Source organism: Embleya sp. NPDC050493 (genome assembly GCF_044458105.1).
In the GTDB taxonomy this organism is placed as follows: domain Bacteria; phylum Actinomycetota; class Actinomycetes; order Streptomycetales; family Streptomycetaceae; genus Embleya.
In genome coordinates this window covers 56,557-97,270 of record NZ_JBITHP010000034.1, presented here as the reverse complement: position 1 = coordinate 97,270, position 40,714 = coordinate 56,557, and the positions used below count along the sequence as shown (strand labels likewise).

The following is a 40,714-nucleotide window of genomic DNA, read 5'->3' as shown; positions in this document are numbered from 1 at the left end:
TTTTGCGGGGGGGGGGCGAGACGCGCGCTGCGCGGAGCCCGCGGGCGGGCGGGGGGGCGGCGCCGCCGCCCGACGTCCTCGGCCGTCCGTGCCCACCCCGGACGACCCGGCCCATACGATGCGATCGGTCCTGAATGTCACTGTTCATCCGACTATTCAAGTATCCCGGTGATCGGTCGATGGCCATGACGTGAATGTATTTCTCTCTCTCCGCCGTGCGGCATCCCGGCCCGACGCGGCGGCCTCCCGCCGGCGCTCGGGCCCCGCGCGGCGCCGACGGTTGACCGGAGTCGTCCTGGCCGTCGCCGTGTCCTCGGCCCTGGTGACCGGCTCGGCCGGCCCCGCGCCCCGGCACGCCGCGCAAGCGGTCGCACCCGCGGCCGGCAAGAAGGCGACCGGCATCACCCTCGACGGGGACCACCTGACGGTGGCCCAGATGCGGGCGGTGCTGCACGGCAACGCCGGACCGGTGCGACTGGCGCCGGCCGCCGCCGACCGCATGCGCGCGGCTCGCGAGGGTGGGTTGCTCGCGCTCAGCCGCGGCCAACGCGTGTACGGCTGGAACCAGGCACTGGGTCCGCTCAAGGACCGCCCCCTCACCGACGCCGAGCAGCGCGACTTCCAACGCCGGGTTTTGCGCTCGCACGCGGCCGGCACCGGCGAGGAAGTCCCGCCCGGCGTCGCTCGGTTGGCGCTGGTGCTGCGGGCGAACGCGATGGCCCGGGCCCGGATGGGGGTGCGGCCCGAGATGGTCGAACGCATGCTGGCGCTGGTCAACGCGGGCGTGACCCCGGTGATGCCCTCGATCGGATCCCTGGGCACCGGGGACCTCCAGCCGATGGCCGCCGCGGGGCTCGTGCTCACCGGCGACGCGGGCACGGCCCGGCTGCGCGAGGGGCCCGCACGCGGGGCGGCCGAGATCCTGCGCCAGGCCGGTCTGCCGGTCGAGTTCCCCTTGGAGGCGGGCGAGACGCTGCCGCTGATCAGCGGCAGCGGTGTGCTGACGGCCCGCTACACGGCGTCGGTCGACCGGGCCGAACGGTTCCTGGACCAATTCCGCGGCGCGTTCGCCCTGTTCCTGGAGGCCACGCGCGCCGAGGCCGGTTCCCTGGACGAGCGCACCCACGCCGAACGCCGCATCCCGGCCCAGGAGCACGAGGCCGCCCGGCTGCGCGAACTCACCGCGGACAGCGCCTGGATGACCGAACAGGGCCGGGAGAGGTACGGCGAGGAGTCCCCCCGCGTGCAGGACGCGGTCTCGGTCCGCGCCGCCCCGCACATCACCGCGACCGCCCGCCAGACACTGGACGAGGCCCAGACCATCATCACCCGCGAGGCCAACGCCTCGACGTCCAACCCACTCCTGTTCGAACGCCCGGATCACACCTGGGAGTTCGTGATGGGAGGCAACTGGGACGGCGCCCGGATCGGGCACGCGATCGACACCCTCAACGCCCAGATCACCGATGTCGCCGTACTCTCCCACGAGTTGTCCGGTCGCCTGATCGCCTCCAAGTGGAGCTACGGACTGCCCGACAACCTCGCCGGCCCGCCGGTCGGCCTCAACTCCGGCCTGGTGCAGGTACAGACCGTGGGCGCGGCCCTGATCCCCGAGATGCAGACCCGCGCCATGCCGGCCGGAGTGCTCTCGCGCCCGGAGAAGTTCGGGCAGGAGGACCACAACACGATGGCCATGGCCTCGGTGCGCAACCTCGACGACAACCTCTCCCGCGCCGAGATCGTGCTCGCGGTGCAATTCCTGCTCGCCGCCCAGGGCATCGACCTCGCCCGACCCACCATGGGCGACCTGCCCCTGGCCAAGGCCACCGACACGCTCCACCACCGACTCCGCGAACGGGTCCCCGCCCTCGGGGACGACCGCTGGCTGACCCCGGACGTCGACGCCGCCATCGACATGGTCACCCACGGCGCCCTGCGCCCCGACGGATCCTGAGCCCGCCCGCCCGGGCCGACGGCCCGGGCGGCACTTCCGACCCCGGCCGGCCGCCGGGTCCGGCTCGGCGACGGGATCCGAGCCCGCGGATCACGACCCCGAGGATGTCTGCCGGGTGTCCGGATCCGCGGCCCGTCCGCCCGCGACGACGACAACGGGCCCCCGCCTGCCCCCGGCTACCTGCATCGGCCGAGTACGTCGAGACCAATTGGACCGACGTGCGCCCGCGCGGTCCGGCCGGATCGATGGACGCGACGACCGGCCGAGCCGGGCGCCCGCGGTTATTCGCGGGCAATTCGCTCGCGGCCCGCAAGCGAGGCGATTCCATTGTCGGAACAAGGACGCGGAGAGGTAGGGACGCGCTGGGCAACGACGCGAGAGACAACGAGAAAACCCCGAGCGTCGAGACGCTCGGGGTTTCTTGACATCCGGGGTTTTACACGAGGTATATTGGATGGTTCTGAATACCGGTGATTCACGGTATTCGGGAAGCTGAATGACGACATTGTATCCGGCCGGGAGTCGAATTGTCAAACGCCGAATTGCGACACGAGCAGGAATTCGTCGATGTGTTGTACGCACGCCTCGCGGAGCTGCGTGCCCAGACGGAGGCCGCCGTGACGAGCGCGCTCGGGCGCGAGCACGACGGCACCCGGCAGGCGCGCGTCGAGCGGGACATCGCGGTGTTCGAGCACTCGGGTCTGCTCGCGGCATTCGACGCCGGCGCGAACGGCCTGTGCTTCGGGCGATTGTTGTTCCGCGACGGCGCCGACCACCACATCGGCAGGATCGGTATCCGCCGCGACGACGCCGAGCACACCCCGATGGTGATCGACTGGCGCGCCGACCTCGCCCGGCCGTTCTACCTGGCGACCGGCCACACCCCGATGGGTCTGCGGCGCCGGCGGCACATCACCACCTCCGGGCAGCGGGTCACCGGGCTGCACGACGAGATCCTCGACCTCACCGACGACACCCGCACCGGCTTCGAGGGCTCGGACGCCGACGCGGTCCTGCTCGCGTCGCTCGACGCGGCGCGCACCGGGCGCATGCACGACATCGTGCAGACCATCCAGGCCGAGCAGGACCGGATCATCCGTGCGCCACACCGCGGCGTGCTCGTGGTCGAGGGCGGCCCGGGCACCGGCAAGACGGTCGTCGCCCTGCACCGCGCGGCATACCTGCTGTACGCCAACCGCGAGCACCTGACCCGCCGCGTCGTGCTCGTGGTCGGCCCCAACCCCGCCTTCCTCGGCTACATCGAGGACGTCCTGCCCTCGCTCGGCGAGACGGGCGTGCAGTTCGCCACGCCCGGCGAGCTGTTCCCGGGGGTCACCGCGACCGCCGTGGACACCCCGGAGGCCGCCGAGGTCAAGGGCCGGGCCGCGATGGCCGAGGTGCTGGGCCGCTTCGTGGCCGACCAACAGACGGTGCCAAAGACGCCGTTGGTGATCGGGCACGACGACGGCGACCTGTTCCTCGACGCGGACATCGCGAAGGCCGCCCGAAGCAGGGCGCGGGCAACGCTGTTGCCGCACAACCTCGCCCGGGCGGCGTTCGCGTCGCGCGTGATCGACGGCCTTACCGAGCAGCTGGTCGACCGGCTCGGTGCGGACCCGTTCGGCGGGCCGAACTTCCTCGGCCCGGGCGAGATCGCGCAGTTGGCGATGTCGGTCGCCGAGAGCCCGGCCGTGCAGGCGGCCGTCGACGAGTTGTGGCCGCGCCTCACTCCGCAGGGCCTGGTCGCGGACTACCTTGCCGAACCGGTGTACCTGTCCGAGGAGGACGCGGCAGCGGTCCGGCGTCCGGCGGTGTACGACCCGGTCTTCGGAACTTGGACGAGCGACGAATGGACGGTGGCCGACGTGCCGTTGCTCGACGAGGCCGCCGAACTCCTGGGTGAGGACGACTCGTTGGCGCGGGCTGCGGCGGCGGCCGAGCGGCGCCGGCAGATCGCGTACGCGCAGGGCGTGCTCGATCTGTCGTACGGCTCACGCACGCAGGAGTTCGAGGACCGCGACGACGAGGAGTCCGAGGTGCTGAGCGCCCACGACCTCGTGGACGCCGAGCGCCTCGCGGAACGTCAGGAGGAACTCGACCACCGCACCTCCGCCGAGCGCGCGGCGGCGGACCGCACCTGGGCGTACGGCCACATCGTGGTCGACGAGGCCCAGGAACTGTCCGCGATGGCCTGGCGGTTGCTGATGCGGCGCAGCCCCACCCGGTCGATGACCCTGGTCGGCGACCCCGTGCAGACCTCGGAGCCGGGCGGGTGCGGGTCGTGGGAACGCATCCTGGTGCCGTATGTCGAGGGCCGCTGGGAACGGGTCCGGCTGGGCGTGAACTACCGTACGCCTACCGAGATCATGGACGTCGCGGCCGACGTCGTGCGGGCCGCCCACCCGGGGTTCGAGCCGCCGAAGTCGGTGCGCTCGACCGGCGTGAAGCCGTGGTCGCTCCACACCGCGGACCTGCCGGCGGCCGTGGCATGGGCGGTCGCTCACGAGGGGGTCGCCGACCCGGCGGCCGCCCGGGAGTCGGGCACGCGGGAAGGCACCGGCGGCGAGCCGGGCACTCCGGTCGACGGGCGGCTCGCCGTGATCGCGCCGCGCGAGCTGATCGATGCGGTGGCGGCCGCGGTTCCGCACGCCGAACGAGGCGTCGCGCCGGACCTCACCCGGCCGTTGGTGCTGCTGGACCCCAAGCAGGCCAAGGGGCTGGAGTTCGACGCCGTGATCGTGGTGGAGCCGGCCGCGTTCGCGCTTGCCGACCTGTATGTGGCGCTGACCCGGGCGACGCAGCGACTCGGCGTCGTGCACACCCGCGACCTGCCATCGGGCCTCACCGGCCTCGCCCCGGCGGGGTGACGGGGGCGGTCCCGGCGGAGGGCCCCGGGGCGCTTCGGGCGAGGTACCGGAGCGGCCCCCTCGACGTACCCCCGCCCGGCCTGCTCCCGCCGCGGTGACCGGGGGCAGGCCGGGCGGGGTGACCGGGGCGGCGGGCGAAGCCCATCCCGCTCGCGTGCGCGCCGCGCCCGTCGGCCCCCGTCCGGGCGCGGCCACGCCGTTCCGCGCCCGCGCCCGCGCGGGTGGTCAGATCGGGGGAATCTCCACGTCGAAGTTGATCCGGCGCCCCCGGAGCATCTGCCGGTACGTGGGGTGTCGGCTGCCCGAATGAGACTCGACGCGTGCCATCGCCTCGCTGACCTCGCGTTCGGCTCCCGGAGCTCCGGACAGTCGGCGCTCCAGCGCCGCGTTGTAGGCGGAGCACAGCACCCGCGGGGGATGGTCGGGAGCGAAGACCCGGCGGAATCCCGCGTTGGCGACGGCGTCCTCGGCCGCCGCCTCTTCGTGCCGGCCCAGCACCGAGAGAGCGCCCGCACGCGTGGTCCGGCAGGCCAGCGTCATCGGGTGGTCCGCGCCCAGGGCGTCCTCCATCGCGACCAGCGTCACCGTGCTCGACCGGAGCGCGAGGGCGGCTTCGCCGTACAGCGTGTTGAAGATGGCCAGGTTGGTGGCGCAGGCGAGCGAGAACGGATGCGTGTCCCCGAGCCGATCGCGGTACCGCTGGTAGGTCTCCGTCGCGATGTCCACCGCCTCCGCGTAGTTGGCCGGGTGTTCGCGCCCCAGCGTGGCCAGATCGCACGCATATCCGATCGCGCACGCCAGCGTGTCCGGATGCAGTTCGCCGAATCGGCTGCGCAGCGTGGTCAGGATGTTCCGGCTCAGCGTCAAGGCGGCTTCGGCATCGCCCATCCGCCGGTGCGTCACGGTCAGGAACCGGTCCGTGACCAGGACCACGTCCCCGCTCTCGCCCTCCTTGGCGACCTGCCGTTCGCGCGTGTCCAGCAACAGGCTCAGCGATCCCTGGTAGTCGCCGGTCTCCCGGCGGTCCAGCGCCAACCGGTTCGCCGAGTGCCAGGTCGCCGGGTGGTTGTCGCCGAAGATCTGCCGGCGGCGACGATAGTTCTCCTCGTTGAGGCGCAGGGATTCCATCGGGCGCCCCACGAGGCTGAGCGAGATGCTCAGGTTGTTCGCGGCGCGCAGGGTGTCCGGGTCGTTCGGGCCGAACGCGCGCTTGCTCAGTTCGTAGGTGCTCTGTTCCTGCTCGAAGGATTCCCGGTACCGGCCCAGGGCGCGCAGGTCGGCGCCGTAGTTGCGGGCCGTGACCAGGATGTGGCGTTGGTTCGGCTCGACCAGCAGGCGCTGTTTGCCCAGGGTGTCCCTGTCCCGGTCGTGTGCCTCCTGGTAACGGCCCAGCGAGCGCAGCGGGTTCGCGACCTGCGCGGCGAGCCGCAGGGTATCCGCGTCGTCGGGAACGATCCGTTCCCGCCATCGGGTCAGCACCTCGTCGCCGAGATCGACCGCCGCCTCGTGGTCGCCGGTGCGCCACATGTGCCGGACCTGACCCACGATCCATTCGCGCACGGCGGGAGCGGCGCTGTCGATCGCTCCGGAGACCTGTAGGTGTGGCAACAACTCGGCGTATTGCGCGCGCACTTCGGCGCTGCCCTCGTTCACCCCGGTCATCGGGCGGGCCGCGGCCAGCGCCTCGTGCACCAGGTGCCGGGTCGCCTCGTACGTCTCGGCGTCCTCGGCCAGCCACTCCCGCACCGCGGCCTGGAGGAGCCGGTGGACCTGCACCGTCTCGCGTTCCACCCGGGCCAACGCGTAGTGGCCGAGGTCGCGGATCAGGTCGCCGAGCACCATCGGGTCCCGCACCGCCGGTTCCAGCTCCGCCAGGTGGCTGCCGACCACGTTGCCGTACAGCAGTCGGGTGGCGATCGGCTCGGGCGACAGGAACGCGCACAGTTCCAGCAGGCGTGCGGCGGCGGGCCGTTCGGCCTTCAGGCGGTTCACCGAGAGCCGCCAGATCGCGGTCAGTGGGGTGCCGTCGGAGGACGTCGTGCCCTCTCCCATGTTCCCGACCACGGCCAGGGTGCGGCCCACCTGGCCGCGGACCTGCTCCAGGTAGGTGTCGACCGGCATGCCGGTCTGCCGCAACCAGGCCGCGGCCTGCTCGACGGCCAACGGAAGGTCGCCGAGTTCGGCGGCCACCGCGGACGCGTCGTGTACGGACAGGTTCCCGACCCGCCGCCGGAGCAGTGCGATGCTCTCCGGGCGGGAGAAGACGTCGACCTGGAAGGGCTCCGATTCGTCTCGGGCCGCCGCGTCGCGGGAGGTGATGATCACATGTCCCGGGCCCCGGGCCGGCAGGTAGCGGCGCAGCCCCTCGGGATTCTCCTCGCTGTCCGCGTTGTCATAGACCAGCAACCACGGCCCGTTGGCGTCGCTCTCCAGCGCGATCAACGCGGCCTGGCTGCGTTCCGCGACGTTCGAACCCGGCACGTGCAGGTGGTCACCCAACTCCGCCAGGGCCGGCGGGATCCGACTGTGCTGGTTGGCGCCGATCCACCAGATCACGTCGTACTGCGCGCCGTAGCGGTGCACGTACTCCAACGCGATCTGGGTCTTGCCGATGCCGCCGAGGCCGTAGACCAGCGCGACGCCGGGAGGGCTCGTGCCTTCGAGGGGGTGGGCGCCCAGCAGGCCGCGAAGGTTTTCCAGGAGTTCGTCGCGACCGGTGAAGACGCCGTAGCGCGGTTGGGCGTTGCACACCCTCGCCTCCCGTCCCGGGAACCTGGGGTCGGGCGACACCGGCGTATCGGGCGGGGTCAGGGCGAAGGCGCCCAGGATCACCGCACGCGCCTCCTCCGCCCCGAGGTTGTTCAGCGCCACCAGCGTCGCGCCGGGCAGGTTGAGCAACACCGGTTCGTCGAGCACGGGTTCCAGCGGCTGCACGCTGATCACCCGCGGCGCGTCGGGCCTGGTGTCGGCGGCGAGTTGCAGCACCTCCCGGGCGAGCGGAGTGAGCGCGAACTCGTGCGACAACAACGCGATCACCACGTCCGGCGCGCCGCCGGCCGCGGTGGATCCCGCCGGCATCGGCGGCGGTTCGACCGCGACGCCGGCGGCCCGCAGCGTGACCGTCATCCCGACGGCGCGCAACTGCACGGCGATCCACTTCGCCCACATCCGGTCCCGCTGCGCGTACTCGATGCGGACCCGGGCGGAGACCGCCTCGGCCTCGTGCGGGCGGACCCGTTCGAACCGGGCCAGCAGCGTGCGTCGTTGCTCCTCCGGGATCGCCACGAGCGAGCCGACCCGACCGCGGCTGATCACCGAGGTCAGGCGTTCGTACGCGGCCAGCAGGCTGGTGTCCTGGCGCGGGCGGTCCCCGATGGTGGCCAGGATCTCCTCGTAGGAGTAGAAGGGCTTGTACGGAATCTCCACGTCCGCCCAGTACTTCTCCCGCCCTGCGGCGGAGAGGTGGGCCAGGAAGGGCTCGAACCTGCGGCGGGCGTAGTCCCGGCTGACCTCCAGCTTGATCATTTCCGAGTAGTCGACCCGCATCGGCACAGGCAGGATGCGCACCCGGGGGGCAGCGTGTTGCACGTCCCGGGCCACGCTCGCCGCACCGTCGACGGCCTGGGTGCTGAGCGTGAAGCAGTTCACCAGCACGTCGGGGAGCAGCAGGGTCGTGATCCCCGAGGTGTCGCTGAAGCCGGTGCGACTGTCGATCAGGACGTAGTCGTAGTGCTCACGGATGTCCGCACCCAGCGCGAGCAACAGCTCCTTGCCGTCCCGCCGTTCGTAGAAGCCGCGCCAGTCGTAGGTGTTGACCGTCTCGGAGTACTCCGGTGTGCGCTTGCCCGAGGAGACGAAGTCGATGTAGCCGCCGTCGGCGAAGTTCCACCGCAGCGAGGACGCGTAGCGGTCGACCCGGGCGTACTCGCGAAGGTGTTCGGGCGCCGGTTTGGGTTCGAGCATGTCGAAGGTGCGCACCAGGTCGATCACGCCGGGCGTGGAGTCGAGGCCGCGGTCGCCCAGGAACGGACCGAAGTACGGGTGCAGGCCGGGGGCTTCGAGGTCCCAGTCCATGGTCAGCACACGCAGGCCGTTCCCGGCCAGGATCCACGCGACGTTGGCCAGCGCCATGGTCCGCCCGGTGCCGCCCTTGAAGGAGTAGAACGTCACCACGGTGCCGGGGGCCGAAGGTTCGGGGACGGCCGGGTCCTGGTTCACGAGGAGGAACCTCCAAGCAGGGGGAGCCTGTCGAAACTTCCGGTCGGCATGACGGGGGATCGTCGGTACGTGTCCGCCTTCATGGCGTCGTTCTGTGCCCGTGCCAGCGTCTCACGCAGGGCGCGAGTGAAGCGATCGCGATCGGGCACCGCCCAACAGCCGCTTTGTACCGGATACTTGCCGCGCAGTCGGGGCAGACATCGGTCCAGGGCCGCGTCGAGCACGTCCGCGTGGGCGGCGGACTCCGTGTCGTCGCGTGCTCTGGGCTCCAGCACGGCGGCCGAGACCACGGCGTCGTCGACGGATGTCAGCAGCGAACGCAGGGCCGCCGTCCGGGTGATCCAGGCGTCCAGGAGCAGCACGGTCAGCTGTCTCGGGTTCGGCCGCCGGTCGGTCAGCGCGGGCAGGGTCTCGTCGAGGAGCTGCACGGTCGAGGTGAACTCCAATTCGCCCGCGGTCTCCCGGGCGAGCGCGACCAGGGACCCCGTCTCGGTGGGATCGTAGGGCGCCCAGTCGAGCGGATCGGCTCCGTAGAACCTTCGATTCGTGCGCTCGGCCGGGAGTTCGTCCACCCCCGGGGCGGACAGCACGAAATCCACCGTGTGGTGCGGCGCGGCGACCGGAACCGGCCGAGCCCGCCCGTTGAGGCCGTGGCCCGGCGGCGCGACCCGGGCGCGGGGGGAGCTCGACGGGGACAGCAGGCGGTCGGCGACGGCGTGCAGGACCTCCTCGTACTCCCGGTGGTAGCGCGGCTTGAACCGCAGCAGGTGCAGCAGTCCCTCCTGCTCGTAGGTCGGCGACGAGACCCGGATCTCGGCGGGCCAGTCCCCGCTCGGTGCGATCCGCTCCACGCCCGGCGGCATCGGGGTCCAGATGATCGGGACGATCACGTCCATCGAACGTTTGGTGCGCGACCAGTGCACCTCGGTTCGCTGTTGGAAGAAGGCCCACTCCCGGGTGCACTCCTCCCGGGTGAAGTAGCGCGACGAATGCAGTACGACCAGCTTGAGACAGCGGTCCATCAGGTCGGCGGACGGCGGGCCCGGGCGCCGGTCGGGCAGCACGCCCACCTGTTCCGTGGATCGTTCGGTGCGTTCGGCCACCACGAGCGACAGATCGCCGAAGAACTCGCGGACCCACAGATCGTCCGTCCTGCGGACGTGGCTCAGGTAGAAGTAGTGGCTCGGCGTGTCCCCCATGCGTCCCCCTTCACACATCACACGATTGCCGGATCAGCGATCCCGGCGGTGCTCCCGCAACCACGTCGTGGCGAAGCCGACGGCCTCGTCCAGTCGGAACAGCCTCGCCCGCCGCTGCCCGGCCGCGGCCACGCGCACCGCCCCGGTGCGTTCGAACGCCTCCCCCAGAGCCGCGAAGTCGTGATTGCTCAGCCGGGTGTCCACCGTGTCGACCCATCGTCGGTCGCCTCGGGCGTCGCGCACCAGGCTGCGGTACCCGGTCGTCGGCGGCTGCCCGACGCGGTACTCGGCCAGGTGGAAGGCGATGTTGGCGGCGAAGCCGACGTCCCACAACAGCACGTGCGCGCCGACCCGCTCCATGCGGCCCAGCGGTGAGCGTTCGCCATAGTGGCAGTCGGGCGCGTGGCCGCGCATCAGGGCCGTGGCGTGTGGCCCGATCCCCGCGAACGAGGTCCTGGGGTGGTCGCTGCGCACGGCTCCGGGCAGTCGGCGTACGTGCTCGGCCAGCGCGCCCATCCGGTGGCTCGGCGTGTGTGCGGGTTCGAACGGCGGCATCTCCGCGCGCAGTCCCGGCCACCAGTCGGCGGGGACCGGGCTGCGGCACGTGCGATGCCAGGTCGAAGGGTCGGTGTTGTCGCTGGTGGCCGTCGGTACCACCAGGGTTCCCCGCTCGCCCAACACCTCGCGCAGCGCCCCGATCAGCGTGTCGGGGCCGCCGTCGACGCGGCCGAGCGGGGTCGAGGGTGCGAGCACGAGCAGCACCGCTCCGCTCCCGAGCCCCAGGTCCGCCAGCGCCGCGGCCGTCTCGCGGGCCGGGTGCGCGACCCGGCGGCCGCGCACCACGCCGGGTCGCGGCGGGCCCATCGGGTCGACGCGGGCGCCGCGTGTGCGATCGGCGGCCTCCGCTGCCATGTGGTCGACGAATCGGCGTCCCAGCGCCGTCAGTTGCCGACAGTCGCCGAGTACCGCCAGCGCGGCGTCCACCTGGTCGCGGTAGCGTACGAACCGCCGTTCGGCGCGGGTTCGGGCGACCGGCGGCACCAGGTGTCGGTAGTGGCCCCACAGGCCGGTCAGCGCGAGGTGTGCGTAGGTGCCCTGGAGCACGGCCTCCAGCGGGCGCCGGTCCGGTCGCCAGCCCACGGTGTACCGCTGGGTCGCGCCCCATTCGTGCAGGTCCACCAGGTCCGTCAGGGCGCCCAGCGCGATGTGGCTCGTCTCGTGGACCAGTGCCTCCGCCAGCCGCACCGGATCGGCCGCCTCGGTGATCCCGATCGCGCCGTGCGCGTCGCGCACCGTGACGCTCATCGCCCGGCCGGACCGCGGCGCGAGCGGCACCACGCTGGTGCACAGGCTCGCGCAGATCCGGGCCCGATCCGGGAAGTGCTCGCACAGCACGGCCCAGGCGTGGCGCAGCGCAGTGTCCCACCGCGCGGCCCGTTCCGGGGTGAGCCGCGGCGCGATGTCCTCGCGGTGCGCGTCGCGATAGGGATCGCCGTCCTCCAGCACGACGCGCAGCACGGGACCGGCGTCGGGCGCGTGCGCGGTCACCACGCGGGTGGGTTGCCAGTACGGGAGCGCGCCCTCGGTCGTGCTCGCGCGCACGTCGCGGGCGGGGCCGGCGGTGTCCGTGATCGGCACGCGGGCGTGGCCGCCGGGGAAGTGGAGCACCCCGTCCTCGAATCGCACCGCGGCGGTGTCGGCGGGCACCCGCATGGAGCCGAGGGTGGGCAGGGACACGATCCCGGCGCGGACGGGCAGTTCCAGCCGCACGGGAAGTCCGGCGCGGGTGGCCGCGGCGGCGGCGACGGCGGTGAACCAGGCGAGTTCGTCCCGGATCCGGAAACCGGGCGACCTGCCGTGCAGCCCGCGCAGGCAGCGGGTGGCCCAGACGCCCAGGTGGGGATGCATCAGGACGGTCTCCAGGGCGCCCCGGTCGTGCCGGGTGACCTCGGTCAGCACCGCCTGTGCGTGCTCGGCCCCCGATTGCCGCCAGGGCGTGGGAAAGCGGGTTCGGGCCGTCCGGGCCAACGTGTGGATCAGGAGCAGCCGACGGCTGAGCTGACCGGTGCGCAGCGTGTGTAGGGCGCTGGGCCCGGGCCGGCCGCGGGCCAGGTCGTCGAAGTCCCGGGACGTCAGACGCACGCCGGCGAGTCCGGCGATCACGGCAGGCTCCGCAGGAGTTCACGGGTGTCGGCGCGAACCCGATCGCGGATGTGGCCGGTCAGCTTCTCCAAGTCGGCGCAGTAGACGGAGGGGTTCGCGAATCCCGAGGCCGGCAGGTAGCGGTGCGCGCGGATCCCACCGCCGCACAGCTTCATCACCTCACACGCGCGGCAGGCATCCGCCAGCCCCGCCTCGCCCAGGCGCCATTGCGCGATCTGCGGGTGTCGCGCGGCCGCGTCGAAGTCGTGCGCGAGGACGTTCAGGCCGGTGGCCGCCGCCCGGTCGTAGCTGGAGTGCAGCGAGTCGGCCTGCTCGATGGCCCCGTCGGTGGCCACCACGAGAAATCCGGGTACCGACAGGCCGACGGCCTCCGAACGCGAGGAGCCGCCCAGGCACACGGCCATGATGTCGTCGAACAGGCGCACGGACGTCTCGCGTACGGGGCTTTCGTACCAGCGGGTGAAGACCGCGAGCAGCCAGCGCGCGTAGGGCGTGCCGAGCGGGTCGTGGCCCGGGGGCGGGAATTGCCGGTTGGCGTGCGGGAGCAGGAAGTCGATCCGGGCGGGCTGGTGCGCGAGCAGCGCCTCGTAGGTGCGCACCGGATCGTTGGCGAGGTCGACCGTGCACAACAATCCCGCGTACAGACTGCGGTGTTCGGGGCGGCGCAGCAGCGCGATCCCGGCAATGGCCGCGGCGTGGCTGCCGGTACCGTCGCGCCGGCGCCGGTGCCGGTCGTTGGCGTCCGCGTCGCCGTCGAGGCTGACTCCGACGCGGATGCCGTGGCGATGGAACAGGGCCATCCACTCGGGGTCCACAAGCGTGCCGTTGGTCTGCACGGACAGCTTCAAGGCGGTCGCGGCGGGCAGGGCCGCTCGCAGTGTGCCGGCCAGTGTGTCGACCCGGTCCCGACCGGCCAGCAGCGGTTCGCCGCCGTGCAGGGCCACATGGACGACGGGCAACTCGTGGCGGTCGGCGTGCCGGGCGATGCGTTCCGCGAGTCGGCGCATGATCGGCGCGGACATCGCCCGCGGCCGGCTGCGCCAGGACGTGTCCCGTGCCTCGTAGACGTAGCAGTGATCGCACGCGAGGTTGCAGCGGCTGTGCAGCTTGACCACGAATTGGCGAAAGGGCGGCGGCTGCGTCATCGTGCCCCTCGGGGACCCGAGTCGGGGCGCCTGGGCATCGTTTCAGTCCTCGAACGCCGAATCGAAGGCGCAGAAGACGGATTCGTCGCTCAGCGCGTCCCGCAACACCCGCCGCAGTGCCGAGGCCAACGCCGTGTCCGGCAGGGCGTCCAGGTCGCCCGGCGTGAGGTCGGAGAGATCGAGTACGTCCGAACGCACGTCGTCCGCCGCCGCCCCGGTCTGCGTACCCGTCGGCGGTTCTTCGACAGGGGACACGCGGCCAGACCTCCGTCCACGTGGCGGCCGACAACGTCGGACCCTGCCGAAATACCGGGTCGATGAACTGCGTTGCCCAGCCTAGCCGATTGTCGACGTCGTTCAGGCGGAGTCGCGGCCATAGCGCTCGACGAAGATGTCTTGTGCGTGCAGTGTGCCCGGGTCCGCTGCGCCCAGGTGGGTCCGGTGCAGTTCGAGCGCGTCGACGAACAGGGGGCGGGCGGCCGCGAGCCCGTGCGCGCCCGCGGTCGCGAGGGCCAGGTCGAGCGCGGTGCGCAGGGTGTCCGGATGGCCCGCGCCCAGCAACGCCTGCTGCCGCCGCAACACTTCCTCGTACAGCGGCAGGGACGCGCGCGGATCGGGCGACTCGTCCGTGACGACCGCCAGGTTGTGCATGGTCTGCAGGGTCGCCCGGTGATCGGAACCCAGGGTGGCACGCTGGCGATCGAGCACCCGGGACAGGATGGGCAGCGCGACCGAGGGGCCCTCCAGCGCCCGAACGACCATGGCCAGGGCATGCCAGGTCTCCAGCGCCGCCGGGTGATCGCGTTCGAACGCACGCTCCTGCCGCGCCAGTACGTCCTCCAGCCGGGCGCGCGCCGCCTCCGGGCCCTCCGACTGCCAACTCGACAGCGCCAGCCGGTGCAGGGTCGCGAGCGTGGAGGGATGGTCGGCGCCGAGCACGCGTTCCCGGTCCTCGTGCACTCGCTCCAGCGCCGCCGCGGCGGCCTCGGCGTCACCGAGCTCGTGGATCACCAGGCAGCGGTTGTGTCGGGTGCCCAGGGTCGAGGGATGGTCGGATCCCAGCACCCGGCGTTGCCGCTCCAGTACCTCGTCGAGCAACCGCAGGGCCGCCGCGGGCCCTTCCAGCCAGTCGAGGACCAGGGCGAGCCCGTGCCGGGCCCCGAGCGTGTCGGGGTGGTCCCGGCCCAGGTTGTGTTCGCGCGCCTCGGCGACGTCCAGGAACAGGCGTCTGGCCTGTTCCGGTGCGGTGTCCGTGCACAGGACCGCGAGCAGGTGCAGGCTCTCCAGGGTGCCCGGATGCTCTGCGCCCAGGGCCCGCGCGCCGTCCGCCGCGACCGCCTCGGCGAGCCGGACGGCCTCGGCCTGGTCGCCCGCCGCCCAGGTGAGCGCGGCGAGCGAGCGCCGCAGGGCCAGGACGGTGGGGTGGTCCGGGCGCATGCCCCCGGCCGCCCGCTCGACGAGCTCCACGAGCGACGCACGGGCCTGCCGCACCTCGCCGGTGTCCCCGACGGCCAGCGCGTACGCCCCTTCGGTCTCGAAGGTCGCGGCGTCGTCCGCACCGAACACCGCCCGGAAATCGGGCACCAGATCGGCCAGCATGTCGCGGGCGGAGAACCAGTCGCCGCGTGACCTGGCGACCATGGCCCCGCCGCGCCGCGCGGACAGCACGATCCGGTCCCGGGCGCCGTATCGGGCGGTGTCGGTGCGGATCAGCCGGGCGTACTCGGCTCGGGCGTCCTGCAACCACCCGCAGCGCCAGGTGAGTTCCGCGCGGAGCAGGCCGGCCCGGCGGGTCAGCGGGTGCTCCTCGCCCAGTGCCCGGGCACAGTCGTCGAGGACGTTGCCGGTCAGGTGCAGGGCCGCGGCCGGTGCGCGCACGTGTCGGGCGAACAGCGCCACCGCGTAGCGGGCGGCCAGGCTGGTCGGATGGTTCGGGCCCAGTTCGGCGCGCGCCCGCCGTTCGAGGAGTTCGGCGCTCGTGCAGGCGAGTTGCGGTGCGCCGACCTCCTCCGCCAAGCCGATGATCACGAACAGCTTGCCCAGGTGTTCCGGTTCACCGGTCGGACCGAAGCCCAGTTCCGTCCAGGGCACTCCGAGCAGCGAACCGTCGAGCGGGGTCCGGTCCCACGCACCCGCCGGCTCGGTGGCGACCGGCGCATCCGGCCGTCGTGGCAATCGCCCGCGCGGTGCGGAGGCGTCGATGAGCGACTGCCAGCCCCGTTCCCACCACACCAGGTCGTCCAGCGGTGGCTCCACCGGCAGTTCGCCCTGACGAGCGTGGCGCAGGAGGCAGATCAGGACCGACCGTACCGGGTCCCACTGGGTACCCACGGGGGTGTTGCGGTTGTCCATGTAGTTCTGGGCCGTGCTGTGCGAGAAGGGCCGCATCGGCACCGACGGATTCGCGGCCGACCGCTCGGAGGATTCGGCCAGGGATCGAAATGTCGGGTCGCCCGCCATCGCCCGCAGCCGGCGCAACGACGCGCGGAACTCCGTCCACGATTGCGGCATCCTCGCCTCGGTCACGCTCGCCCCCTCGCGCACTGCGCGTCGGGCCCGCGACCGCAGCTGTCTTGGACACTCGGACAAGACATGTGACAGCCGGGCTTGGACACTCGAACACCGCACCGTGGATGTCTTTTTCGTCCGGATCACGTATTGGATCCGAACTCCCGGCCCCGGACCGGTCTGTACTCGAAGCCTAGCCGGGACGAGGTGCCCGGGAGGTATCGGGAGACGAGGATCCGATGACCACGATGGCGCTACACCTGTCCGAAGTCCCGCACCTGGCCGTGCTCTCGGTGATCCTGGTGCGCGCCGTGCTCGCACTGGTCGCAAGCGTACGGTCGGCCGACCGGAACGACGCACGGCCCACGCCGCCCGACGGCGCCGACACGCCCGAGCCGGCCGGCGAGGACGTCGTCCGCCCGGACGCCGACGACGCGACGGCGGAGCCCGTCCGCCGCCGACGCCGGACGGGAGACGCCACGCTCGACGTCCTGGCACCCCTGGCCGATCTGCTGCAACTCCTCGCCCGGCGCTGACGTTTCGCGGGCCACCCACCACCCCGAAACACGGGACGCCCCGGCTCGCCGCCCTCGGCGAGCCGGCCGCCGGACCCGCGAATCCGGGCCACCCCTGTCAGGCCATCGCCGATCATCCACTGAGTGCACGAATCTCGGGGCGCCGTGTCCGGCCGCGCGCACCACGCACGCGGCCGGACACGGCCTACCGGCGAAGGGCGTGCTCGTCCAGCCAGGTGGAGACGGCCTTGGCGATCGCCTCGGGCTGGTCCTCGGTGGCGTGATGGCCGGCAGGGCCGATGTGCTCGACCCGGAGAGCGGCGATGTTGTCCCGGCACCAGGCGGCGACCTCGGGGGTGATGAGGAGGGTCGGCGCCGAGTCGAAGGTGAGCAGGAGCTTGGGAACGTCGCGGCTGTCGGCCAGCCAGGGGCCGTACGCCCGGATCCGGGCGGTCACGTCGGCGGGGTCGCCGTCGATCGGCAGGGAGCGGGTCCAGTTCAGCAGCGGGCGACGGCTCTCGCGGGTGGGGTACGGGGCCCGGTAGACCTCGATGTCGTCGTCGCCGAGCGGGTCGAGCACGCCCCCGGTGTAGGCCGCGTTCACCATGAAGTGCCCGTCGAGGACCAGCGACTCGCCCTCATCGGAGCGGAGCTTCACCGAGCGGGCACGCGCCTGTTCGGAAAGCTCGTTCGAGGCGATCGGGCGGACGATCGTCTCGAAGAAGGCGACGCCACGCACCCGGTCCGGGTGTCGGGCCGCCCAGTCGAAGGCGAGCGAGCCGCCCCAGTCGTGGCCGACGAGCACGACCTCGTCCAAGCCGAGCGCGTCGAAGAAGGCGTCCAGGTAGCGGGCGTGGTCGCCGAACCGGTAATCGCCGACGGGCTTGCCCGAGCGGCCCATGCCGATCAGGTCGGGGGCGATCAACCGGCCTTCTCCGACCAGGGGCAGGACGTTCCGCCACGTATGGGAGGAGGAGGGGTTGCCGTGCAGGAAGACGACGGCGGATCCGCTGCCGTGGTCCTCGTAGTGGATGGTCGAGTCGAGAACGTCGATCGTGGGCACGAGGCGCTCCTCGGAGGCTGGATGTGAGGGATTGACCCGAACCGTGCCGCGGCCCTACTCGTTCGTCGAACGAATGTTTATGCCCCGAACGTTTCCGGTATGAACGAACCTATATCGTTAGCCCGACTAACGCAACGGGGTAGGATCACCGCCATGACCAGCGACGCCGAGGCGATGGACGTTCCCGACTGCGAGAGACGGACGCCGGACAGGCTGCGCAAACAGGCGAGCCGGTTGCTGGCACAGCTGTCCACGCAGTCGGATCGGCTGGTCGCCGAGGGCTTGGCCCGCCTCGATGCCCGCAAGTGGCACTACGCGGTGCTGGCCTCGTTGGAGGAGTACGGTCCGGGCAGCCAGGCGACGCTGAGCCGGCGCACCGGCATCTACCGCAGCGACATGGTCGGCGTCCTCAACGACCTGGCCGCACGCGATCTCATCGAGCGCACGCCCGATCCCGACGACCGCCGGCGCAACATCATCACGATCACCGACCGGGGCAGCGGCCGCCTCACCCTCCTCGACCGGGCCCTGGACGACCTCCACGAACAACTGCTCGCGCCCTTGGCCCCCGCCGAACGCGAACAGTTCGTCCGGATGCTCACCCGCCTGCTGGACCACCACACCCCGCAGCCACCGCACCTCGGCGCGTCGGGCGACCGCTAGCCAATCGGTGCGCAGCGGGGGGCGTCGGCTCAACCCACGCCGATCGCGTTCAGCGCGTACGCCACCGCTCGCGCGAGTTCGTCGGCGCTCACCGGCCGCAGCACCACCGCGTCCGGGTCGTCGGCGTCGCCGGTGCGCTGGTCGATGACGTCCAGGGCCAGGCGTTCGGCGAACTCCGTCACCGCGGCCCGCTCCTCGCCATCCGGATCGGTGTTGCCGGCGGGCGTCTCGAACACCAGGCCCACCCACAGCTCCGGGTCGCGCGTCACCAGGACCTCGCCCACGTGCACCCCGCACCCGGGCAGGCTGTCGCCGACCTCGCCGATCCCGGGCACCCGCCCCCACATCGGCACACCCCGCTCGTCGGTGGGCCCGCCGCACGCGTGCGTCGAGTACACACCCAGCGGGCAGGGCCCGCCCTGGTCCAGGTCTTCGATGTGGATATCGGAAGTCATCACAGCTCCTGAGGGGACCCGTCGCCGATACGTCGACCGGGCCGCGGACACGTTCGTCCTCGCGCCCACAGCCCGGCACGCCATCGACTCCAGCACGCGCACCCCACCCGCGCGCCCGGAGCGCGCCGAACGGGCGGCCACAATGCCACGAATGCCGCAATCCACTCGACCCGGCGACCCGGACCCGCGCGCACGTCACGGCTTCCCCGCCGTGGCGGGCGCGCTGTCGTGGGCGCGCCGGCACCGGCGGACGCCCGTAGTATCGGAGTTCGATATCGGATTCGTCGCCCTTGGTGATGGAGCGGGAAGGTGGTCGACGCGTGAGGGAGTTCCAACGGGGCGCGGTGCGGCTGCACATCCTGCATCACGCGGCCGAGGAGGAGGTCCACGGTGCGTGGATGTCCCGGGAACTGGCGGGCCACGGCTACCGAATCAGTCCCGGCACGCTGTACCCGACCCTGCACCGAATGGAGGCGGACGGGCTGCTGACCTCCGAGCAGCGGGTGGTCGAGGGCCGCACCCGGCGCGTCTATCGGGCGACGGACGCGGGACGGGCGGCGCTGGCCGAGGATCGACGCGCGCTGGCGGAACTGGCCCGCGAGGTGCTGCCCGAGGCGGACCGGCCGCACCCGTAGCCGGTGCCCGGTCCGGTGCCGGCCACGGCGGCTCCGGCCGGCCAGGCGCGGCTGATCAAGCGCAGGCGATCAGGCACAGCCGATCACGCGCAGCCGGTCAGGCGCGGGCAGGTCAGGCGCGGCCGGTCGCCTTGCGCAGACCGTACGCGGCGGCGCCGGCAGCAAGCACCGCGGCGCCCCACAACACCGAGGTGGGCGGCAGCGCGAAGGCCAGGACCAGGCACCCTGCCGTACCGACGATCGGCACGATCCGGGCCGGGCGGCCCTCGGCGGGGGTGAGCGTCCGGGCGGAGGCGTTGGCGACGGCGTAGTAGGCCAACACGCCGAAGGACGAGAAGCCGATCGCACCGCGCACGTCCGTGGTCGCGGCCAGGACGGCGACGATCGCGCCGACCGCGAGTTCGGCCCGGTGCGGTACGCCGAACCGGGGGTGTACGGCGGCCAGTACGTGGGGCAGGTGCCGGTCGCGGGCCATCGCCAGCGTGGTTCGCGAGACCCCGAGGATCAGCGCCAGCAGCGAGCCGAGCGCCGCGAGCGCGGCCCCGACGCGGACCACCGGGACGAGTCCCGGGGCGCCGGCCGCGCGCACGGCCTCGGCCAGGGGGTCGGCGGTGTGGGCGAGCCGGTCCGGCCCGAGCACCGCGAGCACGGCCACGGCGACGACCGCATACACCACCAGCGTGATGCCGAGCGCGGTCGCGATCGCCCGCGGGATGGTGCGCTTCGGGTCGCGGACCTCCTCGCCGAGCGTGGCGATGCGCGCGTAGCCGGCGAAGGCGAAGAACAGCAGGCCGGCCGCCTGGAGCACGCCGCCGAGGCCGGCATCCGCGCCGATGCGCAGGTGCGCGGTCTCGCCGGTGCCACCGGTCAGGCACGCGGTGACCACGGCGGCGAGCACGGCGAGGACGGCGGCGACGATGCCCCTGGTCAGCCACGCGGACTTCTGTACGCCGACGTAGTTCACCGCGGTCAGCGCCACCACCGCGGCGACCGCGACCGCGTGTGCCTGCTCGGGCCACACGTAGGAGCCGGCGGTCAGGGCCATGGCCGCGCAGGAGGCGGTCTTGCCGACCACGAAGCCCCAGCCGGCCAGATAGCCCCAGAAGTCGCCCAGCCGCTCGCGCCCGTAGACGTACGTACCACCGGACTGCGGATAGCGGGCGGCCAGGCGGGCCGAGGAGGTCGCGTTGCAGTAGGCCACCACGGCGGCCAGCGCCAGGCCGATCGGCAGGCCCGTTCCCGCCGCGTCGGCGGCCGGGCCGAGCGCGGCGAAGATCCCGGCGCCGATCATCGAGCCGAGCCCGATCACCACGGCGTCGAACACGCCCAGGTGCCGTTTCAGCTCGCCCGCTTCGGCAGATGCCGCCGACGTCCCCATCGCTCGCTCCCCGAACATGGCCCACGACCGCTACGGCTCCCGATATCGGCACACGATATAGGAGCGGGACTCCCTCCCCACCACCGAGTGGCGCCGCCCGGACGACGCGGTACGTCCGCGCGTGACGCCGCTCCCACTCGACCGCCGCATCAGCGGGCGGGCCCGATCGAACAGTCCCGCCCGCACAGGCCGCCCCGAAGGCAGATCGGCCCGAGGGCGAATCAGCGCGCGCCCGGCAGGGCCGGTACGAGGTTGTCCCAGCGCGCGATCTCGCACCCGTTGGTGCGCTTGAAACCGGCGTCGACCGGACGGCCCGCCCAGGTGCCGGTGATGCGCGCGGTCGCGGGTCCGCCGTAGATCATCGTGCACCGCGCGCCGGCGGGGACCGGCGCGAACGGGTCCCCGTCGGCCGTCGTGGCGTCGAGCCGGTCGCATGCCCGCGCGGGCCCCGGGTGACTGCCGCCGGCGGGGTGGCATTCCAGCGTGTACGTCTGCACTCCCTCGGGGTTGTCGGCCACCGTCACGACGAGCCGGTCCACCGTCCGGGCGGCGACGGAGGGAATCGGGCACTGGGCGGCGGCGACGACGGTCGCGGCGACGACAAGGCGACGGAACAACATGGGCACTCCGGGGATGAACGCACGTCATCGCGTGCGGGGGGGGTGGACAAGAGATCGAGGCGAATCCGCACGTCCGGCCCACGCGCCGCCGATCCGACCGGGCACGACCCCGAACGGCACCCGAGCATGGGGCAACGGCGGAAGAGCGAAGACGTCGCCGCACGGATGCATCGGCGTCGGGACGCGGACGTCGGTCCGGACGTCATGGATCCGGACGATGGCGCGGCGGATCGAAAACCCACGCGCCGAACGGCTCCGGCACGCCACGCAGTTCCCTGAACGAACCAAGCCCGATCATGGCAACAGCGTAATCAACCGGACACGCTACGCGACTATTCGGCGGCAAATCCCCCCATCACCGTCGCCGCCGTCGCGGCTGTCGCTGCCGTCGCCGTCGCCATAGCCGCCATCCGCACCCACACCAGGCAGCGCCCGCAGCCCACTCAGGCTCGCCGTCCGCCACCAACGCCCCCCCCACCCCGCGCACGCCCGGCGCCGACCCCATCCCGCACCGAGCCAACGCATCCGGCGCGCCCCACCCGCCCCCTCCCCGATATCGCGACCCCGCGCGGCTCCCGCCCCCTCGGCACCCCACCCCACCAGGCACTCCCCGCCCCCGCCACCGTGCGTCCCGATCTCGTGACGGGTCGTCAAAAGACGCCGGCGCGCCGCCTCGTGACGTGTTGGAAACCTCCTCGTCATGCGTGAGATGCCTGCTCGCAAACCCTTGCGCGGGAACGTTCCCGCGTCAATACTCACCGGCACCTGTCCTGACGCGTGCCATGCCGCATCCGTCTCCGTGCCTTCGCCGTCCCTCCGAAAGAGGTGGGTTACTTGCGCATGCCCAAAACCGCCGCCCTCGCCGCCGTCGTGGCCCTGACCGCCGTCGGGTGTTCCGGCGGTGGCGGCGACGACTCGTCGGCCGCGGACCCCGGCTACCGCATCACCAAGGACAGCCCCGCCGCCAAGGGGCCGCTCGACAAGGTGAAGTGGTCGCTGTACGCCGAACCGCAGACGCTGGACTACGCATACGGTTTCGACTACCCGATCAACACCGTGCTCGCGAACGTGTGCGACCAACTCCTGCGGATCAACCCGGACCTGACGATCACCCCGGGGCTGGCCGCCAAGTACACCAACCCGGACCCGCTGACCTGGGTCTACACCCTGCGCGAGGGGGTCAGGTTCCACGACGGCTCCACCATGACCGCCCAGGACGTCGTGGCGAGCCTCAAGCGCCAGATGGATCCCGAGGTCGGCGCCGCGTACAGCACCGCCTTCAAGGACGTCGAGTCCATCACCGACTCCGGCCCGCTCGAGGTCACCATCAAGCTCACCCGCCCCAACGTGCTGCTCAACCAGCAACTGGGCGCGTCGGCGGGCACCATCGAAAGCGCCGCCTTCCTGGCCAAGGCCGGCAAGGACTACGGCAACCCGCAGGGCGGCGTGAACTGCACCGGCCCGTTCTCCGTCAAGGAGTGGAAGCCCGGCACGTCCATCACGCTCAAGCGCAACGACGCCTACTGGGACAGCACGCTCATGCCCAAGACGGGCGAGGTCGAGTTCGTCTTCATCCAAGACCCCGCCGCCCGTGCCAACGCGCTGCTGACCGGCGAGGTCGACGGCGGATACCTGCTGCCCAGCAACTCCTACGACAAGCTCAAGTCCGGCGACGGCAAGCTGTACTTCGGTGACATCACCGGCAGTTACTCGGCCGCCGTCACCAACCTCAAGGGTGCCCTCGGCGACACGCGCGTGCGACGCGCGCTGTCCATGGCGATCGACCGCGAAGGCATCGTCCGGGCGGGCCTGAACGGCTACGGCACCGTCGCCAAGGCGCCCGTGCCCGTCTCCGGTTGGGCCACCATCCCCGCGGAGCAGGCGCAGAGCATGTACAACGCGCTGCCCGCCGTCACCACGGACGTGGCCGCCGCCAAGAAGCTCGTCGCGGAGGCCGGCGCGACCGGCAGGAAGGTCGTCGTCGCGACCAGCAACCTGGCCCCGGAGATCAGCGTCGCCGCCAACGCCATCCAGGCCGCGGGCAAGTCCATCGGCCTCGACGTCGAACTCAAGACCATCGCACCGGACGCATACACCGCGCTGTTCACCGACCCGTCCTCCCGGGCCGGCATCGACATCCTGGTCACCAGCGGCTACGACGTCACGCCCGATCCGCTGGAGTTCTACCAGACCCTGCAGACCGGGGAGTTCGCCAACTACGGCAACTGGTCCAACCCCGAGTACGACGCGATCGCGCAGCAGGCACTGGGCACCGCCGACCCGGCCGCCCGCGCCCAACTGACCGCCAAACTGCAGGAGATCGTGCTGCGTGAACTGCCCGGCATCGCGTTGTGGGACTCGCCGCTGTCGCTCTACCAGGGCAAGCGCGTCACCGGCGCCACCCCGAACATCACCCAGCTCTCCTTCCCGTGGGCCGCGACCCTGGGTGCCGCGAACTGATGAACCGTCCTCTGCTCCGTTTCCTCCTGGGCCGCCTCGTGGGCCTGGTACTCGTGCTGCTGGCGACCTCGTTCGTGGTGTTCAGCGCCGTGCACCTGGCCCCGGGCGACCCGGTGTCCTTCCTGATGCGCGGCCGCCCGGTCACCCCGCAGGCCCGCGCCGCCCTGACCGCCCAGTACCACCTGGACCAGCCGTTCGCCAAGCAGTACCTGCTGTGGCTCGGCGACGTGCTCGGCGGCGACTTCGGGCGCTCGGTGCAATTCCGCCAGGACGTCGGCGAGTTGATCTCCCAGAAGGTGCCGACCACGGTCTTCCTGGTCGGGTACGCGATGGTGCTGGTCACGGTCGTCGGGCTGATCCTGGGCATTGCCTCCGCGCTGCGGCCCGGCCTGATCGACAAGCTCGTGCTGGCCTGGACCGGCACCTCGATCGCCATCCCGTCCTACATCGCCGCGACCGTGCTCACCTCGGTCTTCGCCGTCAAACTGGGGTGGTTCCCGCTCTACGGCGCCGGCGAGGGCTTCGGCGACCGGTTGTGGCACCTCACGCTCCCGGCCATCGCCCTCGCGCTGACCTTCACCGGATTGCTGGCCCGGGTCACCCGATCCGCGATGCTCGACGAACTCTCCCGCGAGCACGTCGAGGTGGCCCGCTCCCGTGGCGTGCCCGAGAGCCGGGTCATCCGCAAACACGTGCTGCGCAACGCCCTCGGCCCGATCGTCACCGTCGTCGGCACCATGGTCGCGAGCATGCTCGTGGCCACCTCGATCGTGGAAACGGCGTTCAGCGTCAAGGGAGTCGGCTCACTGCTCATCAACTCCGTCACGGTCAAGGACTTCCCCGTGGTGCAGGCGCTGACCCTGCTGGTGGTCGCCGCGTTCCTGATCGCGAACCTGATCGTCGACCTGCTCCAACCACTGATCGACCCGCGCGTCGCGCTGGGAGGTGACCCGAAGTGAGTGCCTCCGCCCCCGCGTCCGTCAACGACGCGACCGCACCGACGCCGCCCCTCCGGCGCGGCGCACCGGCCCGGATCCGCAAACTGGCCGCCCAGGGGCCGCTGTTCACCGCGGCCGTGCTGGTCCTGGCGCTGCTCGTACTGCTGGCGGTGTGCGCACCGCTACTGGCACCCTACGAACCGGACGCCATCGACCTGAAGAACTCGCTGGCCGGCACCGGCCCGGAACACTGGCTGGGCACCGACCAGTCGGGCCGCGACATCCTCAGCCGGCTGCTGTACGGAGCCCGCACCGGACTGCTGGGACCGCTCGCGGTGGTCGGCGTGTCCACCGTGCTCGGCATCGCCATGGGCGTCGTCGCCGCGTGGCGCGGCGGCTGGGTCGACGCGCTGCTCTCGCGCTCGATGGATCTGCTGTTCGCCTTCCCCGCGATGTTGCTGGCGATCCTGTGCGTGGCGGTGTTCGGCGCGGGACTGACCGCACCCGTCATCGCCATGATGATCGCCTACACGCCGTACGTCGGCCGCCTGGTGCGCTCCATCGCCCGCCAGGAACAGGCCCGGCCCTACATCGAGTCCTACCGGGTCCAGGGCTGGTCCGGCTGGTCGATCTGCACACGGCACCTGATCCCCAACATCACCCCGACCGTACTGGCCCAATCGGCGATCAACTTCGGCTACGCCCTGATGGAACTCGCCGGCCTGTCCTATCTCGGCTTCGGTGTCCAGGCACCCACCGCCGACTGGGGCGTCATGGTCAGCGAGGGCCAGAACCCGCTCCTCAAGGACGTCATGCTGCCCGCCCTCGCCCCCGCGACCGCCATCGTCATCGCGGTCGTCGCATTCGGAATCGTCGGCGAGGGCCTCGCCGACCGCGTCTCCAAGCGGGAGAGGTGAGCACCGTGTTCGACAAGACGACGGCCGACGACCCGGCCACCCGGCCCGCCGCATCCGGCACTCGGGCCGACGCGGAAGCCCGCGCACGCGCCGACTCGGGTGAGCGCGAGGTACCGCTGCTCGACATCACCGGCCTGACCCTGCGCCTGCCGGACCACGCCGCCGCGCGACCCATCCTGGACCGGGTCGACCTGCGGGTCGAACGCGGCGAAACGGTGGGCCTGGTCGGCGAGTCCGGCTCGGGCAAATCGGTGGCCTGCCGCACCGTGCTGGGCCTGCTGCCCAAGGGAGCGAGCACCGAGGGCAGTGTCCGCGTGGAAGGCACCGACGTGCTCTCCCTGGGCGCCGCCGGACTGCGCGAGGTACGCCGGAACAAGGTCGCGATGGTGTTCCAGGACCCGCGCGCATCGGTCAACCCGATGCGCCGGATCGGGGACTTCCTCACCGAGGGACTGCGGATGCGCGGGACCTCCAGGGACCAGGCACTGGCCCGGGCACAGGAGTTGTTGACCGAGGTCGGCATCCGCGATCCGCACGGCGCGCTGCGCCGCTTCCCGCACCAGTTCTCCGGCGGCATGCTCCAGCGTGTGGTGATCGCGGCGGCCCTGGCCGGCGACCCCGCGCTCCTGCTCGCCGACGAACCCACCACCGCACTCGACGTCACCACCCAGGCGGAAGTCGTCGGCATCCTGCGGCGCCTGCAACACCGGCACGGCACCGGCATGTTGTTCGTGACCCACGACCTGGAACTCGCGGCGGCGATCTGCGACCGCATCTACGTCATGTACGCGGGACGCATCGTCGAATCCCAGCCCGTCGCCGACCTGTTCGCCCGACCCAGGCACCCCTACACGGCCGCGCTGTTGGCCTCCACACCGCGCCTGGAGGCGGACGCCGCGCCGCCGCAGCCGATCCCCGGACGGCCCGTGTCGCTCGCGGAGGCGCCCACCGGCTGCGCCTTCGCGGCCCGTTGCGCGTTCGCGATCGCGCGGTGCCGAACCGAGGCCCCCGCACTGGTACACGACGGTCCGGCGGCCGTCGCATGCCTGCGCGCGGACGAAGGGATCCTGCAGTGAGCACACCCGCCTCCCCGACCCCGGCCGCCCTGGAAGTCCGCGGCCTGTGCCGCACGTTCGGCGATCACAAGGCGGTCGACGACATCGGTTTCACCCTGCCGCCGGGCGGCTCGCTGGGCATCGTCGGCGAATCCGGCTCGGGCAAGACCACCACCGCCCGCATGCTCGTCGGCCTGGAGACCCCGGACGCCGGCAGCATCACGGTCGACGGCCGCGAACGCGCCCACCGACCGCGCACCCGGGCGGAACGCCTCTCCCGGGCCAGGGAGATCCAGATGGTCTTCCAGGACCCCTACCTCTCCCTCGATCCGCGCATCACCGTCCACGACAGCATCGACGAGGTCCTGCGCCTACACGCCGCCGAAACCGACCGGTCCGGCCGCGCCGCGCGCCTGGCCGAACTCCTCGACCAGGTGGGCCTGGGCTCCCGTGAGGCCGGCGCCCTGCCGCGTCGGCTGTCCGGCGGCCAACGCCAACGCGTCGCCATCGCCCGCGCGTTGGCGGCCTCGCCCCGGGTGCTGATCCTGGACGAGGCGGTCGCCGCACTCGACGTGTCCATCCAGGCCCAGATCCTGGACCTGCTCGCCCGCATCCGCCGCGAGCAGGGCATCGGCTACCTCTTCGTCAGCCACGACCTGGCCGTCGTCCGACACATCACCGACGACGTGGTGGTGCTGCGCAACGGCCGGATCGTCGAATCGGGTCGCACCACGGAGGTTCTCTCCGCACCGCAACACCCGTACACCAGGCTGCTGATCGACTCGGTACCGGGCGTGGGCTGGGACCCGGAACGCATCGCCGAAAGCAGAAGAGCACTCGCCGCACCGGAGGCATGACGAGCCACACCACGACCCCCCGCCCGCCCACCCGCCGCCGACCGCGTCCCGGGTGGGCGCGCCCGTGCTCGGCACGGACGACAGCGGTCGGGCGGCGGTCGCACGCCGCGCGGGCATCGCAGCTGGGCGGCCGTCGCGGGCCCGGCGGGAAACGCGGTCGGACGGCCGCCCCATGCCGCGCGGGCAACGCGCATCGCGGGACGAGCGCCTGTGCACGCCCGCCGGTCAGCGCGGGCCGCGTGGCCCGTCCTCAGCCGGGCGTGGCGAGGGCCGAGCGCAGGGTGGCGGCGATGGTGTCGCCCGCTGCGGCGCGGTCGAGTCGGCCGGCGTCGACCTCGTCCGCCGCGGTGTGGATCACGCCGTAGTAGGTCGCGGTCAGCCACGCGGCCGGGAGGTCGGTACGGATGTCGCCTTCGCTGCGGCCGCGCGCGACGAGTTCGTCGACCCTGGTCAGGACCCGGGCGTGTTGGCGACGCAGGCTCGCCTCGCCCAGCGCCTTCAGGGCTGCCCGGCGCAGGCCGCGGGTGCGGTCCAACACCTGCCAACCCTCGCGGGCGAGTCGTACCAGTGCCTCGTCGGCCGGTCCGACGGTGATCCCGACGTCGTCGAGCAGCACGTCGACTTCGCCCAGGGCCTGCCCGATCGCCGCCTCCAGGAGCACGTCCCGGGAGCCGAAGTGCCCGTACAGGGTCACCCGTCCGACGCCGGCCTCCCGCGCGATGTCGGTCATCGTGACCTCGGGGTCGCGGGCGAACGCGCCGAGCGCGGCGGCGAGGATGGCGGCGATGTTGCGTTCGGCGTCGGCCCGTCGCCGTACGCCCGGCGATGATGTCGCACCCATGGTGGTCAACCCTACTGTCGGAATCTTCACGCCGACCGCGGCGGGCGAGGCGGCCGTGGTGGTCGTGTCGGTCTTCCCGCTCGTGCCGAATATCCCGGTCCTGATGCCATGGTTGCCGGGTTCGTCCCGGTCCCGGTCCCGGTCGCCGTGGTTCAGTGCACGTGCCGCGGGCCGTCGGAGGCCGGCGGCCTGCCCGCCGGAACCAGTACGAATGCCACGAGCGCCGCGACCACGGCGGTACCCGCGCAGGCGAGGAACGCGTCGGTGTACCCGCCGACTCCGCCGCCGCCCGCGATGCTGGGCGCCGCGATCGCCGACACCAGGGCGACGCCGAGTGCACCGCCGAGTTCGTGGAACGTGTTCACCACACCCGAGGTGATGCCGGCCTCGTCGTGGTGTACACGGGACATCGCCGTGGTGGTCGCCGCGACGAACGCGGGACCCAGGCCCGCCGCGGCCAGGGCCAGTCCGGGGACCACGTCGGCCATGCCGCCGCCGTGCTCGGGCAGCCGACTCAGCCACAACGCACCCACCGCGGCGAGCATCAGGCCGCCCGCCCCCACCGGTCGGGCGCCGATGCGGCCGACCAGCAGGCCCCCGACATGCGCTCCGACGGTCACCGCGACGGCGACCGGCAGGAAGGCCGACCCGGTCCGCAACGAATCGAAACCCAGGGTGTGTTGCATATGGAGCGAGCCGAGAAAGAACAGCGGGATCAGCAGTCCGCTCGCCACCAGCATCACGAACGCGCCGGAGATCACGGGCCTGCGGGTCAGCAGGGCCAGAGGCACCAGAGGATCGGCGCTCGTGCGCTCGACGAGGACGAAGAGCGCGTAGCCGACCGCCGCGCCGGTCAACGACAACAACGTCCAAGGCGACGCCCATCCGACGTCGCCCGCACGGGTCACGCCCAGGATCAACGCCGTGGTCCCCGCCGTGGCCGCCAGCGCTCCCGGCAGGTCCGGACGGGTACCCGAGGCGATACGCGGCCGGGCCGGGATCACCGACGCGGCCAGGGCGAGTACGGCCACACCGATGGGCACGTTGGCGAAGAAGATCCATTCCCAACCCGGGCCGGCGGTCAGCAGTCCGCCGACCAGAACGCCGGCCGCCGCCCCGGTGCCGCCGATCGCCGCCCACACGCCGAGTGCGCGGTTGCGCTCGGGACCGTGGAAGGTGACCGTCACGAGCGCAAGCGCGGCCGGCGACAGCAGCGCGGCGGCGGCACCCTGCACGACTCGGGCGGTGAGCAACATCGCGCCGTTCGGGGCAAACCCGGCGGCCAGCGACGCGGCGGTGAAAACACCCAGGCCGAGCAGGAACGCGGTCCGCCGGCCCAGCGTGTCGGCAATCCGCCCACCCAGGATCATCAGACCGCCGAACGCGAGCGCATAGGCGGTGACCACCCAGGTCAGCGGCTCCCGCCCCAGGCCCAGATCCGCGCCGATGCTCGGCAGCGCGACGTTCACCACCGTGACGTCCAGGATCAACATGAACTGCGCAAGGCACACCAGGGTCAGGACGAACCAGCGCCGCGGCGTGGGCGCATCCCGCACCTCGACGCGCGAGTGCGCATGTGCGTGCGCGTGCGCGTGGCCGCCGGCGGCGTCGCCGTGTGGGTCGTGTACGTCGTGCGCACCAAACGTGTCATGCGCGTCTTGCGCGCCTTGCACGTCATGCGCGTCTTGCGCGTCATGCGTCGATCGACTGCCGTGAGACATCGTTTCGCTCCTCGAAGTGCCGCCCCGAGCGGGCGGGCCGCCGGCCGGGTTCGGCCGCCGAAACCGCCCGGCACATCTCGTACAGGTGTGTTCGAGTAAGCGAATCGCATCCACCCATGCCGTACAACCGTGTTCGAGTTAGCCGCTCGGAGCTCCGGCGAACGCCCTGCCGCGCGACCTGCGCGACCCGGCACCCCGCGCAGCCCGTGCACCTCGCGCAACCCGCGCACCCCCCGTACCCCGTGAGGCCACCGATCCCGGACCGCCGCGCTACGACGACACGTCGACCGGGATCGCGTCGCCCCCTTCTCCCAACGCGACGCAGTGGGCGGCTTCGGCGGCTACTTGCCGTCGGTGCACTGCGTGCCGGCGGCCGGCAGCTTGCCCTCGATGATGTAGGCGGCCACCGCCGCGTCGACGCACTTGCTGCGGCCGAACGCGCCGTGGCCTTCGCCCTTGAGGGTCAGCAGGCTCGCGTGCGCGAGGTCCTTGGCCAGCTTCTCGGACGCGGCGTACGGCGTGGCCGGGTCACCGGTCGTGCCCACCACCAGGACGGGCGCGGCGCCCTCGGCCCGGATCACGTGCGGCTTCTCGGGAGTCTTGTACGGCCAGAATTCGCAGCCGGGGCCCTCGATGTCCGATGCGACGGTGTCCTTGGAAAGCAACGGAGCATCCGCCTTGAGCTTCGCCAGGACCTGTTCGATCCGCTCGGGGGAGGGCGCCGGAGCGGCGCCGTCGGCACAGCGTATTGCCGAGCGCGAGTCCGTGCTGTTGTCGTAGTGGCCCTTCTCGTCCCGGCCGAGGTAGTCGTCGGCGTAGAAGAGCAGGGCGCTGCCGTCCTTCCTGTTCATCGCCAGGGCAAGGGCCTCCCGCAGGTACTTCCACGCGGTTTCCTTGTCGCCGTACAGCAGGCTGTTGGTGCCCGTCCAGCCGAGGGAGGAGGTCAGCTTGCGGCCGTCGTAGGCGGTGCGCAGCGGCTTGTCCTGCAACGCGTCGAGGAAGGTCGCGCCGATCTCGGCGGCCTTGGCCGGGTCAGCGCCCAGCGGACAACCCACCCGGGCCGCGCAATCGGCGGCGAACGCGCGGAACGAGCGCTCGAAGCCGACGGTCTGGTCGATGCTCGCGTCGAGCTTGTCGGCCGCCGGGTCCACGACCGCGTCCAGGACCATCCGGCCGGCGCGGTCGGGGAACTCGTCCAGATACATGGTCCCGAGGTAGGTTCCGTACGAGATGCCCAGGTAGTTGAGCTTGTCGTCACCGACCGCGCCGCGCAGCACGTCCATGTCCCGAGCCGCGTTGCGCGTGCCCACGAACGGCAACAACTCGCCGGACTGGGCCTGGCACGCGGCGGAGAACTCCTTGCCGCTGCGCTCGCTGCGCGCCTTGCGTTCGACCGGATCGCGGGGCGAGTCCCGGGCGTTGCGCTCGTCACGGGCCTTGTCGTCCAGGCACCGTACGGGCGCACTGTCGGCCACACCACGCGGGTCGAAGCCGAGGATGTCGTAGCGGTCGTGCAGAGGGCCGTCGAACTCGTCGAACCCGTACTTGACGAAATCCTGGCCCGAGCCCCCGGGTCCGCCCGGATTCAACACGAGCGAGCCGATCCGCTGATCGGGCTTGGCAGCCGGGTGTTGCATGACGGCGATGTCCAGCGACTTGCCGTCGGGAGCGGTGTAATCCAGCGGCACCTTGAAGGTCCCGCACCGGAATTCGCCCTCGTCCTTCTTCTTCGTCTTCGGGTCGTCCGTGCACGCCTTCCAGGAAATCTTCTGTTCGTAGAAGGCACGCAGCGCCGGGTCCGCCGCCCCCTTGGGCTTCGGCGGGGTGGCCGCGGCCGTCCCGGTCACCTGCGTGGGGACCGGCTTGCCGTCGGCCGCGTTGGACGCGCTGTCACCGGAGCCCCCGGTACATCCGGCCGCCAACAACAGGGCCACGGCCACGGGTATGGAACGACGGAAGGACGCCGCCTGAAAAGGAGTGATCACGCGCCAAGGACTATCAGTCGCCGCTCCGGCACGGCACACCGATATCCCCGCGACCGGCAAAGGCACCGTCCTCACCGGACATTCCACCCACCACACCGGTCGGCCGACGCGCGCCCGCCGCGGCACGGACCGCAACCACCGCACGAACCACGACACCACGACCGGCAACGGCCTTCGAAACGACGCAATATGTTCGAACCGGGTGCGCAAGAAGGCCGGCGGGCACGCCCCGCCCGCGCAGGGCGAACGCGCTCCTCGCCGGGTACGGCTACCGCGCCCGACCATCGGACCGCGCCCGGGCGCTCGACGCGCCCGCCCGCGCCGACCGGAGGTACGCGGACGAGAGCGCCTCGCGAGCGTGACGGTTCAGTCCTCGGCCCGTTCGTAGCGCAGCATCACGGTGCGCGCGTCGAAGATCCGCGAGTCGATCAGGTTCAGCGGGCGACGCCGCTCGTCGGGGCGGAAGACCGGCCTGCCGCCGCCGAGCACGACCGGGTGCACGAAGATCATGTACTCGTCGATCAGTCCGAGGTCGGTGAGCGCGTTCGCGAGTTCGGCGCCGCCGGTGAGCAGAATGTCCTTGCCGGGTTCGTTCTTGAGCGTGGTGATGTCCTCGGCGAGGTTCTTGCCGATCACCTCGGCACCCCACTCGGCCCGCTCCAGCGTGGTGGAGACGACTACCTTCCGCATCGCGCGCCAGACGGGCGCGAACCGCAGGTTGTGCGGGTCCGTGGAGACGGAATCCGCAGTCGGCCAATACGCCGCCATCATTTCCCACACCACGCGCCCGTACAGGAACGTGTCGACCCCGTCGTTGACGGTCCGCCCGAACTCCGACAGTTCGGGAGTCATCCGCGGCCAGTCGAATTCGCCCTTCGGACCCTCGATGTAGCCGTCGACCGACTGGTGGACCAGGTGGATGATCTTCCGCATGTTCGACTCCCGTGCAGTGCACTGCTCGTATCCGGTGTTCTCACGGGGAGGTCGGAGCCCATGAGCCGTTCTCGACATGCCTTCCACCGAATTCCCGAAAGAAATCTCTGCGCGAAGTCCCGTACCCCGAGTCGGCTCCGCCGTCGCCGGCTCGACGCACCGTCCATCCGGAGGCGACACCGGCGTCTGCCGCCGCGGAGGAGGGAATCCGGCGAGGCCGAGTCCCGCCCTAGGGTCGTGACATGCCGATCGAGTACGGATCTCAGAAGAACGCCGAGCACTGGAGCTGCTGCGGCTTCTCCTGGCCATGAGCGCAGGCGACACGGCCCAGCAGATGCAATGCGAGGAACTCGTTCGCGGAGGGATCTGGATCCTCTACCGCGAGTTGGTCGCTCACCCTTCGATCGACGCCCGAGCGCATGCCTACGAGACCTTGAGCAACCTCGGTACCGAGCAGGAACGGCTCACCGCCTTCCACCACGCTCTCCGCGACCACCTCCCCACATACCTGGGTTGAGCCGTCCTTCTCGCGCCTCGGGCGGAGCCGGCGGTCTTCGGGGACCGGTGATCGTCCGGTGGCGTCGGGCGGATCAGGTGCGGTCGTGGAGCGTGACGTGGTAGCCGTCGGGGTCGGCGAAGGTGAATGTCCGGCCGAACGGGCCGTCGATCGGTGCGGAGACGATGGTGTGACCGTCGGCGACGAGAGCATCGTGGATGGCCTGGACGTCGGTGGCGTGGAGCCAGATCGCGGCACCGATGCCGGGCTGGGCAACGGATGCGAGATCGGTGCCGGGAACGATGTCGCGGAGTGCGAACGCGATCGGCTTCGTCTCGAAGACGACGGCGTGCGGAGGTCCGGCCTGCGAGCGGACGAGGCCGAGGTACTGCTCGTAGAACGCCTGCGAAACGTCGAGGTCGCGCGCCTGGAGCGAGATGAAATCGGGGCCGGTGGCGGGCATGGCGATACTCCTTGTCTTCGTGTCAGATTCCTGACACGGATCAATGTATGTCAGAATTCTGACATGAGTCAAAACGGTGCCGGCGTCGACCTGGACAAATCACTGGGCTACCTGCTGAAAGAGGCTTCGAGCGCCCTGCGCGCAGCCATGGAGGAGGTGCTGCGGCCGCTCGGGATGAGCGTGACGCACTACTCCTGCCTCGAGCTGCTGGCCCAACGGCCGGGCTTGTCGAACTCCGAACTCGCACGGGGCGCGTTCGTGACACGGCAATCGATGAACGTGCTGCTCCAGGCCCTGGAACGAGATGGCTACGTGACCAGGCCCGCGGAGGCACCCGTCGGGAAGGTTCTCCCCACGCGGCTCACGCCTCGCGGCCGACGAAGCCTGGAGAAGGCGACCGTGGCGGTCCGATCCGTCGAGCTCAGAATGCTGGCCGGCATGACCGAGACCGAACAGTCGAGCGCGTTCCGGATCCTGCAAAGCATGATCCAGTCCCTACGCGAGAGCAAGGACGGTGCATAGCCCCTTCCCCGCCGCACGTCTCCCTCGCCGTCGGGCCGGAGGCGGACGTCAGCCTCCACCCGCCACCGCGTACACGCCCGGTTGGTGCACTCATTGGGAGCCGGCCCGCCGGCGCTCGGTTCCGTGAAGTCCCGGATCAGGGCGGTCGGGTCGTTGAAAGGGGCCGGCGGGGGCGGGCCGGAGGCTCCGTGGCCGGCGGCTTCCCCCGCCACGCCCGGATCGCGACGCATCGCCTCTCTCAGCAGGCCTGGAAACGTCCGGTTGCAAGGTACGCGTGGTACATGTCCAGGACGGCCCGGGTCGGGGGATGCAGGGGCTGGGGTGGCCGATCCCGTGGGAAGAAGGCCGCCTCGACGACCTCCGCTTCTTCCGGCGCCATGTCCCCGGTCCATCGATGGGCGGCGAAGCACAGGGCGAAGCAGTGGATCAGGTCGCCGTTGGGGTACTTCACGACGTGGACCGCCGGGTCCGAAAGCGAGCCGAACGGGATCAGATCCTCCGGCCGTACCGAGAGTCCGGTTTCCTCTTCGAGTTCCTCGATCGCGGTGTTGGTGAAGCTGCTTCCCTCCTCGCACGAGCCGCCCGGAAACTCCCAGACGCCGGTGTCCCGCCGACGCTGGAAGAGACATTCCCCCTGCTCGTTCACGAGCATCACCTGCGCGCCGGGAATCAGCAGCAGACGGGATCCGAGTTTTTGCCGGATCACCCAGATGTAGGACCCGATATAACCCACAGCTCTCCCAGGCTCGAGATCGAGACCGTTCCGCGCCCGCCGGAGCCCGGCGGTGGCGGACCGGACCGTGGCGGGCCGGACCGGGGCGGCCCGGACTGTGGCCGACGCAGCACCATGATCGCCCGCGGAGCCGGGCCGGTCTCGGGAATGGCCGATTCCCCGCGAAGTCTTCTCCGACGGCCCCACGAAGCCACGCATCCACCAATCCACAGACTCACGCGCACACGCGCACACGCGCACACCGGCGCACGGGCGCACGGGCAACACGCGCACACGGCCCACACGCATCGCCCCCGGCCGTCACTCGTTGGAAGCACCCGGCTCGCCGGAAGCCGTGGGCTCCGGTCTCCTGAGGGGTGGACGGTGTCTCGTCCCCGGTCGATACCGATGTCGGGGCCGGGCCGGCGCCAGGGTCGGTGAGGCCGGGAACCCTGCCGCCGCCCTGGTGACGGGGCCCGGCGCAGCGGCGGCGGCGCCGACCGGTGATGGCCGGTTTGTCGATGCGGGTCCGGAGGGCATGTCATGACGCCGAAGGCGGGTACCACCGCGCGTAATACCTCGTGGCCGTCGCCGCGGGAACGGGCCGATCGTGGCAGGGCGGCGCGGACAAAGGCGTCACGGTCCAGTCATGGCGAGTACGCGCCGGGCGCGCGCCGGCCGGATCCGGTGGACGTGATCGAGGCGCAATCGGCGTCGCGGGTACCGGAGTTGGTGCCGATTCGCTATGGACGCATGTCGGAGTCGCCGTTTCGGTTCTATCGGGGAGCCGCCGCGATCATGGCGGGTGATCTCGCGGGTACACCGGCGTCGGGGCTTCGGGCGCAGTTGTGCGGTGATGCGCACATGTTGAATTTTCGGCTGTTGGCCTCGCCCGAGCGGCTTCTGCTCTTCGATCTCAACGACTTCGACGAGACGTTGCCGGGTCCGTGGGAGTGGGACGTGAAGCGGTTGGCCACGAGTCTGGTCATCGCGGGGAGGGAGAACGGCTTCTCGGAGCGGGAGCGTACGAAGGTGGTCGGCGCGACGGTTCGCTCCTACCGGGAGCGGATGCGCGGGTTCGCCGGGATGCGCAATCTCGACGTGTGGTACGCCAAGGCCGATGCGGACCTGCTCCGGGCGTTGGCGGCGGGGCAGTTGCACAAGCGTGGGCGCAAGCGCATGTCCCGGGCGTTGGCCAAGGCACGTACCCGGGACAGCCTCCAGGCGTTCGGCAAGCTCACCCACGAGGTCGACGGCCGGCCGCGGATCGTCTCTTCGCCGCCGCTGATCACTCCGGTGTCCGAACTCATCCCCGACGGCGAGCACAATGCCTTGCAGGAGCGCCTCGACGAGCTGTTCGAGCGGTATCGGGGCACGCTGCGTTCGGACCTTCGTCATCTGCTCGGGCAGTACACCGTGGTGGACATGGCCCGCAAAGTGGTGGGGGTCGGCAGTGTCGGGACCCGCTGTTGGATCATTCTGTTGCTGGGGCGGGACGGCCGGGATCCACTGTTCCTCCAGGCCAAGGAGGCGGACGCGTCGGTGTTGGCGGCGCATGCCGGCGCGAGCGAGTTCCCGACGCAGGGGGAACGGGTGGTCGCGGGTCAGCGTCTGATGCAGGCCGCGGGCGACATGCTGCTGGGCTGGGAGCGGCTGGAGGGCATCGATGGCCGGGAACGAGACTTCTACGTACGCCAGTTGCGCGATTGGAAGGGCATCGCGGAGCCTTCGCTGATGGTCCCGCGGGGCATGCGCGCGTTCGGCGAACTGTGTGGCGCGACGCTGGCCCGCGCGCACGCCAGGTCCGGGGATCGCATCGCGATCGCGGCCTACCTGGGCGGCGGTGACGTGTTCGACCGGGCGGTGACGCGCTTTGCGGAGTCCTACGCCGACCAGAACGAGCGCGACCACGCGGCCCTGCTCGAGGCGGTGAAGTCGGGACGGGTGGCCGCCGAGGACGCGTAGCGAAATTCGCAAGGGCGCGGCGACGGGTGATCGCCGCGTCCCGTCCCCGGCGGAAATCGCATCGTCGTTCCGAGGGCGCACCGCCGCCTCCGCCCGACGGGGAGGGCGGCAGTCGCCGACGGCTACCGCTCGGGGCAGCCGGTCCGGGTCCGTTCCGAAAGCCACCCGCCGCCGACCCTCGGGATGGTCCTCGGCCCGTCGACCCGCCAAGCCGGTCCAGGCCCGTTCCGCAGGCCCGAAGCCCACACGCCGCCGCCCGCTGCCATCCCGTGCACAGGGGATGGCAGCGGGCGGCGCACCCACGTAGCGGCGACTATTCCTTCGCTCCGACCGCGTCGATCGGTTCGATGCGGAGGAGGCGTCGGGTGACCGGGGCTACCGCGAGGGGGGCCAGGAGCAGGGCGGCGGCGCTGATTTCGAGGAGCAGCGGGATCGGGATGTAGGGGGTGCTCTCGCCGAAGGCGCCCTTGCCGAACGGGACGAGGGTGATCATCGCGATGGTCAGGCCGAGGACGAGGCCGATGACGCCGACCAGGATGGCTTCGCCCCGCATCACGCCGCGGACCTGGGCGTGGGTGCTGCCGATCATGCGCATGAGGCCGAGTTCGCGGCGTCGGGCGACGGTCGAGACGATCATGGTGTTGACGGCGGCGATGGTGGCGAAGCCGGCCAGGATGATCAGCATCACCTGGTTGACCCACTTGTTGGTTTCGCGGGCCTGGTCGCGTTCGGCGGCGTATCCGGCGCGGTCGGCGATCTTGGCGGCGGGGTGTTGTCCGGTGACCTTGGTGAGTGCGCTGTCCACGGCGGCGGGGTCGGCGCCCGCGGCGAAGCGGACGAGCAGTCGGCCGTCCAGGGCGGCGTCGACGTGGTGCTCCACGGTGGCGCGCGGGAGGGTGACGGCGGCGGTGCCCAGGCCGCGGTCGTACGTGGCCACCAGCGTCGGCTTGATTTTGGTGCCGTCGCCGAGGCGCATCTCGATGGGCTTGCCGACCCGCGCCTTGACGACGTCGGCGGTGAGCCGGTCCATCGCGACCGCGCCACCGGCGGGCTGGGCCGCGCCGGGGCGCAGGGCTTCGATGCTGCCCTTGCGGATGCCGAGGTCGAGGACCTTGGCGAGGTCGCTGTCGGTGCCGCCGATCGCCTGGGTGGGGTACTTCTCCAGTGCGTCGGAGGTGGACATGACCACGCTGGTGGTCAGGACCGAGGTGACCGCGTCGACTCCGGGGATGCGGGCGACGTCGCCGGCGGCGCGCGCCGGGAATCCCGGGCCGGTGACCACGCGGTCGGCGGTCAGGGCGGCCTTGGACTGCTTTTCGCTGTAGTGGTCCTGGGCGGCGAACATGAACATGAGCGTGGTCGCGAAGGCGACGGTGAGCGTGATCGGGGTGATCGCGGAGGCGAGCCGGCGCGAATTGCTGCGGGCGTTGTCGAAGGCGAGTTGTCCGGGGGCACCGAACAGCCGCAGAACGACTCCGGTGAGCCGAACGAACAGGTGCGCGAGGAGTGGACCGAGCAGGCCGATGCCCGACATGAAGAGCATGATCACGCCGCTGGCCGCCGCGACCGCCTGGTCGCCGCTGACCTTCATGGCGAGGCCGGAGAGGGCGGCGGCACCGGCGACGGAGACCAGACCCAGAACGAGGCGGAACCAGCCGAGGCGGGCCCGCTCGATGCCGGCTTCGCCGAGGGCCTCGGTGGGCTTGGTACGGGCGCTCGCCCGCGCGGCCAGGAGTCCGGCGAGCACCGCGGAGACGATGCCCGCACCGACCGCGGCGAGCATCGGGAGCGGGCCGATCGCAATGGTCACGCCGCTCTCGATCATGCCGCGGTCGACCATCCGGTCGAACCACAGCCGGGCGAGCAGGGTGCCGGGCAACAGTCCGACCAGGCCGGCGACCAGGGCCACGCAACCGGCCTCGGTGGCGATCATCCGGCGAATCTGCCAGGGAGTGGCGCCCACGGCGCGCAGGAGGGCGAAGTCGCGGCGGCGCTGGGCCACGGACAGCGAGGTGGCGCCGGCGACGACGAAGACGGAGACCATGGCGACGACGCCGCCGAAGGATGCGCCGACCCCGATCAACATGGCCTTGGTGTCGCCCAGGCCGGGGTGGTCGACCTCGCCGCGTCCGTTGCCGGTGCGGACCTTCACGTCCGCGTCCGCGAGGGCCTTGCGCAGGTCGCCGGCGACCTTTCCGGTGGACGCGCGGTCGCCGAGGAGCACGCCGAACGCGGTCACCTTGCCGGGATTCCCGGCGAGTTTGGGTGCCTCGGCGTCGGCGACGTACAGATGCGCGCCCCGGCCCGGGACCACGGCCGCGACCTTGAGGGTGCTCTCGCCCGAGGGGGTGCTCACGCGCAGCGTGCCGCCGGGGACGACGCCGCTGCCGGCGCGGGCTGCGGCGTCGGCGGTCAGGATCGCCTCGCCGGCCCGTGGGGCGGTGCCGCTCTGCGGGGTGCCGGCCAACCGGGCGGCGGACCAGGGATGGGCGTCGAGGACGGCGGTGGGGGTCTGCGCGGGGAAGGTGAGGTCGGGCAGGACGGTGGCGACGCCAGGTACGGCGGCGATGCGCGCGGCGAGCCCGGCGTCGATGCGGGAGCGCTCGGGCAGGGCGACGGAGACCTCCTCCTTGTCCTCGCCGCTGCCGAAGGTCTTGTGCACGCTGTTCTGGCCGGCGACGACGATCGGGGTGTCGGCGTAACGGCCGGGCGGTACGTGCGCGCGCAGCCCGCTTTCGAGGAAGATCCCGCACATCGTCACCAGGGTGGCGGCGAACAGCAGGGCGATGAAGGATCCGGCGAAGGAGGCGGGCCGAAACCGCACGGAGGTACGGGCGAGCCCGTTGGTGCGCAGCATCAGGCGGCCTGCCCCTGCGCTCGGGCCGGCTGCGACAGCGCGACCATACGGGCCGCGACCGCTTCGGGGGTGGGTGCGTGCAGGTGGCCGGCGAGTCGACCGGCGGCGAGGAAGACGACGCGGTCGGCGTAGGAGGCGGCGACCGGGTCGTGGGTGACCATGACGATGGTGGCGCCGCTCTCGTCGACGGCCCGACGCAGCAGGGCGAGCACGTCGGCGGCGGTGGTGGTGTCCAGCGCCCCGGTGGGCTCGTCGGCGAACAGCACGTCGGGTCGGGTGACCAGGGCGCGGGCGATCGCGACGCGCTGCTGCTGGCCGCCGGAGAGTTGGGCGGGGCGGCGGTTGGCGTGCTCGTGCAGGCCGACCATGGCCAGTACCTCGGCGGCACGGCGGCGGTCCGCGCGGTCGCCGGCCAGGCGCAGCGGGAGCAGGACGTTCTTCTCGACGGTGAGCGAGGGCAGCAGGTTGAACGCCTGGAAGACGAAGCCCAGGCGGGTTCGGCGCAGCCGGGTGAGCTGGTTCTCGTTCATCGCGGTGAGGTCGTCGTCGCCGAGCAGCACGCGGCCCGAGCCGGGCTTGTCGAGTCCGGCGGCGCAGTGCAGGAAGGTG

General features: G+C 71.7%; 31 protein-coding genes (1 of these 31 cut by a window edge). 13 read left to right on the top strand and 18 right to left on the bottom strand.

The features are described 5' to 3' along the window. Nucleotides 1-280: 280 nt before the first annotated feature. On the top strand, nt 281-1,954 hold the full coding sequence (gene hutH / locus ACIBM5_RS40725) for a histidine ammonia-lyase (RefSeq protein WP_396011733.1): 1,674 nt from the start codon (nt 281-283) through the stop codon (nt 1,952-1,954). Nucleotides 1,955-2,496: 542 nt separating this feature from the next. Beyond that, on the top strand, nt 2,497-4,821 hold the full coding sequence (locus ACIBM5_RS40720; RefSeq protein ID WP_396011735.1) for a HelD family protein: 2,325 nt from the start codon (nt 2,497-2,499) through the stop codon (nt 4,819-4,821). Between the two features lie 225 nt (nt 4,822-5,046). Here the strand turns inward: ACIBM5_RS40720 and fxsT are convergent, their stop codons facing one another. The 6 genes from fxsT to ACIBM5_RS40690 form a co-directional block, all read right to left on the bottom strand. Continuing rightward, a complete protein-coding gene (gene fxsT, locus ACIBM5_RS40715; protein WP_396011732.1) occupies nt 5,047-9,039 on the bottom strand; it encodes an FxSxx-COOH system tetratricopeptide repeat protein in 3,993 nt (1,330 codons plus the stop codon). Next, nucleotides 9,036-10,238, bottom strand: coding sequence for an FxsC protein (gene fsxC, locus ACIBM5_RS40710; protein WP_396011731.1), 1,203 nt, complete (start codon nt 10,236-10,238; stop codon nt 9,036-9,038). Before fsxC ends, fxsT begins: the two co-directional genes overlap by 4 nt. Nucleotides 10,239-10,271: 33 nt before the next feature. Then, the gene (locus tag ACIBM5_RS40705; RefSeq protein WP_396011730.1) at nt 10,272-12,401 is read right to left on the bottom strand and encodes an AAC(3) family N-acetyltransferase; all 2,130 of its coding nucleotides are present in this window, start codon (nt 12,399-12,401) and stop codon (nt 10,272-10,274) included. Further along, nucleotides 12,398-13,546, bottom strand: a complete 1,149-nt coding sequence (locus tag ACIBM5_RS40700) for an FxsB family cyclophane-forming radical SAM/SPASM peptide maturase (RefSeq protein ID WP_396011729.1) — start codon at nt 13,544-13,546, stop codon at nt 12,398-12,400. Before ACIBM5_RS40700 ends, ACIBM5_RS40705 begins: the two co-directional genes overlap by 4 nt. A 42-nt stretch (nt 13,547-13,588) precedes the next feature. Then, on the bottom strand, nt 13,589-13,801 hold the full coding sequence (fxsA, locus tag ACIBM5_RS40695; protein ID WP_396011728.1) for an FxSxx-COOH cyclophane-containing RiPP peptide: 213 nt from the start codon (nt 13,799-13,801) through the stop codon (nt 13,589-13,591). Nucleotides 13,802-13,903: 102 nt separating this feature from the next. After that, complete coding sequence (locus tag ACIBM5_RS40690) at nt 13,904-16,072, bottom strand: tetratricopeptide repeat protein (RefSeq protein ID WP_396011727.1); 2,169 nt, start codon at nt 16,070-16,072, stop codon at nt 13,904-13,906. Nucleotides 16,073-16,293: 221 nt separating this feature from the next. On the opposite strand from ACIBM5_RS40690, the gene ACIBM5_RS40685 reads away from it, so the two are divergent. Then, nucleotides 16,294-16,590 (top strand): hypothetical protein, encoded by a 297-nt coding sequence (locus ACIBM5_RS40685; protein ID WP_396011726.1) that lies wholly within the window; start codon nt 16,294-16,296, stop codon nt 16,588-16,590. 184 nt (nt 16,591-16,774) lie between these two features. Here ACIBM5_RS40685 and ACIBM5_RS40680 read toward each other — a convergent pair whose 3' ends face one another. Further along, nucleotides 16,775-17,632 carry a haloalkane dehalogenase gene (locus ACIBM5_RS40680; protein WP_396011725.1) on the bottom strand — a complete coding sequence of 286 codons (858 nt, stop codon included), beginning with the start codon at nt 17,630-17,632 and terminating at the stop codon, nt 16,775-16,777. A gap of 153 nt (nt 17,633-17,785) precedes the next feature. Here ACIBM5_RS40680 and ACIBM5_RS40675 point away from each other — a divergent pair, with 153 nt between their 5' ends. Further along, complete coding sequence (locus tag ACIBM5_RS40675) at nt 17,786-18,295, top strand: MarR family winged helix-turn-helix transcriptional regulator (protein ID WP_396011724.1); 510 nt, start codon at nt 17,786-17,788, stop codon at nt 18,293-18,295. A gap of 29 nt (nt 18,296-18,324) precedes the next feature. Here the strand turns inward: ACIBM5_RS40675 and ACIBM5_RS40670 are convergent, their stop codons facing one another. Next, nucleotides 18,325-18,750, bottom strand: coding sequence for a hypothetical protein (locus ACIBM5_RS40670; protein ID WP_396011723.1), 426 nt, complete (start codon nt 18,748-18,750; stop codon nt 18,325-18,327). A gap of 320 nt (nt 18,751-19,070) precedes the next feature. Here ACIBM5_RS40670 and ACIBM5_RS40665 point away from each other — a divergent pair, with 320 nt between their 5' ends. After that, nucleotides 19,071-19,385, top strand: a complete 315-nt coding sequence (locus tag ACIBM5_RS40665; RefSeq protein ID WP_391583564.1) for a PadR family transcriptional regulator — start codon at nt 19,071-19,073, stop codon at nt 19,383-19,385. Nucleotides 19,386-19,497: 112 nt separating this feature from the next. Here the strand turns inward: ACIBM5_RS40665 and ACIBM5_RS40660 are convergent, their stop codons facing one another. After that, the gene (locus tag ACIBM5_RS40660; RefSeq protein ID WP_396011722.1) at nt 19,498-20,763 is read right to left on the bottom strand and encodes an APC family permease; all 1,266 of its coding nucleotides are present in this window, start codon (nt 20,761-20,763) and stop codon (nt 19,498-19,500) included. Nucleotides 20,764-20,984: 221 nt separating this feature from the next. After that, nucleotides 20,985-21,383, bottom strand: coding sequence for an SSI family serine proteinase inhibitor (locus ACIBM5_RS40655; RefSeq protein ID WP_396011721.1), 399 nt, complete (start codon nt 21,381-21,383; stop codon nt 20,985-20,987). Nucleotides 21,384-22,223: 840 nt separating this feature from the next. Here ACIBM5_RS40655 and ACIBM5_RS40650 point away from each other — a divergent pair. The 5 genes from ACIBM5_RS40650 to ACIBM5_RS40630 are packed head-to-tail and all read left to right on the top strand — an operon-like array spanning nt 22,224 to nt 27,610. Further along, nucleotides 22,224-23,843 (top strand): ABC transporter substrate-binding protein, encoded by a 1,620-nt coding sequence (locus ACIBM5_RS40650; RefSeq protein WP_396011720.1) that lies wholly within the window; start codon nt 22,224-22,226, stop codon nt 23,841-23,843. After that, nucleotides 23,843-24,802 (top strand): ABC transporter permease, encoded by a 960-nt coding sequence (locus ACIBM5_RS40645; protein WP_396011719.1) that lies wholly within the window; start codon nt 23,843-23,845, stop codon nt 24,800-24,802. Before ACIBM5_RS40650 ends, ACIBM5_RS40645 begins: the two co-directional genes overlap by 1 nt. Then, nucleotides 24,799-25,698 carry an ABC transporter permease gene (locus ACIBM5_RS40640; protein WP_396011718.1) on the top strand — a complete coding sequence of 300 codons (900 nt, stop codon included), beginning with the start codon at nt 24,799-24,801 and terminating at the stop codon, nt 25,696-25,698. The genes ACIBM5_RS40645 and ACIBM5_RS40640 overlap by 4 nt, the downstream gene beginning before the upstream one ends. Then, on the top strand, nt 25,695-26,774 hold the full coding sequence (locus tag ACIBM5_RS40635) for an ABC transporter ATP-binding protein (protein ID WP_396011717.1): 1,080 nt from the start codon (nt 25,695-25,697) through the stop codon (nt 26,772-26,774). Before ACIBM5_RS40640 ends, ACIBM5_RS40635 begins: the two co-directional genes overlap by 4 nt. Continuing rightward, complete coding sequence (locus ACIBM5_RS40630) at nt 26,771-27,610, top strand: ABC transporter ATP-binding protein (RefSeq protein ID WP_396011716.1); 840 nt, start codon at nt 26,771-26,773, stop codon at nt 27,608-27,610. Before ACIBM5_RS40635 ends, ACIBM5_RS40630 begins: the two co-directional genes overlap by 4 nt. 250 nt (nt 27,611-27,860) lie before the next feature. On the opposite strand, the gene ACIBM5_RS40625 is transcribed toward ACIBM5_RS40630, so the two are convergent. The 4 genes from ACIBM5_RS40625 to ACIBM5_RS40610 form a co-directional block, all read right to left on the bottom strand. Beyond that, the gene (locus tag ACIBM5_RS40625) at nt 27,861-28,451 is read right to left on the bottom strand and encodes a TetR/AcrR family transcriptional regulator (RefSeq protein WP_396011715.1); all 591 of its coding nucleotides are present in this window, start codon (nt 28,449-28,451) and stop codon (nt 27,861-27,863) included. Between the two features lie 152 nt (nt 28,452-28,603). Continuing rightward, nucleotides 28,604-30,124 carry an MFS transporter gene (locus ACIBM5_RS40620; RefSeq protein ID WP_396011714.1) on the bottom strand — a complete coding sequence of 507 codons (1,521 nt, stop codon included), beginning with the start codon at nt 30,122-30,124 and terminating at the stop codon, nt 28,604-28,606. A 389-nt stretch (nt 30,125-30,513) separates the two neighbouring features. Beyond that, nucleotides 30,514-32,157: an alpha/beta hydrolase gene (locus tag ACIBM5_RS40615; RefSeq protein ID WP_396011713.1), complete on the bottom strand. Its 1,644-nt coding sequence runs from the start codon at nt 32,155-32,157 to the stop codon at nt 30,514-30,516. 366 nt (nt 32,158-32,523) lie between these two features. Beyond that, a complete protein-coding gene (locus tag ACIBM5_RS40610) occupies nt 32,524-33,090 on the bottom strand; it encodes a dihydrofolate reductase family protein (RefSeq protein WP_396011712.1) in 567 nt (188 codons plus the stop codon). A 307-nt stretch (nt 33,091-33,397) separates the two neighbouring features. Here ACIBM5_RS40610 and ACIBM5_RS40605 point away from each other — a divergent pair, with 307 nt between their 5' ends. Continuing rightward, the gene (locus ACIBM5_RS40605) at nt 33,398-33,607 is read left to right on the top strand and encodes a hypothetical protein (RefSeq protein WP_396011711.1); all 210 of its coding nucleotides are present in this window, start codon (nt 33,398-33,400) and stop codon (nt 33,605-33,607) included. Nucleotides 33,608-33,680: 73 nt separating this feature from the next. On the opposite strand, the gene ACIBM5_RS40600 is transcribed toward ACIBM5_RS40605, so the two are convergent. Beyond that, nucleotides 33,681-34,049 carry a VOC family protein gene (locus tag ACIBM5_RS40600; RefSeq protein ID WP_396011710.1) on the bottom strand — a complete coding sequence of 123 codons (369 nt, stop codon included), beginning with the start codon at nt 34,047-34,049 and terminating at the stop codon, nt 33,681-33,683. A gap of 63 nt (nt 34,050-34,112) precedes the next feature. Between ACIBM5_RS40600 and ACIBM5_RS40595 the strand changes: the two genes are divergently transcribed. Continuing rightward, on the top strand, nt 34,113-34,571 hold the full coding sequence (locus tag ACIBM5_RS40595) for a MarR family winged helix-turn-helix transcriptional regulator (RefSeq protein WP_396011709.1): 459 nt from the start codon (nt 34,113-34,115) through the stop codon (nt 34,569-34,571). 238 nt (nt 34,572-34,809) lie between these two features. On the opposite strand, the gene ACIBM5_RS40590 is transcribed toward ACIBM5_RS40595, so the two are convergent. After that, nucleotides 34,810-35,304 (bottom strand): NUDIX domain-containing protein, encoded by a 495-nt coding sequence (locus tag ACIBM5_RS40590; protein ID WP_396011708.1) that lies wholly within the window; start codon nt 35,302-35,304, stop codon nt 34,810-34,812. 522 nt (nt 35,305-35,826) lie between these two features. Here ACIBM5_RS40590 and ACIBM5_RS40585 point away from each other — a divergent pair. Beyond that, nucleotides 35,827-37,248, top strand: a complete 1,422-nt coding sequence (locus tag ACIBM5_RS40585; RefSeq protein WP_396011707.1) for a DUF2252 domain-containing protein — start codon at nt 35,827-35,829, stop codon at nt 37,246-37,248. A 313-nt stretch (nt 37,249-37,561) separates the two neighbouring features. On the opposite strand, the gene ACIBM5_RS40580 is transcribed toward ACIBM5_RS40585, so the two are convergent. Continuing rightward, a complete protein-coding gene (locus ACIBM5_RS40580; RefSeq protein ID WP_396011706.1) occupies nt 37,562-40,105 on the bottom strand; it encodes an ABC transporter permease in 2,544 nt (847 codons plus the stop codon). Further along, nucleotides 40,105-40,714: the 3' portion of an ABC transporter ATP-binding protein gene (locus ACIBM5_RS40575; protein ID WP_396011734.1), read on the bottom strand. Its footprint extends 140 nt past the window's final position; only the last 610 of its 750 coding nucleotides appear in the window; the start codon falls outside the window, past its right edge; its stop codon occupies nt 40,105-40,107. Before ACIBM5_RS40575 ends, ACIBM5_RS40580 begins: the two co-directional genes overlap by 1 nt.

Bases quoted from the DNA above. Each gene is read 5' to 3' on its own strand.
- fsxC (WP_396011731.1), bottom strand. From the start codon at position 10,238: ATGGGGGACACGCCGAGCCACTACTTCTACCTGAGCCACGTCCGCAGG.
- ACIBM5_RS40700 (WP_396011729.1), bottom strand. From the start codon at position 13,546: ATGACGCAGCCGCCGCCCTTTCGCCAATTCGTGGTCAAGCTGCACAGC.
- ACIBM5_RS40685 (WP_396011726.1), top strand. From the start codon at position 16,294: ATGACCACGATGGCGCTACACCTGTCCGAAGTCCCGCACCTGGCCGTG.
- ACIBM5_RS40675 (WP_396011724.1), top strand. From the start codon at position 17,786: ATGACCAGCGACGCCGAGGCGATGGACGTTCCCGACTGCGAGAGACGG.
- ACIBM5_RS40670 (WP_396011723.1), bottom strand. From the start codon at position 18,750: ATGACTTCCGATATCCACATCGAAGACCTGGACCAGGGCGGGCCCTGC.
- ACIBM5_RS40660 (WP_396011722.1), bottom strand. From the start codon at position 20,763: ATGGGGACGTCGGCGGCATCTGCCGAAGCGGGCGAGCTGAAACGGCAC.
- ACIBM5_RS40655 (WP_396011721.1), bottom strand. From the start codon at position 21,383: ATGTTGTTCCGTCGCCTTGTCGTCGCCGCGACCGTCGTCGCCGCCGCC.
- ACIBM5_RS40650 (WP_396011720.1), top strand. From the start codon at position 22,224: ATGCCCAAAACCGCCGCCCTCGCCGCCGTCGTGGCCCTGACCGCCGTC.
- ACIBM5_RS40645 (WP_396011719.1), top strand. From the start codon at position 23,843: ATGAACCGTCCTCTGCTCCGTTTCCTCCTGGGCCGCCTCGTGGGCCTG.
- ACIBM5_RS40625 (WP_396011715.1), bottom strand. From the start codon at position 28,451: ATGGGTGCGACATCATCGCCGGGCGTACGGCGACGGGCCGACGCCGAA.
- ACIBM5_RS40610 (WP_396011712.1), bottom strand. From the start codon at position 33,090: ATGCGGAAGATCATCCACCTGGTCCACCAGTCGGTCGACGGCTACATC.
- ACIBM5_RS40605 (WP_396011711.1), top strand. From the start codon at position 33,398: ATGAGCGCAGGCGACACGGCCCAGCAGATGCAATGCGAGGAACTCGTT.
- ACIBM5_RS40600 (WP_396011710.1), bottom strand. From the start codon at position 34,049: ATGCCCGCCACCGGCCCCGATTTCATCTCGCTCCAGGCGCGCGACCTC.
- ACIBM5_RS40595 (WP_396011709.1), top strand. From the start codon at position 34,113: ATGAGTCAAAACGGTGCCGGCGTCGACCTGGACAAATCACTGGGCTAC.
- ACIBM5_RS40585 (WP_396011707.1), top strand. From the start codon at position 35,827: ATGACGCCGAAGGCGGGTACCACCGCGCGTAATACCTCGTGGCCGTCG.
- ACIBM5_RS40580 (WP_396011706.1), bottom strand. From the start codon at position 40,105: ATGCTGCGCACCAACGGGCTCGCCCGTACCTCCGTGCGGTTTCGGCCC.